We start from the raw sequence: 45,576 nt of genomic DNA, 5'->3' as shown, positions 1-45,576 counted from the left end.
TTCGAGAACCCCAACCCGTTCTCCAACCTGTTCGAGATCTTCCTGATCCTCGTCATCCCGTTCTCGCTGACCCGCACCTTCGGCAAGATGGTCGGCAGCGTGAAGCAGGGTTACGCGATCCTGGCGACGATGGCCACCATCTGGCTGACCTTCACCGCGCTGATGATGTGGACCGAGTTCGCCCACCACGGCCCGGCGTTCGACCTCGCGGGCGGCGCGATGGAGGGCAAGGAGACCCGGTACGGCATCGCCGCCTCCTCGATCTTCTCGGTGGCGACCACGCTCACCTCCACCGGTGCGGTCAACTCCTTCCACTCCTCCTTCACCGGCCTCGGCGGCGGCATCCAGCTGCTGGGCATGCAGCTCGGCGAGATCGCCCCCGGTGGAGTGGGCTCCGGCCTCTACGGCATGCTGGTCATGGCGATCATCGCGGTGTTCATCGCCGGTCTGATGGTCGGCCGCACCCCCGAGTACCTGGGCAAGAAGATCGGCACCCGCGAGATCAAGTTCGCGGCCTGCTACATCCTCATCACCCCGGCGCTGGTGCTCGGCTTCACGGCCGCGGCGATGGCGCTGGACACCCCGGCGAACTCGATGACCAACAGCGGGGCGCACGGCTTCTCCGAGATCCTCTACGCCTACACCTCGGGCGCCAACAACAACGGTTCCGCCTTCGGTGGCCTGAACGCCGACACGCAGTGGTTCAACTCGACCATCGGCATCGCGATGCTGCTGGGCCGCTTCCTGCCCATGGTGTTCGTCCTGGCGCTGGCCGGCTCGCTCGCCGAGCAGAAGCCCGTCCCCGAGACGGCGGGCACGCTGCGCACCGACAAGCCCCTCTACACCGGGCTCCTGGTCGGCACGATCATGATCATCACTGGTCTGACCTACTTCCCGGCTCTGGCGCTGGGTCCGCTCGCCGAAGGGCTGGCGTCATGACCATCGACGTAAAGAAGCAGGACGCCATGTCCACAGCCACCCCCACCCGTGCTCCCCACTCCGACGTTCCCACCGGCCACAAGCCGGAGCAGACGCGAGTCGGCGGCGGTCTGTTCGACCCGAAGCAGCTGGTCAAGTCCTTCCCGGACGCGATCCGCAAGCTCGACCCGCGCGTGATGATCAAGTCGCCGGTCATGTTCGTGGTGCTCATAGGCTCGGTCGTCACCACCGTGCTGGCGATCAAGGACCCGACGGACTGGTTCGGCTGGGCGATCACCGCCTGGCTGTGGCTGACCACGATCTTCGCCAACCTCGCGGAGGCCGTCGCCGAGGGCCGCGGCAAGGCGCAGGCGGACACCCTGCGCAAGGCCAAGACCGACACCGTTGCCCGCCGCCTGGTCGGCGGGGACGAGGAGCGGGTGCCGGGCACCGATCTGAAGATCGGCGACCTGGTGGTCTGCGAAGCCGGCGACATCATCCCCGGCGACGGTGACGTCGTCGAGGGCGTGGCCTCCGTCGACGAGTCGGCGATCACCGGCGAGTCCGCGCCGGTCATCCGCGAGTCGGGCGGCGACCGCTCGGCCGTGACCGGCGGCACCAAGGTCCTCTCCGACCGCATCGTCGTCAAGATCACCACCAAGCCCGGTGAGACCTTCATCGACCGGATGATCAACCTGGTCGAGGGCGCCTCCCGGCAGAAGACCCCGAACGAGATCGCCCTCAACATCCTGCTGGCGTCCCTCACGATCGTCTTCCTGCTGGCCGTCGTCACCCTCCAGCCCTTCGCGATCTACGCCGGCGCCGAGCAGTCGATGATCGTGCTGACCGCGCTGCTGGTCTGCCTGATCCCGACCACCATCGGTGCGCTGCTCTCCGCGATCGGCATCGCCGGCATGGACCGCCTGGTCCAGCGCAACGTCCTGGCCATGTCCGGCCGGGCCGTCGAGGCCGCCGGCGACGTCTCCACCCTGCTGCTCGACAAGACCGGCACCATCACCCTCGGCAACCGCCAGGCCGCCGAGTTCGTCCCGGTCAAGGGCACCACCGAGGCGGAGGTCGCGGACGCGGCCCAGCTGTCGTCCCTCGCGGACGAGACCCCCGAGGGCCGCTCCATCGTCGTCCTGGCGAAGGAGAAGTACGGGCTGCGGGAGCGCCACCAGGGCGAGCTCGGCCACGCCGAGTGGATCGCCTTCACCGCCCAGACCCGTATGTCGGGTGTGGACGTGGACGGCAAGAAGATCCGCAAGGGCGCGGCCGGTTCGGTCATCGCCTGGGTCACCGAGCAGGGCGGCCAGGTGTCCGAGGACGCCGACGTCCTGGCGAGCCGGATCTCCGAGGCCGGCGGCACGCCGCTGCTGGTCGCGGTGGAGGACGAGAGCGGTGCCCGGATCCTGGGTGTCATCCACCTCAAGGATGTCGTCAAGGAGGGCATGCGCGAGCGGTTCGACGAGCTGCGCCGCATGGGCATCAAGACGGTCATGATCACGGGTGACAACCCGCTGACCGCCCGGGCCATCGCCGAGGAGGCCGGAGTCGACGACTTCCTCGCCGAGGCCACGCCCGAGGACAAGATGGCGCTGATCAAGCGGGAGCAGGCGGGCGGCAAGCTGGTCGCGATGACCGGTGACGGCACCAACGACGCCCCGGCGCTCGCGCAGGCCGATGTGGGCGTTGCGATGAACACCGGTACCTCGGCCGCCAAGGAGGCCGGGAACATGGTGGACCTGGACTCCAACCCCACCAAGCTCATCGAGATCGTCGAGATCGGCAAGCAGCTCCTGATCACCCGCGGCGCCCTGACCACCTTCTCCATCGCCAACGACGTCGCGAAGTACTTCGCGATCATCCCGGCCATGTTCGCGGTGGTCTACCCGGGCCTGGACAAGCTCAACATCATGGGCCTGTCCTCGCCGAACTCGGCGATCCTCTCCGCGGTCATCTTCAACGCGCTGATCATCATCGCGCTCGTACCGCTCGCCCTGAAGGGCGTGCAGTACCGGCCGACCAGCGCGGACAAGATGCTCCGCCGCAACCTGGGCCTCTACGGTCTCGGCGGCCTGATCGCCCCGTTCATCGGCATCAAGCTCATCGACATGCTCATCTCCCTCATCCCCGGAATCGGCTGACCCCATGAACACCTCTGTAGGCAACACAGCACGGTTGATCGGGGCGGGCCTGCGGGCCCTGCTGGTCCTCACGGTCATCTGCGGGGTCATCTACCCCCTCGTCGTGACCGGGATCGCCCAGGCCCTGTTCAACGACAAGGCCAACGGCTCCGAGATCAAGGACAAGAGCGGGCAGGTCGTGGGCTCTTCCCTGATCGGCCAGACGTACAACCTGCCCAAGCAGAACCCCGACGACCCGGAGGAGGCGGCCAAGCCGGACCTGAAGTGGTTCCAGCCGCGTCCCTCCAACGGCCTGGGCTCCAACAGCGTCAACACCCAGTACTCGCTGATCCTCTCCGGCGCCACCAACCGGGCCGGTGACAACGAGGACCTCATCAAGTGGGTCACCGACGCCAAGGCCGCCGTCGTCGCGGACAACTCCACCGCCACCTACAAGGTCAAGCCGGAGGACGTGCCCGCCGACGCCGTCACCTCCTCCGGCTCCGGCCTCGACCCGCACATCTCGCCCGAGTACGCGGGGCTCCAGGTCAACCGGGTCGCCGAGCAGAACAAGCTCGACGTCAAGCAGGTCGAGAAGCTGGTCGCCGACCACACCACCGGCCGCACCCTCGGCTTCATGGGTGAGCCCCGCGTCAACGTCCTCGAGCTCAACGTCGCCCTGAAGGCGCTCGCGCGGTGACCAGGGTGCTGGTGGTCGACGACGAGCCGCAGCTGGTACGGGCTCTGGAGATCAACCTGAAGGCGCGCCACTACGAGGTGGATTCCGCGCCGGACGGCAGCAGAGCCCTTGCGGCCGCCGCCGCCCGCCGGCCGGACGTCGTCCTGCTCGACCTCGGCCTGCCCGACATGGACGGGATCGAGGTCATCCGGCGGCTGCGTGGCTGGTCGCGGGTGCCGATCCTGGTGGTATCGGCCCGGCACAGCAGCGACGAGAAGGTCGAGGCGCTCGACGCGGGCGCCGACGACTACATCACCAAGCCGTTCAGCATGGACGAACTCCTTGCCCGGCTGCGGGCCTCCTCCCGGCGGACCCTGGAGTCCAAGGAAGCGGTCAGTGAGGACGTCATCGTGGAAACCGATGAGTTCACCATCGACCTGCTCGCCAAGAAGGCCAAGCGGCAGGGCAAGGAGGTCCGGCTCACGCCGACCGAATGGCACCTGCTGGAGGTGCTGATCCGCAACCGCGGCCGGCTGGTCACCCAGCGCGGGCTGCTCCAGGAGGTGTGGGGCTCCAGCTACGGAACCCAGACCAACTACCTGCGGGTCTACATGGCCCAGCTGCGGCGCAAACTCGAAGCGGACCCCGCCCACCCCCGGTACCTGATCACCACCCCGGGCATGGGCTACCGGTTCGACGCATAGGAACGGCTTCATCGATGGGACGCGGAAAGCTCCGGATCTACCTCGGCGCGGCGCCCGGTGTGGGCAAGACGTACGCGATGCTCTCCGAGGCGCACCGCCGGGTGGAACGGGGCACCGACGTCGTCGTCGGCTTCGTCGAGCACCACAACCGTCCGCGCACCGTCGTGATGCTGCACGGCCTGGAACAGGTCCCGCGCCGCGATCTCGACTACCGCGGCACCGTGTTCGCCGAGATGGACGTGGACGCGGTGCTGCGGCGGCGGCCGGCCGTGGCCCTGGTGGACGAGCTGGCCCACACCAACATCCCCGGCTCCCGCAACGCCAAACGCTGGCAGGACGTCGAGGAACTCCTCGAAGCCGGCATCGATGTGGTCTCCACCGTCAACATCCAGCACCTGGAATCCCTCGGCGACGTGGTCGAGTCGATAACGGGAGTGCGCCAGCGCGAGACGGTGCCGGACGAGGTGGTCCGGCGGGCCGACCAGATCGAGCTGGTCGACATGTCCCCGCAGGCCCTGCGCCGCCGGATGGCGCACGGCAACATCTACAAACCCGACCGGGTCGACGCGGCCCTGTCCAACTACTTCCGCCCCGGCAACCTCACCGCCCTGCGCGAACTCGCCCTGCTGTGGACCGCCGACCGGGTCGACGAATACCTCCGCGAATACCGCGGCGAGCACGACATCCGCACCACCTGGCAGGCCCGTGAACGCATCGTCGTCGGCCTGACCGGCGGCCCCGAAGGCCGCACCCTCATCCGGCGCGCCGCCCGCCTCGCCGAGAAGGGCGCCGGCGGCGAACTCCTGGCCGTCTACATCTCCCGCAGCGACGGCCTCTCCTCCGCCTCCCCCAAGGAACTCGCCGTCCAGCGCACCCTGGTCGAAGACCTGGGCGGCAGCTTCCACCACGTCATCGGCGACGACGTCCCCAGCGCCCTGCTGGAGTTCGCCCGCGGGGCGAACGCCACCCAGATCGTGCTGGGTTCCAGCCGCCGCAAGAGCTGGCAGTACGTCCTCGGGCCCGGGGTCGGTGCCACCGTGGCCCGCGAGTCCGGGCCCGACATCGACGTCCACATCGTCACCCACGACGAGGCGGCCAAGGGCCGCGGCCTGCCGGTGGCCCGCGGCGCCCGCCTGGACCGCTCCCGGATCGTGGCCGGCTGGCTGGTCGGCGTCCTCGGACCCGCCCTCCTCACCCTCCTCCTCACCACCCTGGAGCCGGGACCGGGGCTCGCCAACGACGTCCTGCTCTTCCTCGGCCTCACCGTCGCCGCCGCCCTGCTCGGCGGACTGCGCCCGGCTCTCGCCTCCGCGGCCGTCGGCTCCCTGCTGCTGAACTACTACTTCACCCCGCCCCTCCACACCCTCACCATCTCCGACCCCGAGAACATCGTCGCCATCTCGGTGTTCTTCGCGGTGGCGGCGTCGGTGGCCTCCGTGGTGGACCTGGCCGCCCGCCGCACCCACCAGGCGGCCCGGCTGCGCGCCGAATCCGAGATCCTCACCCTGCTCGCCGGCAGCCTGCTGCGCGGCGAGACCACTCTCGACGCCCTGCTGGAACGCGTCCGCGAAACCTTCGCCATGGAATCCGTCGCCCTGCTCGAGCGCGGCAGCGAGGTCGAACCGTGGACCAGCTCCGGCAGCGTCGGCCCCACCCCGGCCGCACGCCCCGAGGACGCGGACGTGGACATGCCCATCGGCGACCATATGGCCCTGGCCCTGACCGGCCGCGTCCTGCCGGCCGAGGACCGCCGCGTACTCGGGGCCTTCGCCGCCCAGGCCATGGCGCTGCTCGACCGGCAGCGGCTGGTCGGCGAGGCCCAGGAGGCCCGCAGCCTGGCCGAGGGCAACAAGATCCGTACGGCCCTGCTGGCCGCGGTCAGCCACGACCTGCGCACCCCGCTGGCCGGCATCAAGGCCTCCGTCAGCTCGCTCCGCTCCGACGACGTCGAATGGTCCGAGGAGGACCGCGCCGAACTGCTGGCCGGCATCGAAGCGGGCGCGGACCGGCTGGGAAACCTGGTGGACAACCTGCTCGACATGTCCCGCCTCCAGACGGGCACCGTCACCCCGGTGCTGCGCGAGATCGACCTCGACGAGGTCGTCCCGATGGCCCTGGGCGGCGTACCGGAAGGCAGCGTGGACCTCGACATCCCCGAGGATCTGCCCATGGTCACGGTGGACCCCGGCCTGCTGGAGCGGACGGTGGCCAACATCGTGGAGAACGCGGTCAAGTACAGCCCGGACGACACCGCGGTCCTGGTCGCGGCCAGCGCCCTGCGGGACCGGGTCGAACTCCGCGTCGTCGATCGCGGGCCCGGGGTCCCGGACGAGGCGAAGGAACGCATCTTCGCGCCGTTCCAGCGCCACGGCGACGCCCCGCGAGGCGCCGGAGTCGGCCTCGGCCTGGCCGTGGCCCGCGGCTTCGCCGAAGCCATCGGAGCCACCCTCACCGCCGAAGACACCCCAGGCGGAGGCCTCACCATGGTCCTCGCCCTCACCCTCACCCCGCCGGGGAACCGCCCCCCGGAGACCGGCGACCTGCAGAGAGCCCGCCGCTGAGCGACCGCTGGATCCCCGTACTGCTGGCGGGGCTGGCTGCTGCTGCCTCTAGGTTGCCTGTGCAAGGCTGTGTGGCAGCCGCATCCTGGCGTTCTGGGGCGAGTCGTGAACTGACGAGTAACTAGTCGGACAGGCGTCCAAGCAGGGCGCCCTGGCCGGACTGGAGGATGTGCGCGGCCTCCAGCGGGATCCACGAGAGTTCACGAAGGAGCGGATCGTCGAGACTGCCTCGCGGTACGGCCTGGGCGCAGAGGCGGAGGTTCCCACGGCGAACCGGCGGAGTATCTCCGATGCCCTCGTCACCGGCCCTGGGGGCATACGGATCGGCTGGGAGATCCAGTACCACCACCTCAGCCCCAGCAGCGTGCACCGCCGCTCGGTCAACGCCGTGCAGCACGACATCACGCCCCTGTGGGTGGCCAAGGACCGCACAGCCTCCCTCATCGACCGCGCGCCCTGGGCTCGCGTGGACGACATGCCGTGGAAGAACATCGCCGGCGGCAAGGAGATGGTGATCCGCGGCGGGTACCGCTATCTGCAGGTGTGGAAGTGCGTGCCCAGTAGCAACCGGCACTGTCTGTTGTCCGACGGTGCGGGTCATTGTGGTGGTGTTCACTCCGACTGGTTCGTGCCTGCGCTGTGCGAGCCGGAGAAGAGGGCGGTCCACCTCGAAGACCTTGTGCTGGAGAGCGCCACGCGGGAGAGCGTGCCGGTCTACGTTCCCAACCGCGGCAGCGGCCGGGCTGGACGGCACATGTGGGTGCCGTCGGCTGACTGCGAGCGGTGGCGGGAGCTGATCGGTGAGGAGGAGCCGCTCCCTGATTTCCCCGTGCAGGAGGGCGACGACGAGATCACCTTCGCCGAGCAGGAGGTGGACCGGACCTGCCGGGCCGGCGAGGAGGGCTGGTTCGTCAGCGACGCCCGGCCCATCCGCGATCTCGGCCAGCCCACCGGCGGCTTCACCCTCGCCCGAATGCCGGCTCAGCGGTCCCGGAACCCGATGCTGATCACTGCCGTCGAGCGGGCCGCTGCCTCCGCCGCGCTGGGCTGCCCGCCGTGGGAGCTCGGGCCGTGCTCTGAGTGCGGCCAGCTGATGCGCAGGTACGGGCGGGACGCCGCCATGTTCTGTCGTGTGTGCCGCGCCGTTCTCAACGGCTGAGACCAGAACTGAGACCGCTCGCAAAACGGTCGGACTGGCGCAGTGTGTCTCCATACGCGGTCGGGGGTGGTGTCAGACGCTGTCACGGGTGGCGGGGCGCAGGCGAGCCGGCAGGGAACAGGCCACAGTCCCGCCGGGGAGGCGGTGGCGGTTCATGGCCACGACCCGATACACGAGGCGGGCAGTCCAGCTGATCGGGGGCAGTGTCATGGCCCGCCCTGTGAGTCGCCAGGACCGGCGCGGGCACTGTCTCAGCAGGTGAGCCACCGCATCCGCGCCGCCGTGCACGACCGCAGTGCGGGGCTCGATCCACAGGACCTCGCGGTCGGCTCGTTCGACGGTAACGCCCAGTGCGTCCACATCGGCGAACTGCCAGGGGGTGATGACGGCGTCGGTGTCCAGCAGGCGCACGGCGGTGTCGACGGCTTTGGCGCAGAAGCCGCAGTCGCCGTCGAAAAGCAGTATGGGACGTTCGGCCACTGGGATTCTCCCTTGCATCCTGAGCTGACGCCTCCTTCGGCGTGCGCACCATCGTGTGCCGTTCCTTGTCGGCATTGCTGCTGGCTTTATGTGAGTCCCATTTCGTCCGTCTGCCCGCGCCGTAGGAGTGCGGCCGCCCCGGCTTGCTCGCCGACGTGTGCCGGCTCGGCATCTTGTTCGGGTGTGGGGAGCGTGGGGGCTGCCGGTTTGGTGATGTGGAACTGGATGGTGGAGCCGAGCGGCAGGCACAGCAGGAGGATTCCTCCGGCCATGGCGAGGGCGAAGCTCCAAAGTCCCATCATCAGGGCGATGGAGAGGTGGAAGATGAGGCCGGCGCCCATGGCCCACCATCGCAGGCGCTGCGGCAGCAGCAGGGAGATGGCCAGGGAGCCCTCGATAGCGAGGGGCAGCCAGGTCATCAGCGCCACCCCGAGCGGGGTGCCAATGACAGGTGCGACAAGCGTGTCGAGCCATGGGGCGGGGCCGAAGTCGAGGTTGGTGCCCCAGTACCACATGGCGGTTCCGTCCTGCCATTCGCCATGGGGCAGCTTGGCGATGGCAGCCTGGAAGTAGACGACGATCATCTGGAGGCGCAGCATGACCAGTCCGCCGGTGCCGATGAGTGCGAGCAGTTGGGTGGCGCGCGTCTGCGGCGTCCGCGCTGGAGGTTGTGCCCAGTGCCAGCGCCGCCTGTCCCCGAGGGCTGGGAGGACGAACAGGACAGAGAGGATCAGGGCGATCTGGTCGCCGCCGTCGACGATCGCGATGCCAGAGAAGACGCTGTAGTTGATGTAGGCGTGAGGCAGTGCGGTGAGCTGGGGACGCCAGCCCGATGCGACGACCAAGAGGGCGATGACGCACCCCCATTTGATCCAGGTCAGGTGCGTGTAGTCGTCCGGAGAAAGGCAGAAGATGCTGGCTGCGGTGGTGGAGGTGCAGGCCGGGTAGTCACCGATGGTGGCCACGGGCCGGAACAGGGTTTCCGCACTCGATGCGGCCAGGGTTCCGGCCGTGCCCAGGGCAACGAGGGTGCGGGCGAAGCCGTAGACGTTGGTCCAGGGCAGCGGGATGCGTCGTTGGTTCACGGGCACGTCACATCCCAGACAGCGATGCGCTCGGGGGTGTGAGGCTCAGGGGAGAGGTGACGCCAGGCCCAGGGGACCGGCCGCATATCCGCCACGGCGGCGCGTCCGCACAGGGTTGGGTCCGGTGAGGGGTTGGTCGTCGTCGTTGCCTGGGCTGCTGCTCTCTTCAGGCAGTCCGTCACCGAACGCGCTTCCGCGCACGGGGTCCACGCGACGTTCTCCTGGTGGAGCAGCAGGGCTACCTCGATGCCCTGGGATCTGGAGGCGCGGTCGAGCCCGAAGGCGTTCGACGGCTTGGAGTGCGGGGTGAGCGCCGCGCTGTGCCACTGGCCGCCGGTCATGCGGTAGGGGGCGTACTGAGAGTCCTTTGCGGACTTGGTGAAGAAGGCCCAGCCCTGGGGAGCGATCACGGTCGCCACCTTCCGGGTCTTGCCCTGCCCGGGAAGGGAGATGGTGTTGTGCGGCAGGAAGCTTTGGGCCACGTAGAGGCAGATGACGACCCAGGCCGCGGTGGTCGCCGTGACCCAGGTGCGGGGCACGGTGACCGAATGGTCGGGAGAGTGGGAGTGCAGCTGAATTCTGTCGGTGAGACGCATGGGACGGATGTGCCCTTGACTGGTCGGCGAAGCCTGGTGGCCTGCGGGAGCGGAGGACGAGAGGCGGCGGGCCGGCCGCCAGGCGCCTTGGAGGCCGGCCCGCCGCTGTGCGCCGCGCTTAGGCCGCCAGGACCCGCGTCAGCCCGGCGATCTGCTCGTCCTTCGTCAGAGAACTCCCGCCGTTGGACGGCGAGGACCAGAAGTTGAGCGCGTTCACAATGTTGCCCGCCGCCTGGATGTTGACGGCGACGGAGACGTTGACCGCGCCGCCGAGGTTCACGGCGACCAGCACGTTGACGGCGAGCACCACGGTCGCGCACTGAGCGGTTCCGGTTCCGATGTCGCCGGCGTTGGCCGCCTTCGACGACGCCAGCGACTGCAGGATCTTGCCGGCCTCGGCGACCCCGCTTTCCACCTGTCGAGGGTCGCCGGAGCGGAGCTTCGCCGAGAAGGAGCCGAAGAACTGCGGCTGCTCCCTCTGTATCCGGTCCAGGACCCCGGACACGGCCTGCCGCTGCTCGGCGGTGCTGTTCTTCTCGCGGAGGGCCGCGACGTCCACGAACGCGCCGGAGTCGGCGAGTTCTGCCGCTACGGCCCCCTGGGCGAAGGCCAGGCCTTCGAAGAGAGCCCGACCGTCCTGGGCGGCCTCGGCCGTGGACGCGGCGGCTAAGGACGAACCGGCCTGGCTCGCTACGGGTGTGGCCACAGCCTGCTGGGCTACGACACCGCCGAGCCCGAGGACGGTGACGGCGGCGATGGCGACGCTTGTGCGCCTGTGCATGTACAGCTCCCTGCTTCTCGTGATGTTCCAGTGGTTACTCATCGCAACCGTGGATCATGGACGAGTGAACGCTACAAGCGTTCGATGGCAGGTCAACGTTCTTTATCGGGCGATGTCGGGAAATCAAGCCAAGTACTCACGGTTACGTGTAGCCGACAGCAGCCTGGGTATGGGGATCCCTGACCGATCGAATTGTTCTATCTCGATACAAACAAATCCAGTGACGTGATCCACAGAGAGGATCGATGTCGATGTCGACGCATCCCGCGCCGCCTGTCGGCCTCACGCGACGCGCGGCCTTAGTCGCCGCGCCCTTCGTAGTCGGGGCATTGGCCACCTCAATCGCGTTCTTGCTGCTCCGGGACTCGTTCCCCGACAAGATCGCCACTCACTTCACCCTCGACGGCGCCGCCGACGGTTACAGCTCACCCACCACAACACTTGGCCAATACATGCTGTTGTTCGTGATCGAAGCCGTCGGCACCATCGCCGCGGGCTTCTCCTCCAGGTCGGCCCTGACGACGGCCAGGTCGCTGGCCGTCTTCGCCTCCGGCCTGTCCGCCGCTACCGCCTACGGCCTGGTTGCCGCCATGCGGGCCGTCAGCGTTGCCGACGGACACAGCATCCAACTGCCCCTCTACCAACTGCCTGTAGCCATTGCAGTCGGTGCAGCAACGGGCGCTGTGGTCTGGCTTGTCTCCCGGCGGCGGGCATGAACCGCCCTTCCGCTTCGCACCCGGTAATGGTTTGGCATCGCTTCCTGGCCAGCGGCTGGATGCTCGCTACCGGCGCCGTCTCGGCTGTTGGCCTGACTGTCGTTGCGGTCGTCGACCGCCCCCACCGGGCCATCGCCCTGTGGCTCCTGGTCGTCTCCGCGGCTTTCCTGGCCACCGGAGCCATCCGCGTCACCGTCTCTGCCCGCGGCGTCACCGCCGGCTCCGCTGTGTTCCCCTTCCTGCGCCGGCGATTTCCCCTCGAACGCATCGAGAGCGCCTCCGCCCGCTGGACCCGGCCCACTGAGATCGGGGGATGGGGCTACCGCTGGAACCCGGGCCTCAGCTCCATATCGCTGCGCGAAGGTGACGCCCTATGGCTCACCCTGACAGGGGGCAACCAGTTCGTGATCACCATCGACGACGCCGGTACCGCCGCTGAACTTACCAACGATCTCCTGGCTCACGGACGCAAAGGTCCCTGACATGCTGGTCACCATCGACTCGTCCTCACCCCAGAGTCTCGCGGAGCAGGTCGCCGCCTCCGTACGCCGCAGCATGGCCGACGGAAAGCTCCGCAGGGGCGACCGCCTGCCCTCCGCCCGCGCCCTGGCCCGCACCCTGGACATCAACATGCATACCGTCCTGCGCGGCTACCAGATCCTCAGGGACGAGCGGCTCATCGAACTCCGCCCCGGACGCGGAGCGGTCGTCACCGCCGAAGCCGCCGGCCAGGCCCTGGTCATCGACGCATGCCGACACTTCATTTCCCTTGCTAGGGGAACAGGCATGACAGGGCCCGACATCCTCCAACTCATTGCCGAACAGCTCGATCCGACCACCTGAACAGAGGTGTTCCTGTCAGCAGCGAACAGGGCATCGGTCGGGTCTGTCGGCTGGACAGACCCGATCAGGGCTCGCCTTACGTGCCCTTCTCCCAGATTTCTCCCAAACGATCTCCGGAAACCACTCAGGGGCCTGATCCACTAAATGGATCAGGCCCCTGAACTGGTATTTCTCTGTCGGGGTGGCGGGATTTGAACCCACGACCTCTTCGTCCCGAACGAAGCGCGCTGCCAAGCTGCGCTACACCCCGATCGCCGCCTTGACAGGCTTGCTGTCCTGGCGACATCGATTACTCTAGCGGACCCTCGCCCGTAGACGAAATCCGGTTTACGGCGAGGCGGGGGCCGGGCGGCGGCGGCCTGCCCGGATCAGGGCGAGGCCCAGCGCACAGAAGGCTAGGCCGGCGGTGTCAGCGTGAGCAGGGTTGCCTCCGGTGGGCAGGCGAAGCGGACCGGGGTGAATCGGTTGGTGCCGCAGCCGGCCGAGACGTGGAGGAAGGACCGGTGGCCGTCGGTCTCGTGGGTGGAGAGGCCCTTCACCCGGTCCGTGTCCAGGTCGCAGTTGGTGACCAGGGCGCCGTAGAAGGGAATGCACAGCTGCCCGCCGTGCGTATGGCCCGCCAGGATCAGCGGGTAGCCGTCCGCCGTGAACGACTCGAGGCTCCGCAGGTATGGCGCGTGCACCACGGCCATGGAGAAGTCCGCGTCCGGCTCCGGTCCGCCCGCCACCTGCTCGTACCGGTCCCGCTTGATGTGCGGGTCGTCCAGTCCGGTGAAGGCCAGCTCCAGGTCCTGCAGTTTGAGCCGGGCCCGGGTGTTGGTGAGGTTCAGCCAGCCCGCCTCGTCGAAGGCGTCCCGCATCTCCTCCCACCGGTTGTGGACGGCACCGACCACCGGCTTGTTGCCGTTCAGGCCGTGCCGGCCCTGCACCTTCTCCAGCAGGTAGAGGGCGGGATTGCGCAGCCGCGGCCCGTAGTAGTCGTTCGAGCCGAAGACGTACACGCCGGGGAAGGACATCAGCGGACCGAGCGCATCGAGCACGTCGGGGATGGCCTCGGTGTCGGAGAGGTTGTCGCCGGTGTTGACCACGAAGTCCGGGCGGAGCCCGGCCAGGGACTGCAGCCAGGCGCGCTTCTTGTGCTGGCCGCGCACCATGTGGATGTCCGAGACCTGCAGGACCCGGAGTGGACGCATCCCGCGCGGCAGGACGGGCACGGTCACCCGGCGCAGCCGGAAGGATCTCGCCTCGAAGCCGGCGGCGTAAGCCACTCCGGCTGCCCCGACCGCCGCAATGCCGGCGGTGACCTTCAGGGGTACTCCGTAACGCGCGCGCATGGGGACATCGTCGCAGATGGCGGGGATGCGTAAAACGAGTGGGCGGCACCGGGGGGCCACCTGGCAGACTCGAACCATGACCACGCTCAAGGCCAAGTTGCAGGACGACCTCACCACCGCCATCAAGGCGCGCGACGAGCTGCGCTCGTCCACCCTCCGCCTCACCCTCTCCGCGATCACCAAGGAGGAGGTGGCCGGCACGACCGCCCGCGAGCTCTCCGATGAGGAGGTGCTCAAGGTGATCGCCAAGGAGGCGAAGAAGCGCCGCGAGGCCGCCGATGCCTTCGCCAAGGGTGGCCGTCCCGAGCAGGCGGAGCGGGAGATCGTCGAGGGCAAGGTCCTGGACGAGTACCTGCCGAAGCAGCTGACCGACGAGGAGCTGCGGGAGATCGTGGCCCAGGCCGTCGCGGAGGCCAAGGCGGCGGGGGCCGAGGGGCCGCGCGCCATGGGTGCCGTCATGAAGATCGTGGGCCCGAAGGTGGCCGGGCTGGCCGAGGGCGGGCGGGTCGCCGCCGTCGTCAAGCAGCTGCTCGCCTAGCTAAATGGGGAGGGCCCCGGCCTGAATGGCCGGGGCCCTCCCCTTTACCTGTCGGTCGAGCCTCAGCGAGGGCCGCCGGTGCCGTTGTTCGGGCCGCCGATGACGCCGGGGAGGCCGGGGAACGGATTGCCCGTATTGCCGCCCGCGCCATTGGCGCCGCCTGCGCCGCCCGCGCCACCCGCGCCGCCGCCCGGTCGGCCGCCGCCCGGACCGCCGGTTGCGCCGGCGGCCGTCCCGGCCGCCGCCCCGCCCGGTCGCCCGTCGCCGGGCTTGCCGTCACCCGGCCGGTTGGGCCGGTTGGGCTTGCCGCGACCGCCGGGGACCGGCACCGAGGCATCCGGCGGCATGGTCACCGTGACGAAGTTCTCCACCGGGCGGCCGGCCAGCGCGCCCGAGACCGCCTGCTTCCAGATCGGACCGGGCAGACCGCCGCCGAAGACCTTGTCGTAGTACTCGCCGCCGATGGTGATCCGCTCCATCGAGACCTGCTTGGAGCCGCCCGAGCCGACCCAGGTGGCACCCGCCAGGTTCGGCGTGTACCCGACGAACCAGGCGTTGTAGCGCTCGTCCGTGGTACCCGTCTTGCCCGCGCTCTGCCGGTCGGTCAGGCCCGACTGCCGGCCGGTGCCGGAGTCGACCACGCCGAGCAGCAGGGTGTTGATGGTGTCGGCGGTGCTCTCCTCCATCACCCGGTCGCACTTGGTCTTCGGGACCTGGAGCGCCTTGCCGTGCGAGTCGGTGATCGACTCGATGGCGACCGGCGTGCAGTAGGTGCCCCGGTTGGCGAAGGCGGCGTAGGCGTTGGCCATGGTCAGCGGGGACATGCCCTCGGTGCCCAGCGAGATCGCGGGGACCTGCTTGAGCTTGGTGCCGTCCGCCGGGATGACCTTGAGCTTGTTGGTCATCTCCGTCAGCGGGCACAGGCCCATCTCGCTGATCATCTCGACGAAGTACGTGTTGACCGACAGCGCCATGGCTTCCCTCATGGCGTACGGGCCGACCTCGGACTCGGTCTCGTTCTCCACCTTGTCCTTGGGCCTCCCGGTGTTCACCCACGGCCGGTCGCCGCAGGTCTGCACCGGGCTCGGGTACTCCATCTGGTACGGGGAGAGGTAGGTCTTCGACGGCTGGATGCCCCGCTCGATGGCGGCGGCGGCCACGAAGGGCTTGAAGGTCGAGCCCGTCGGGAAGCCGAAGTTCGACCCGCCCATCCGCTTGTCCACGGAGAAGTTGATCTGGGTCTCGTTCTTCCCGAAGCCGTACGGCTTGGACTGGCCCATGGCCATGACCCGGCCGGTGCCCGGCTGGACCAGCGTCACCGCCGTCGCGACCTTGTCGTCCTGATCCACGTGGTCCTTGATCGACTCGTTGACCGAGTCCTGGGACTGCGGGTCCAGGGTGGTACGGATGGTCAGGCCGCCCTGGTTCCAGACCTTGGCGCGGTCCTGCCGGCTCGCGCCGAACACCGGGTCGGACAGGAAGGTGTTGCGGACGTAGTCACAGAAGAAGCCGGCGCCCTTCACGGCGGTGATGCAGCCGTTGCGCGGCCTGGTTACCTTCAGCTGGACCGGCTTGGCCTTGGCGGCGTCCGCCTCCGCCTGCGAGATGTCCTTGACGTCGGCCATCCGCTGGAGGACCACGTTCCGGCGGTTCATCGCCTCCGTGGAGTCGTTCACCGGGTCGTACCGGCTGGGCGACTGCACGAGGCCGGCCAGCAGTGCCGACTGTTCCAGCGTCAGGTCCTTGGCGGGCTTGCTGAAGTAGCGCTGCGCCGCGGACTCGATGCCGTAGGCCTGCTGGCCGAAGTACGTGATGTTGAGGTAGTTCTCGAGGATCTTCTTCTTCCCGAGCTCCTCCTCGACCTGGATCGAGTACTTCAGCTCGCGGATCTTGCGGCCCAGGCTCTTCTGCTGGGCTTCCCGCACCTTGGTCGAGTCGTCGCCGGCCTCTTCGACGAACACGTTCTTCACGTACTGCTGGGTCAGCGTGGAGGCGCCCTGCGCGGCGCCGCCCTCCTGCGCGTTCCGGTTGACCGCGCGCAGGATGCCCTTGAGGTCCACCGCACCGTGCTCGTAGAAGCGCGAGTCCTCGATCGCGACGATCGCCTTCTGCATGTACGGAGAGATGGCGGTGAGCGGGACAACCTGCCGGTCGCGCGAGTACACGGTGGCGATCAGGCCACCCTCGGCGTCCAGGATCGTGGTGCGCTGACTCAGCGGCGGAGTCTTGAGATTGGCTGGGATCTCGTCGAATCCCTCGACGGTCCCCTTTGCGGCGAGGCCCAGGGCGCCCGCGCCCGGGATCGCGATGCCGGCGAGGACAAGTCCGGAGAGAACGGACACTCCGAGGAACTTGGCGGCCTGCTGACTCCCCGAGAGCCCTCCGCCCGAGCGCTTCTTTGCCATGGAGGCAGCCTACGTTCTCATTCGCCGGACACGCGCGAATGCCTTGGCCTAAGCTGCTCTCAACTGTCACAGCAGTGTGGTGCCACATCAACCCCTCGGCTTGATTTTCACCCTTCCCGAATGGGGTGGACTGATGTCCGAATCTCGCGCCTCCCTCTGTTGGCCCCCTGGCGATTGCACCCGAATTGCCGGAATGGTCGGGCATGTCGCGCGATCACTCCGTCGGGTGATCTGCCGCTTACCCATAGTCCGTTCGGACCATTCAAGATTGGGCCCGTCGGGGGTGTTGCACTGTGCTCGCCTTCCGTAACGTCCTCAACTGGCAGCGGTGAATATGCCGCTGCCGCCGTGGGGGAGCCTCGATTCGGGAGAGGACGGCGCCGGCATGGGCTGGGTTACCGACTGGAGTGCGCAGGCAGCCTGCCGCACTACCGATCCGGATGAACTGTTCGTTCAAGGAGCGGCACAGAACAGGGCCAAGGCGGTGTGCACCGGATGCCCGGTGCGGACCGAATGCCTGGCCGACGCGCTCGACAATCGCGTCGAGTTCGGCGTATGGGGCGGCATGACCGAGCGGGAACGGCGCGCATTGCTGCGCAGGCGTCCCACCGTCACCTCTTGGCGACGGCTGCTCGAAACCGCCCGTACGGAGTACGAGCGCAGCACCGGCATCCTGACCGTGGATGTCGATGCGGAGCTCGACGTTCCGTACGAGACCTATGCCGCGGCCGGGTAGCCGCGGGTAGTCACAGGAACAGGTACGCCTATCGACCCCCGGCCGGCCGCGACCCGGCGGCCGCGAGTCGTTCACCGATGGCCCGCAGCCCGGCGAGGTCGTGCACATCGCCGGGCAGGGCGGCCACTTCGGCCACCGCCACATCGGGGTGCAGCGAGGCGAAGCGGTCCCGCGTGCGCTGCTCGCGCGCGATCACCTGCATCCGTTCCGCGTGCAGGCGCAACAGCCCCGCGGTGATGTCGTCCACCGTGAGCTCGTCCGCGTCAGGGGGAGTGTCGGCGTCGGAGTCACGCAGTCCAGCTTTCCCGGACTCCTGATCGACAATGCCGCCTTCCTCAAGATTCTCCGCAGCCGTCAGCGCCCGCTCGGCGGAGAGCTGTTCGGCCCCGCTGCCGTGCACCCGGTTCAGCACCAGCCCGGCCAGCGGCATCCGCTCCTCGGCCAGCCGCTCGACGAAGTACGCCGCCTCGCGCAGGGCGTCCGGCTCGGGCGCCGCGACCACCAGGAAGGCCGTGCCGGGAGCCTGCAGCAGCCGGTACGTGGCATCGGCCCGGTTCCGGAAGCCGCCGAACATGGTGTCCATCGCGGCCACGAAGGTCTGTACGTCCTTCAGCAGCGAGGCGCCCATCAGCTTGCTGAGCGTGCCCGTCATCAGCGACAGGCCGGCCATGCCGAGGTTCAGGAACTTCATTCCGGCCCGGCCGCCCACCTTCGCCGGTGCCATCAGCACCCGGATGAACTTCCCGTCCAGGAAGGACCCCAGGCGTTTCGGGGCGTCCAGGAAGTCCAGCGCGGACCGGCTCGGCGGGGTGTCCACGACGATCAGGTCCCAGTCGTCCCGGGCGCGCAGCTGACCCAGCTTCTCCATCGCCATGTACTCCTGCGTGCCCGCGAAGCCGGCCGACAGGGACTGGTAGAAGGGGTTCTCCAGGATCGCCCGGGCCCGGTCGCCGTCCGCGTGCGCCTCGACGATCTCGTCGAAGGTCCGCTTCATGTCGAGCATCATGGCGTGCAGTTCCCCGCCGGAGCGATCACCGGAGCCGTCGCCATCGCCGCCGACGCCGTCGACCTTCCGCGGGGTGTTGTCCAGCTCATCGATCCCCATCGACTGGGCCAGCCGGCGCGCCGGGTCGATGGTCAGCACCACCACCCGCCGGCCCCGCTCGGCCGCCCGCACCCCCAGGGCCGCCGCCGTGGTCGTCTTGCCCACCCCGCCGGCCCCGCAGCACACCACGATCCGCGTCTTCGGATCGTCCAGCAGCGCGTCCACCGCAAGCACCGGCGGAGCGTCCATGCCCGCCCCCGCGACCTCGGTCGTCATTCTTCTCCCGCCTGCTTGCGCAGCTCAGTCGCCAGCTCGTAGAGCCCGGCCACGTCCATGCCCGTGCCGAGCAGCGGCAGTTCGTACGTCGGGACGTCGAGCCCGGCCAGGACCCGGCGCTGTTCGCGCTCCAGCCCCACCCGCTCGGCGTGCTCCGCGGCCTGTTCCAGCAGCGGTCCCACCAGCCGCTCGGCCGGCCCGCCGCGCCGGGCCCCGCCCAGCCCCGCCCGGGACAGCGCCGCGGCCACCTCGGCCCGGCGCTCACCGGACGCCGCCCGCAGGGCCTTCTCGTCCAGGTGGTGCGGTCGCACCATGTTGACGACCACCCGGCCCACCGGAAGCCCGGCTTCCCGGAGTTCCTCGATGCCGTCCGCCGTCTCCTGGACCGGCATCTCCTCCAGCAGCGTCACCAGGTGCACTGCCGTCTCGGGGGACTTGAGCACCCCCATCACCGCCTGCGCCTGGTTGTGGATCGGCCCGAACCGGGCCAGCCCCGCCACCTCGTCGTTGACGTTCAGGAACCGGGTGATCCGTCCGGTCGGCGGCGCGTCCATCACCACGTGGTCGTAGACGAACCGGCCCGCCTTGTCCTTCCGCCGGACTGCCTCACAGGCCTTGCCGGTCAGCAGCACGTCCCGCAGACCCGGCGCGATGGTGGTGGCGAAGTCGATCGCCCCCAGCTTCTTCAGGGCCCGCCCGGCCGACCCGAGTTTGTAGAACATCTGCAGGTAGTCCAGCAGCGCCCGCTCCGCGTCGATCGCCAGCGCATGGACCTCCCCGCCGCCCGGCACCACGGCGATCTTCCGCTCCTCGTACGGGAGCGCCTCCGTCCCGAAGAGCTGCGCGATGCCCTGCCTGCCCTCCACCTCCACCAGAAGTGTCCGCCTGCCCTCGCGCGCGAGGGCCAGCGCGAGTGCCGCGGCGACCGTGGTCTTCCCGGTTCCGCCCTTGCCGCTGACCACCTGGAGCCTGCTCACAACCGACGAGCCTAATTCCTCCGCCCCCGCTCCGGTCGGGCCGGGTGGTCCCGACCGGACATGTCGTACGCATCCGCCCGAGCCCCGGGCGCCGCACGGGGGCACCGGCCGCAGGCACTACGCTCGGCCCCATGACCAAGAAGTTCGAATACGCGACGGTCCCGCTGCTGGTCCACGCCACCAAGCAGATCCTGGACACCTGGGGCGAGGACGGCTGGGAGCTCGTCCAGGTCGTGCCCGGGCCGAACAACCCCGAGCAGCTCGTGGCCTACCTCAAGCGGGAGAAGGCATGAGTGCCGTAGAGGCGAAGCTCGCCGAGCTCGGTCTGACCCTGCCGGAGGTCGTGCCGCCGCTGGCCGCGTACCAGCCGGCCGTCCGCTCGGGCCAGTACGTCTACACCGCGGGCCAGCTCCCGATGGTGAAGGGCTCGCTGCCGATCACCGGCAAGGTCGGTGCGGAGGTCTCCGCGGAGCAGGCCAAGGAGCTGGCCGCGATCTGCGCGCTGAACGGGCTGGCCGCCGTCAAGTCCGTGGTCGGTGACCTCGACCGGATCGTGCGTGTGGTGAAGGTCGTCGGCTTCGTCGCCTCGGCCCCCGATTTCACCGGCCAGCCGGGTGTCCTGAACGGCGCCAGCGAGCTGCTCGGCGAGGTGCTCGGCGAGAAGGGCGTGCACGCCCGCAGCGCGGTCGGTGTCGCGGTCCTGCCGCTGGACGCGCCGGTCGAGGTCGAGTTCCAGATCGAGATCTCTTCCTGATCTCCTCCTGCATCTCTAACTGCATCTCTTCCTGACCCGCCGGAGTACGGCTCGGGGCCGGGCTCAGCCCGGCCCCCTCGAACATCGGGCCGGATGGTCGTAGCATCCGGCCATGTCGAAGCGCGAGCAGTCCCCAGCCGCCGCCCCCGCCGGAGGCCAGTGGTATCCGCCGGAGTGGCCCGACCGGATCCGGGCCCTGACCGAGGGGTCCCTCACCCCGGTCGCGCCCAAGCGGGCCGCCACCGTGATGCTGCTCCGGGACACTCCCGAGGGCCCCGCCGTCCACATGCTGCGGCGGCGTGCCTCGATGGCCTTCGCCGGAGGCGCGTACGCCTATCCCGGCGGCGGGGTCGACCCGCGCGACGAGGACCACCGGATCGGCTGGGCGGGCCCCTCCCGGCAGGAGTGGGCCGACCGGCTCGGCACCGACGCCGCCACCGCCCAGGCCATCGTCTGCGGGGCGGTCCGGGAGACCTTCGAGGAGGCCGGGGTGCTCCTCGCCGGCCCCGCCGACGGCACCCTGATCCCCGACTTGACCGGCGACGACTGGGAGGCCGACCGGCTGGCCCTGGTGGCCCGGGAGCTCTCCTTCGCCGAATTCCTCGACCGCCGCGGCCTCGTCCTCCGCTCCGACCTGCTCGGTGCCTGGGCCCGCTGGATCACCCCGGAATTCGAGGCCCGCCGGTACGACACCTGGTTCTTCGTGGCCGCCCTGCCCGAGGGCCAGCGCACCCGCAACGCCTCCACCGAAGCCGACCGGACCGTGTGGATCCGCCCCGCGGACGCGGCGGCCGGCTACGACAAGGGCGAGCTGCTGATGATGCCGCCCACCATCACCACCCTGCGCTCCCTGGAGCCGTACGGCACCGCCGCCGCGGCCGTTGCCGCAGCCGCCGCCCAGGACCTCACCCCGGTCCTGGCCCGGGCCGTCATGGAAGGCGGGGAGATCGTGCTCTCCTGGCCCGGCCACGACGAGTTCACCAAACGGGTACGCATCACCGGGGGCCCCGCATGACAAGTGCAGCCGCTCTGCCCGGACAGCCCCGCGGAATCGTCACCTCCGGCCCGGCCACCGCCCGCGCGGTCAATGTCCTGGCCCCCAACCCGTCCGCCATGACCCTGGACGGCACCAACACCTGGCTGGTCTCCGAGCCCGACTCCGAGCTCGCGGTGGTCATCGACCCCGGCCCGCTGGACGAGGGACACCTGCGCGAGGTCATCGCCACGGCCGAGAAGGCGGGCAAGCGGATCGCGCTGACCCTGCTCACCCACGGCCACCCCGACCACGCGGCGGGTGCCGGCCGGTTCGCCGAGCTCACCGGCACCAAGGTGCGCGCCCTGGACCCGGCCCTGCGCCTGGGGGACGAGGGCCTGGCCGCCGGCCAGGCCATCCGGGTCGGCGGCCTGGAGATGCGGGTGGTCCCCACCCCCGGCCACACCGCCGATTCGCTCTGCTTCCACATCCCCGCCGACCGCGCCGTGCTGACCGGGGACACCATCCTCGGCCGCGGCACCACGGTGGTCGCCCACCCCGACGGGCGGCTGGGCGACTACCTGGACTCGCTGCGCCGGCTGCGCTCCCTCACGGTCGACGACGGGGTGCACACGGTGCTGCCGGGGCACGGGCCGGTGCTGGACGACGCCCAGGGCGCCGTGGAGTTCTACCTCGCCCACCGGGCGCACCGGCTGGCCCAGGTGGAGACGGCGGTGGAGAACGGGTTCAGCACCCCGGCCGAGGTGGTCGCCCATGTTTATGCGGACGTGGACCGGTCGCTGTGGCCTGCCGCAGAATGGTCCGTACGTGCGCAGTTGGAGTATCTGCGCGATCACGGACTGATCCCCGGGGGCCCCGAATGACCACCACCTTCCTGCTGCTGGCACTGATCGCCACGGCGAGCTGGATCACCACCACCGTGAGCCGGCGGATCCAGCAGCTGGAGCGGAAGGCGGACCGGCTGGAGCGCCGGCTCGGCCTGGTGCTGGACCACTTCGGCATCGAGGAGCCGGAGCCGGCCGGGCTGGACGGGGTCCGGGAGCTGCTGGGCGCGGGCCGGACGATTGAGGCGATCAAGGAGTACCGGCGGATCACCGGTGCCGAGCTGTACGAGGCGAAGCAGGCGGTCGACGCACTGAGCGCGGCGGAACCCCGGGACACTCCCGGCTCGTTCTAGGCGGCTCGTTCTAGGAGGAGCCGGGGGCGCCGGGCGGGCGGGGGCTCTTGGTGCCGTGCCGGGTCGTGTACTCGTCCGCGAGCCAGGGCCCGAGGTCCTCGACGTAGCTGCGCAGGACGCCGGGATCCGTGCCGGGCGCCAGCGCCGCGGCAGCCGCGGCGCACATTTGTGCTGCCCGCTCCGGGTAGTACCGGCCGAACACCTCGGCGGATTCCCGCAGGTCACTGGTCCAGCCGCCCCAGCGGGGCATGACCAGGGTGAACCCGGTCCGCACCAGGCGCCGGGCGAACTGTCGGCTCAGCTTCCGGTACTCGGCGGGGGTGTGTGCCGCTGTGAGCCGGGCCCGCCACGCCGGCAGTACGGCGGCCAGGTCGCCGTTGGTCTCGCGGGCCAGCAGCCCGTCCGGGCGGTAGCGGGGCAGGTGCTCGGCCAGATCGGAGCCGAGCAGCGGGGTGCACAGGCAGGCCAGGAACCAGCCCAGGTCGTATCGTTCCTGCTCGCTCAGCAGGAGCTCCTTGGAGTACAGCAGGATGCCGGCGCCGTCGATCACGTCGAAGTCCTCGTCGAGCCCCCGGCCGAGCACCTCGGCGATGTCCCGGTCGTCCTGGGTGGGCTCGTGCTGGAGGGCGAGCAGCAGGTCGAGGTCGGATTCCCCGGGGCGGGCGGTCCCGCGCGGCACGGAGCCGTACAGGTAGGCGCTGTGCAGCCGCCGCCCGTACGCCTCGGCGGTGCGGGAGCGGGCCGCTGCCACGACGGCCCGGAACCCGGCGGGTACCCGGCCCAGGTCTCCCTCGCGTTCGATGTACCCCTGTCCGTCCAGCCCTCGATGCTCCATGCGGATCACTGTGCCCGGCGTTCTCGACGGTGCCGGGACCACCCCCGGCCGGGCGTGTCGTCCCGCGGGGGCGGGGGCGGGAACGCGCGGAGGGGCCCCGCCCGTCCGGGCAGGACCCCTCTCACAGCGCGATCGCTCAGCGCGAGCGCTTCGCCAGTCGCTCCACGTCCAGCAGGATCACGGCACGGGCCTCCAGGCGGAGCCAGCCGCGGCCTGCGAAGTCGGCCAGCGCCTTGTTCACCGTCTCGCGGGAGGCGCCGACGAGCTGCGCCAGCTCCTCCTGGGTCAGGTCGTGGACCACGTGGATGCCTTCCTCGGACTGCACGCCGAAGCGGCGCGACAGGTCCAGGAGGGCGCGGGCGACCCGGCCCGGCACATCGGAGAAGACCAGGTCGGACATCTGGTCGTTGGTCTTGCGCAGGCGCCGGGCGACGGCGCGCAGCAGGGCCGTGGCCACCTCGGGGCGGGCGTTCAGCCAGGGCTGGAGGTCGCCGTGGCCCAGGCCGAGCAGCTTGACCTCGGTCAGCGCGGTGGCCGTGGCCGTCCGCGGGCCCGGGTCGAACAGCGACAGCTCGCCGATCAGCTCGCCGGGGCCGAGCACCGCAAGCATGTTCTCGCGGCCGTCGGGGGAGGTGCGGTGGAGCTTCACCTTGCCCTCGGTGACCACGTACAGCCGGTCACCGGGGTCGCCCTCGTGGAACAGGGCGTCACCGCGTGCGAGGGTCACCTCGCCCATGGAGGCGCGGAGCTCCGCGGCCTGCTCGTCATCGAGCGCCGCGAAGAGCGGGGCGCGCCGCAGAACGTCGTCCACGAGTCTCTCTCCTATGTCGACCGGCTCAGGGGACCGTGCTCCCCATTTTGCCGGACGCTACAAACAGTGCGATCAATCACAAGGATGCCGGACGGACGGGTGTGCTGTGCGGTGTTACCGGAGGTCCGGGCGGGTGTCACTGCCGCGCCTTAGGCTGGCGGAGTGTCCAATAAGCCGGTGAGAGCACAGGCCAAGGGGTCCGCGGGAGTGACCGCCGCCCTGAATTCAGCTGTGGGCGAACAGGGGGTTGGCGCGGCTCCGGCCCGCCCCCCGGGCAAAGCTTCGGCCAAGAAAGCTGTGGGAAAGACCAAGCCGGAATCACATCTGGCGATGGTGCGCCGCGCCCGGCGGATCAACCGGGAGCTGGCCGAGGTCTATCCCTACGCCCACCCCGAACTCGATTTCCGGAATCCCTTCGAGCTGCTGGTCGCGACGGTCCTGTCGGCCCAGACCACCGACCTCCGGGTGAACCAGACCACCCCGGCGCTGTTCGCGGCGTACCCGACGCCCGAGGACATGGCCGCGGCCGTGCCGGAAGAACTGGAGGAGCTGATCCGCCCGACCGGGTTCTTCCGGATGAAGGCGAAAGCCCTGCAGGGCCTCTCCGTGGCCCTGCGGGACAACTACGGGGGCAATGTGCCCGGGCGGCTCCAGGACCTCGTCACGCTGCCGGGAGTGGGCCGCAAGACCGCCAATGTGGTCCTCGGCAATGCGTTCGGGGTCCCCGGGATCACCGTGGACACCCACTTCGGCCGGCTGGTGCGGCGGTGGAAGTGGACCGAGCAGGAGGACCCGGAGAAGGTCGAGGCGGAGATCTGCGCGATCTTTCCGAAGAGCGAGTGGACGATGCTGTCCCACCGGGTGGTCTTCCACGGCCGCCGGATCTGCCACTCCCGCAAGCCGGCCTGCGGGGCCTGCCCGATCGCCCCGCTCTGTCCGGCCTACGGGGAGGGCGAGACCGACCCGGAGAGGGCGCGGAAGCTGCTCAAGTACGAGATGGGCGGACAGCCGGGGCAGCGGCTCAGCCCGCCGCCGGACTACCCGGGCCTGCCGGCCCGTCCGCTGGGCGGCGGCACGGCGGACGGCACCTCCGGCTGACGGGGGTTCCGGGCAGGTCCCGGCAGGTCCCGGGCTGGTTCCGGGCTGGTTCCGGGCGCGAGGACAGCCCCGGCCCGTGGTGCGGGTGCGGGTACGAGCGGTACGTGAAGATCAGAACGGGGTGCCCATGACAGGGGCCGAGCAGAGCGGGCCCACGGCCGCCGCCGAAGCGGCCGGTGCGCCGCATCACCCGGCGTACGAGGCGACGTACCACCGCGGTCGGGCGGCAGGCGGCCCCGCCGCCGGACCGGGCACGGGCACGGGGGCGGGCGGCGGTCAGGGCGGGGACCACTGCATCCGGGTCAGCGCCCATGGCCTGCCCGACTGGCTGGAGCCGGTCGAGCGGGCCGCCCGGACCGTCGAGCCCCGCCAGCTCAGCCGGTTCCTGCCACCGTCCGACGGCCGAGGCCGCCAGTCCGCCGTCCTCATCCTCTTCGGCGAGGGGCCGGACGGGCGGCCCGAGCTGCTTCTGATGGAGCGGGCCGGCAGCCTGCGCTCGCACGCCGGGCAGCCGTCCTTCCCGGGCGGCGCCCTCGACCCCGAGGACGGCGACCCGCAGACCACCGGCCCGCTGCGGGCCGCCCTCCGCGAGGCCGAGGAGGAGACCGGACTCGACCCGGCCGGCGTCCAGCTCTTCGGGGTGCTGCCGAGCCTGTACATCCCGGTCAGCGAGTTCGTGGTGACCCCGGTGCTGGGCTGGTGGCACACCCCCAGCCCGGTCGGTGCCGTGGACCCGGCCGAAACCGCCCGGGTCTTCACGGTGCCCGTGGCGGATCTCACGGACCCGGAACACCGGGTCACGGTCGTCCATCCCAGCGGCCACCACGGCCCGGCCTTCACCGTGGCATCCGCCCTGGTCTGGGGTTTTACCGCCGGGGTCATCGACCGGCTGCTGCACTTCGCCGGATGGGAGCGGCCGTGGGACCGATCACGTGAGGTCCCGCTGGACTGGCGCGCATGAGACGGTGGCCCACGTGAACGTGCTGGACATCCTGTTGCTGGTCGCCGCCGTGTGGTTCGCGATCGTGGGCTACCGCCAGGGGTTCGTCGTCGGCATCCTGTCGGTGATCGGCTTCCTCGGCGGTGGTCTTGTCGCCGTGTCCCTGCTCCCGCTGGTCTGGGACGAGGTGACCGACAACGGCAGCCGGGTGACCACCCCGGTGGTCATCGCCGCCGTGGTGGTGATCATCGTCTGCGCATCGGTCGGGCAGGCCTGCACCACCCACCTCGGCAACCGGCTCCGACGCCACATCACCTGGTCGCCGGCGCGCGTGGTCGACGCCACCGGCGGCGCGCTGGTCAACGTGGTGGCGATGCTGCTGGTGGCCTGGCTGATCGGTTCCGCACTTGCCGGGACGTCACTTCCCACGCTGGGCAAGGAAGTCCGCAACTCCCAGGTGCTGCTCGGGGTGTCCCGGGTGCTCCCGGAGCAGGCCGACACCTGGTTCTCGAATTTCAGTTCCACCCTGGCCCGCAACGGCTTCCCCCAGGTGTTCAGCCCGTTCTCGAACGAGCCCATCACCGAGGTGCAGGCACCGGACCCGGCCCTGGCGAGCAGCCCGGTGGCCGCGCGCGCCAAGCAGTCCATCGTCAAGGTGGTCGGCACCGCCCCCAGTTGCAGCAAGGTCCTCGAAGGCACCGGGTTCGTGTTCGCCCCCGGCAAGGTGATGACCAACGCCCATGTCGTCGGCGGGGTCGGCGAGCCGACCGTGCAGGTCGGCGGCGAGGGCAAGCTGTACGACGGCAAGGTCGTGCTCTACGACTGGGAGCGCGACATCGCGGTCCTGGACGTGCCCAAGCTGAAGGCCCCGGCGTTGCAGTTCACCGAGCGGGACGCGGTCGGCGGCAGCGACGCCATCGTGGCCGGCTTCCCGGAGAACGGCGCGTACGACGTGCGTGCGGCCCGGGTGCGCGGCCGGATCAACGCCAACGGCCCGGACATCTACCACCGCGGCACCGTGCGCCGGGACGTCTACTCGCTCTACGCGACGGTCCGCCAGGGCAACTCCGGCGGCCCGCTGCTCACGCCCGAGGGTCAGGTGTACGGGGTGGTGTTCGCGAAGTCCCTGGACGACCCGAACACCGGCTACGTCCTGACGGTGGACGAGATCCGCGACGACATCCGGTACGGCGCGGTGGCGCAGCAGCGGGTCGACAGCCAGGGCTGCGCCCTGTGAGCTGCTGCGCCCGCTGAGCTGCCCTACGTCCGCTGGGCTGTCCTACGTTCGCTGATGGCGCAGGCGGGCCGAGACCCAGCGGGCTCTGCGGCGCAGGATGCGCGGGATCCCGAGGCGGGGGTCATGGCCTTCCCGGCCTGCCCTCTCGTGGCTGCCCGGCACTGCTGCCGAGCGGGTTTCGCGTGCGGAGTCACCGTAGTCGTGCGTCCAGCCCATACTCCGACGTCTGCCCGGGCCCCAAGGTCGGTAACCGCTTTCGGGGCGGCCAATTGGCCTATGCGCCGGGCATTTGAACGATCCTCATGCGAGCGTACGAACCGTCAGGGGCGGTCAGCGGTCGGGTTCCGGGTCCTTCAGCCAGTTGATGAGCTCCGAGGAGAACGCCACCGGGTCCTCCTCGTGAGGGAAATGTCCGAGTCCGTCGAACAGCCGCCAGCGGTACGGGGCTTCGACGTACTCCCCGGAACCGGCCGCGCTCCGGGTCCGCATCACCGGGTCCAGGGAGCCGTGCAGATGGAGTGTCGGCACCCGGACCGGGCGCTTCATCCGCCGGTTGAACTGGATGCCGTCCGGGCGGGCCAGTGACCGCACCATCCAGCGGTAGGGCTCGATCGAGCAGTGCGCGGTGGACGGGATGCAGATCGCCCGCCGGTAGACCTCCAGCGCCTCCTCCTCGGGGGGCCGCGGGCCGGACCAGTCCCGGATCAGCTCGCCGGCCAGCGCCCCGCCGTCGGCCTGCAGCCGGCGCTCCGGGATCCACGGCCGCTGGAAGCCCCAGACGTACGATCCGGCCCGGCTCTGGGCGAAGTCCGACAGCATGGCCGAACGCCAGCGGCGCGGGTGCGGCATGGAGGAGACCACCAGCCGGCGCACCAGCTTGGGCCGCATCACGGCCGCCGTCCAGGCGAGGTAACCGCCCAGGTCGTGGCCGACGAGTGCGGCGTCCGGCTCGCCGAGGGACCGTACGACGCCGGTGATGTCCAGGGCCAGGTTGGCCGGGTCGTAGCCGCGCGGGGTGCGGTCACTGCCGCCGACCCCGCGCAGGTCCATGGCCACCGCGCGGAAACCGGCATCGGCGAGCGCGGTCAGCTGGTGCCGCCAGGTCCACCAGAACTGGGGGAACCCGTGCAGCAGCAGGACCAGCGGTCCGTCACCGAGCTCGGCCACGTGGAACCGGGCGCCGTTCGCGGCGACGTCCCGGTGCGTCACCTCTCTGCCGCCGGGGATGCCGATCCGGACCGCCGAGGCGGCGGTGGGCGGGGTGGCGGGGTCCGGCGAGCTGGCTGTCATGACGTCGAGCGTGCCACACCCACAGCCTTGTCACTGACCGACCGCGGGTGCGGCTTGACCGTTGCGACCACGGCCGCGGTCTCCTTGACCGAGGCGATGGTCTTCTCCGGCGGCTTGACCTTCTTGAACTTGGCGACGGCCAGGAGCGCCGCCAGGGCCGCGATCACCAGGAACGCGACGCCCACGATGAGGAACGACCAGGCCAGGCCGAGCCCCAAGTTGTGGATGCCGTAAGCGGCGGCGAAGCTCAGCACGGGCACCGAGAAGAGCGCCAGCACGCCGGCGATGACGAACGCGGTGCTGCCGATGCCCACTCGCCGGACGTCTTGGCGGATCTCGGCCTTGGCGAGTGCGATCTCGTCGTGTACCAGGGCGGACATCTCGGCCGTGGCCGAGGCGACCAGCTGGCCGAGCGTGCGCTCGGCTCCCTGCGCCCCTTGGTCCACTGCGGTCATCGCTCTCTCCCTCTGTCGTCCATTCCTGCGCGTCAGTCAGATGATGCCGGACGGGAGGCCCCGGCGCCGGACCCGGCTGCCGCTTCGGCCCGGCGGCGGTGCTCGGCGGCCTTGTCCTCGTAGATCTTCGCCATCCGCAGGTGGTACGCGGGGTTGTCCTCCTCGTAGATGTCCGGGATGCCGTCGAGGTCCTCGTCGCGGTCCTCGTCGGCGGTCAGTGCCTTGTACGTGCGGTCGCGGAGCTTGAGCAGGACGCAGGCGAAGATCGCGGCGATCAGCGAGCCGATCAGGACGGCGGCCTTGATCTCGTCGGTGAGGATGGGGTCGCCGGCGAAGGCGAGCTCGCCGATCAGCAGCGAGACGGTGAACCCGATGCCGGCGAGGGAGGCCACGGCGAGGACGTCGGGCCAGGAGAGGTCCTCGTTGAGCTCGGCCTTGGTGAAGCGGGCGGCCAGCCAGGTGCCGCCGAAGATCCCTATGGTCTTGCCGACGACCAGGCCGAGGACCACGCCGAGGGTCTCGGGACGGGTGAAGACCTGGGCGATCGCTTCGTCGGAGAGCGAAACGCCGGCGGAGAACAGGGCGAACAGGGGCACGGCGAGACCGGCGGAGATGGGCCGGACCAGGTGTTCGATGTGCTCGCCGGGGGAGTACTCCTCGTTGTCCTTGCGGGTGCAGCGGAGCATCAGGCCCATGGCGACACCGGCGATGGTGGCGTGGACCCCGCTGTTGTACATCAGGCCCCAGATGACGAGGGCGAGCGGGACGTACACGTACCAGCCGCGGACGCCGCGGCGGAGCAGGAACCAGAACAGGGCGAGGCCGACGAGGGCGCCGCCGAGTGCCAGGAAGTCGATCTCGTTGGTGAAGAACACCGCGATGATCATGATGGCGAACAGGTCGTCGACCACGGCCAGGGTCAGCAGGAAGGCGCGTAGGGCGGAGGGCAGCGAGGTCCCGATGACGGCGAGCACGGCGAGTGCGAAGGCGATGTCGGTGGCGGTGGGCACGGCCCAGCCGCTCATGGACCCGTCGCCGAGCTGGTTGACCAGGACGTAGACCGCGGCCGGGGCGGCCATGCCGCAGATGGCGGCGATGACGGGGAGGGCCGCTGCCTTGGGGTCGCGCAGGTCGCCCGCGACCAGCTCGCGCTTGAGCTCGATGCCCGCGACGAAGAAGAAGATGGCGAGGAGACCGTCGGCGGCCCAGTGCTGGACGGACAGGTTCAGGCCGAGGGACTCCGGGCCTATGTGGAAATCACGGACCCTGAGGTAGCTGTCGGTGAGGCCGGGGGTGTTCGCCCAGATGAGGGCGGTGACGGCGGCCACGAGGAGCAGCACACCGCCGACGGTCTCGGCGCGCAGGGCGTCGGCCACGAACCGGCGCTCGGGCAGCGAGAGCCGCCCGAGCAGCTTGCGGCTCTGGTTGTCGGTGGGGCTGGGCGTGGCCACGGGGGACACCTCCGGTCGGTCGAAGGGCACGACAAACGATCTTGCCGACCAGGCTTCCCGGCACACCTGTAAAATATTTACGCCTTCAATACTTTACAGGGTGTAGCTCGGTGGTGCGGTGATCACACTTTATGCGTGAAAAGGGCATCCGGCGCGTTGCTCGCCGGATGCCCTTTTTGTGGGTGTTTCACGCGTTCCCGCGTCGGGTGGTGTCGGGTCAGTCCTCGCTGGAGGCGCTCGGCAGCTTCGTCTGGATCAGATCCATGACGGAGGAGTCGGTCAGCGTGGTGACATCGCCCAGCTCGCGGTTCTCGGCCACGTCGCGCAGCAGGCGGCGCATGATCTTGCCGGAGCGGGTCTTCGGCAGCTCGGCCACCGGCAGGATGCGCTTGGGCTTGGCGATCGGGCCGAGGGTGGCGCCCACGTGGTTGCGCAGGTCCGCGACCAGCGAGTCGTTCTCGTGGGCGCTGCCGCGCAGGATGACGAACGCGACGATGGCCTGGCCGGTGGTCTCGTCGGCCGCGCCGACCACGGCCGCCTCGGCGACCGAGGGGTGCGAGACCAGGGCGGATTCGACCTCGGTGGTCGAGATGTTGTGGCCGGACACCAGCATCACGTCGTCCACCCGGCCGAGCAGCCAGATGTCGCCGTCGTCGTCCTTCTTGGCGCCGTCGCCGGCGAAGTACATGCCGGCGAACCGCGACCAGTAGGTGTCGATGAACCGCTGGTCGTCGCCCCAGATGGTGCGCAGCATCGAGGGCCACGGCTCGGTGAGGACCAGGTAGCCGCCTCCGCCGTTGGGAACCTCGTTGGCCTCGTCGTCGACGACGGTGGCGGAGATGCCCGGCAGCGGGCGCTGCGCGGAGCCCGGCTTGGCCTCGGTGACCCCCGGCAGCGGGGAGATCATCATGGCGCCGGTCTCGGTCTGCCACCAGGTGTCCACGATCGGGCAGCGGTCGCCGCCGATGTGCTTGCGGTACCAGATCCAGGCCTCGGGGTTGATCGGCTCGCCGACCGAGCCCAGCACGCGCAGCGAGGACAGGTCGAACTTCGCGGGGATGTCGTCGCCCCACTTCATGAACGTCCGGATGGCCGTCGGTGCGGTGTAGAGGATGGTGACCCCGTACTTCTGCACGACCTCCCAGAACCGGCCCTGGTGCGGGGTGTCCGGGGTGCCCTCGTACATGACCTGGGTGGCGCCGTTGGCGAGCGGCCCGTAGACGATGTACGAGTGGCCGGTCACCCAGCCGATGTCGGCGGTGCACCAGTAGACGTCGGTCTCCGGCTTGAGGTCGAAGACGGCGTGGTGGGTGTACGCGGCCTGGGTGAGGTAGCCGCCGGAGGTGTGCAGGATGCCCTTCGGCTTACCCGTCGTACCGGACGTGTACAGGATGAAGAGCGGGTGCTCGGCGTCGAAGGCCTGCGGGGTGTGCTGGGTGGACTGGCGCCCGACGAGCTCGTGCCACCAGAGGTCGCGGCCCTCGGTGAAGGCGGTCTCCTGGCCGGTGCGCTGCACCACGAGCACGTTCTTGACCTGCGGGCACTTGGCCACGGCCTCGTCGATGGCCGGCTTGAGGGCGCTCGGCTTGCCGCGGCGGTAGCCGCCGTCGGCGGTGATCACCAGCTTGGCGTCGGCGTCCTGGATGCGGGAGGCCACGGCGTCGGCGGAGAACCCTCCGAAGACCACCGAGTGCGCGGCGCCGACCCGGGCGCACGCCAGCATCGCGACGACCGCCTCGGGGATCATCGGCAGGTAGACGGCGACCCGGTCGCCGGCCTGGACGCCCAGCTCGGTGAGGGCGTTCGCGGCCCGCGAGACCTCGTCCTTGAGCTGCGCGTAGGTGACCGAGCGGCTGTCGCCGGGCTCGCCCTCGAAGTGGATGGCGACCCGGTCGCCGTGGCCGGCCTCGACATGGCGGTCCACGCAGTTGTACGCGACGTTCAGCTTGCCGTCCGCGAACCACTTCGCGAAGGGCGGGTTGGTCCAGTCGAGCGTCTCGGTCGGCTCGGTGGCCCAGGTCAGCCGCCGGGCCTGCTCGGCCCAGAAGCCCAGCCTGTCGCTGTCCGCCTGCTCGTATGCCTGCGCCGTCACATTGGCGGCGGCGGCCAGCGCGGCGGGCGGCGCGAATCGCCGCTCCTCCTTGAGCAGGTTGGCCAGGCTCTCGTTGCTCACGACATCTCCCTTTCCCAGGGTGTCCGTTGTGTCCCCGGCATAGCTCATCAGGCGGATGCCCGGGTGACAAGGGCTAACCGGAAATTGGTTTAGACCTATTGATTGCGACGGTCCGCAATACACGGATGGCCCCTTCCCGCTGCAGGGCGCGGGAAGGGGCCATACGGTGGCACGGATACGCGAGCGTACCGGTTCAGGCGGGCGCTGGTGCGGGGGACTGGCTGCGATCGGCCGGAACCACGCTGTCGAAGACCCGGCAGTCGAAGAAGTCCCGGCCCTCCGAGAGCAGATAGGCCTGGGCCTCGCCCACGTGGAAGTACATCCCGTGCAGCTCCAGCGTGCCCTCGGCGAGCCTGCGCGCCACCGATTCGTGCGCCCGCAGGTGCTCCAACTGCTGCACCACATTGGTCAGGCACAGCTGCTCCACGGCGTCGGCGGGCAGCCGGCCGGAGATCCGCGCCCAGGCGTGGTGCCGGCTGGCCATCCGCTCCAGACTGGGCAGCCCGTGGCGCAGCCAGCGGCGCAGCGGGGTCGTCGGCATTCCGGGCGCGGCGTTGAGCAGCGCCTGCATCGCCCCGCAGCCGGAGTGCCCGCACACCGTGATGCTGTCCACCCTGAGCACGTCCACGGCGTACTCGATGGCCGCTGCGACGGAGTCGTCGCCGGACTCGGCGCCGGGCAGCGGCACCAGGTTCCCCACATTGCGCACGGTGAACAGGTCGCCGGGCCCGCTCGAGGTGATCATGCTGGTGACCAGCCGGGAGTCGGCACAGGTCAGGAACAGCTGTGAAGGCTGCTGCCCCTCGCGCGCCAGCCGGGCCAGCTCGTCCCGGACATGCGGGGCGGTGTCCCGCTGGAAGGCGCTGATCCCGCTGGCCAGCCGGCCGCCGCCGCGCAATGCCTCGGCCGGTTCGGCGGGCCGCTGGTCGCAGTGGTTCTGCCACGGGGTCCAGGGGCGGCAGCACTGGTGTGCCCCTCGCGCGCCGGAGCCCTGGTGGTCGCCGATCGCGGCACCGGCCCGGCCGGTGACCTCCAGCGAACCGCCGTGCGCCACATGGGAGTCCTGCCAGTCCTGCAGGGTCTCGTACGCGGCGTGGTCCATGAAGGAGCCGTCCAGCTCGATCACGGTGTGCCCGCGGTGCGGGATCTGGTTCAGCACCCGGCTCAGCCGGGGCACCGCGAGGAAGGTCAACTGCCCGCGGGCCTGCACCCGGTGGACGCCGTCCTGCTCCTCCAAGGTGATCCGGGTCCGGGCCAGCCGGTGCAGGGACACCGCCACCGCCACGGCGATACCGATCGCGACCCCTTCGAGCACTCCACCGAGGACCACCGCCACGATGGTGGTGAGGTAGACGACGATCTCCCGGTGCCGGGTGATGCTGCGCATATGCGTGATGTTGACCATCTGCACGCCGACGGCCATGACCAGCGCGGCCAGTGCCGCCAGCGGGATCAGGTCGAGGACCGGCACCAGGAACGCGGCGGCCAGCACGATCCACAGCCCGTGCAGCATCGACGACCGCCGGGTGGCCGCACCGGACTTGACGTTCGCCACGCTGCGCACCGCGACTCCGGTGATGGGCAGTCCGCCGAGGGCGCCGGAGACGATGTTCGCCGCGCCCTGGCCGCGCAGTTCGCGGTCGAGGTCGGCGCGCGGGGGACGGTTTTCCGTACCGCGCTCGGACGCGATCAGCTTGTCCGTGGCCACGGCGGACAGCAGCGATTCCACGCTGCCGACCAGGGTGATGGTCAGGACGGCCGCGATGAGCCCCAGGACCGGCCCCTCGGGCAGTCCGGGCAGGGCGTGGCTGCTCCAGGACGGCAGGTCCACCCGGGGCAGGGTCAGTCCGGCCAGCGCGGCGAGCGCGGTCGCGGAGGCCACGGCGGCGAGGGCCGGCGGGATTCTGCGCAGGAGTCTTCCGGCCCGCCCCGGCAGGCGTGGCCAGGAGAGCAGGACGAGCAGGGTGAGCAGGCTGACGCCGAGCGCCGCCGGATGCAGATCGGCCAACTGGCCTGGCAGGCCCAGGACATTGGCCACGGCGGAGCTCTGCGGGGTGCCGCCGAGCACGATGTGCAGCTGGGCCAGCGCGATGGTCACGCCGATGCCCGCGAGCATGCCGTGCACGATGGCCGGGCTGACCATCAGCGCGGACCGGGCGGTGCGCAACAGGGCGAGGCCGAGCTGGCAGACGCCGGCGAGCACGGTGATGGCGCAGGTGGTCCGCCAGCCGTACCGCTGGATCAACTCGGCGGTGACCACGGTGAGTCCGGCGGCGGGGCCGCTCACCTGGAGGGGTGCACCGCCCAGTCGCCCGGCGACGATTCCGCCGGCCGCCGCGGCCACCAGTCCCGCCTGCAGCGGGGCACCGGTGGCCAGGGCGATGCCGAGCGAGAGCGGCAGCGCGATCAGAAAAACGGCGATGGACGCGGACAGGTCCGCGGTGCGGGGGTTGGTCATAGGTCCCGTCTCCTCGTGGGCAGGGAGGGTGAAGCGGCGGGAGTCTCAACACTCGGTAAATGGATGGTAATGGAGAGTAAAGAGAGTTGCTTGGCAAAGGGGGCAAATGGCCCAAGAGTTCCCTCTGGGGAGTGAATAATCATTTTGTACGGCTTGTCACATCTTCCTCAGAGAAGCCCGCGTGGGACGTTGCGGCACGGAAGTCCCGCACGGGAACACGAGGGAGAGGTGGGCGGAAGATGGCCGTCACGAAGAGGGCCGCCGGCGGTCTGGCCGTGGCCGTGGTTGCGGCGCTGGGCCTCGCCGGCTGCAGCGCCTCGGACTCCGCCGGGCCGTCGGGCGGCGGGTCCGGCGCGAAGAAGGGCGCCGCCGCCCCGGAAGCCCCGGGCAGCGTGCTCCGGCTGATCGGCGACGGCTCCACCTCGTACACCGGACCACAGCCGAACGTACGGAAGCCGGAGAAGCTCAAGCCCGGTGAAACGCCGCCGCAGTTCGTGGTCTTTTCCTGGGACGGGGCGGGCGAGGACAGCCAGAAGCTGTTCTCGCACTTCCGCGAGGTCGGCAGGAAGCACAACGCCCGGATGACGTACTTCCTCAGCGGCGTGTACATGCTTCCGGAGGAGAAACGTTCCCTCTATACCGGTCCCCAGCATGCCCCCGGCCGCTCCGACATCGGCTTCGGCGACCTCCCGAGCATCAAGGAGACCGCCACCCAGATCCGCGGGGCCTGGCAGGAGGGCAACGAGATCGGCACCCACTTCAACGGGCACTTCTGCGGCCCCGAGGGGGGTGTCGGCACCTGGTCCGTGGAGGAGTGGAAGAGCGAGATCCAGCAGGCCAAGTCCTTCGTCAAGAACTGGAAGACCAACTCCGGCCTGAAGCAGGAGAAGGCGCTCCCCTTCGACTACGACAAGGAGCTGGTCGGAGCCCGCACCCCCTGTCTCGAAGGCCAGAAGAACTTCATGCTGGCGGCCCGGACCATGGGCTTCCGCTACGACTCGAGCGGCATCAGCAAGCAGAAGTGGCCGAAGAAGACCGACGGGCTGTGGGACATCCCGCTGCAGCTGGTGCCCATTCCGGGGCGGGCCTTCGAGACCCTGACCATGGACTACAACTTCATGGTCAACCAGTCGGGGACCACCTCACAGGGCGACCCCTTCCAGCACACCTACTGGGGCAACCAGCTGCGCGACGGCCTGCTGCAGGGCTTCGAACGCGCCTACCGGGGCAACCGAGCGCCGCTGATCATCGGCAACCACTTCGAGTCCTGGAACGGCGGCACCTACATGCGCGCCATCGAGGAGACCATCAAGACCGTCTGCACCCAGAAGGACGTGCGCTGCGTGCCCTTCCGCGAGCTCGTGGACTGGCTCGACGCCCAGGACCCCCGGCACGTCGAGTGGATGCGCACGCTCGACGTCGGACAGGCGCCGAAGGAGGGCTGGACCAAGTTCCTGGCCACCGGACCGGCGCCGTCACCGGCACCCGCCCCTCCGGCGGCGCCCGAGGAGGTCACGCCGGCTGAGGAGCAGGACGAGGAATAGCGGCGCCGCTCTGCTCACCCAGCACGAACCCGGGGTCGACCTGCTGCGCCAGGTCGGCCCCGGTCTTCGCGTTGCCCCAGCTCTCGGCGTTCCGCAGGTGGAAGTGGACCATCTGCTCGGTGTACCGGGCCCAGTCGCGCTGCGCGTAGGAGTCGTCGGCCGCGTCCTGCAGGGCCTGCAGCGCCATGCGGTTGTCCGCCTCCAGCAGCTCGAAGCGCGGCGGCCGGCCCTTCTCCATCGCCCGCACCCAGTCCGAGTGCCCGACGGTGACCAGCAGGTCCTCGCCGGCCTCCGCGCGCAGGAACTCGATGTCGTCCCGGCCCTGCACCTTGTTGCCGATCACCTTGAGGGCCACCCCGAAGTCCCGTGCGTACGCCTTGTACTGGCGGTAGACGGAAATGCCCTTGAGGGTGGGCTCGGCGACCAGGAAGGTCACGTCGAAGCGGGTGAACATCCCGGAGGCGAAGGAGTCCGAGCCGGCCGTCATGTCGACGACCACGTACTCATCCGGTCCGTCGACCAGGTGGTTCAGGCAGAGCTCGACCGCCCCGACCTTGGAGTGGTAGCAGGCCACGCCCAGATCGGACTCGGTGAACGGCCCGGTGGCCATCAACCGCACCTCTTCCCCGTCGAGCCGGACGGGGCGGGCGCAGGCCTGGTAGACCGGGTTGTCCTCGCGTACCCGCAGCAGGCGCGAACCGGCGCCGGGCGGGGTGGTCTTGATCATCGTGTCAGCGGAGGCGATACGCGGGTTGGAGCCCCGCAGGTACTCCTTGATGAGCGGCAGTTGGGCGCCCATCGCCGGCAGTCCGGCGGCCTCCTCCTCGGTCAGTCCGAGGGCGGCCCCGAGGTGCTGGTTGATGTCGGCGTCCACCGCGACGACGGGGGCCTCGTTGGCGGCAAGGTGGCGGATGAAGAGCGAGGACAGCGTGGTTTTGCCGCTGCCGCCCTTCCCCACGAAAGCGATCTTCATGTTCACCTAGCGTAGTGCCGGGGTGGCGCACCGTGGCGGAGGTGAGTGAAGAAGACCACTCTAAGGTGGGGTCGGTGCTATGGCCGCGCAGTGCGTAGGCTCCCTGCTTATGAGTACGTCAGCCGATCCGCTCGCCGCCCTCGCGGGCCTTCCGGGCGTGGCCGAGTCCGTGGAGTCCATGCGCAAGGCCGTGGACCGGGTCTACGGGCACCGCGTGATGCGCCGTCGCAGCACGGAGGTCTCCGCCGAGGCGACGCTCCGCGGGGCGCGTGGGAGCGCGGCCCTGTCGGGCGCGGACTGGGCGTTGGAGGAGGTCCGGCGGCGGACCGACTTCGGGGCGGAGGCCGAGGCCCGGGTGGTGGGCGCGACGCTGCGACTGACCGCCGAGGCCGGGCAGTTGCTGAGCATCTGGCGGCAGTCGCCGCTGCGGGTGCTGGCGCGGCTGCACCTGGTTGCGGCGGGTACCGCCGTCGCCGGTGAGGTGGTGGGGCGGCCGAGGCTGGCCGGCGAGCCGGTGGACGAGCCGCTGGTGGAGCTGCCGCTGCCGGACGCCGACGAGGTTGCGGGGCGGCTGGACGGCCTGTCCCGGCTGATCATCGCGGGGGGCTCGGCCCCGGCGCTGGTGACCGCCGCAGTGGTGCACGGTGAGCTGCTCGCGCTGCGGCCGTTCGGCTCGTACAACGGGGTGGTGGCGCGGACCGCCGAGCGGATCGTTCTGATCAACAGCGGTCTGGACCCCAAGGCGGTCTGTCCGGCGGAGGTCGGGCACGCGGAGCTGGGCCGGGCGGCCTATCTCGCGGCGCTGGACGGGTACGTCTCCGGGACCCCGGAGGGGATGGCGGCCTGGATCGCGCACTGCGGGCGGGCGGTCGAGCTCGGGGCGCGGGAGTCCATGGCGGTCTGCGAGGCGCTGCAGCGCGGCGCGGCCTGACGAATCTGATCTGGCCCGATCTGAACTGGCCTGGTCTGGCCTGAGCTGGTCTGGCCGGCATGGTCCGGACACGGGTTGCGGCGACACCGTACTGCTCATGGTGTCGCCGCTGGCATGCGCGCCCAGTTACCAAGCGTCCTCGATAGTTGCCCATCAGGTCGGGAACTTTGCCCGTTCCCTGGTGCGGCTGGCCCGTAATCGACGGGTCGACGTCGCGTGGGTGCTCGGCGTTCATGCTTCGGTCCGTGGGGCCTTGCTGCGTTCTAAAGATGATCCTCTCGGATGTCCTTTGGTCTCGCGGGCCGTGAATCCTTTGTACCTCCATCCCGGAGGAAGCGGAACCCCTTGCTGCACTTCTTTACTTTCACGGACAGTTCGGTATGAACCGGACGGTCGGTGTCGGTGCAGGTCAGGCGGCTCCCGGTCGGGTTCTCGGCGGTTCGCAGCAGTTCTCAGCGCTTCTCGGCGGTACGGCGTCGGGCTGTCAGGCGATGGCGTTTGCGCGGCGGCGGCTCGCGTACCAGACCAGACCGGCCGTGGCCGCTGCCGCACCGACGGCGGCAGCCGCGACCAGTGCGGGGCGGGCCGCCAGGGACAGCCCGGGCAGCCGCTGCTTCAGTCGGACCGGCCGGTTGAAGACGAGCACCGGCCAGTTCCGGGCCAGCGCCTCCCGGCGCAGCGCCCGGTCCGGATTGACCGCGTGCGGATGGCCGACCGCCTCCAGCATCGGGACGTCGGTGATCGAGTCGCTGTACGCGTAGCAGCGCGCCAGGTCGTAGCCCTCGGACTCGGCCAGCTCGCGCACGGCCTCCGCCTTGGTCGGACCGTAGGCGTAGTACTCGATCTCCCCCGTGAAGCAGCCGTCCTCGCCCACCACCATGCGGGTGGCGACGACCCGGTCGGCTCCGAGCATCTCGCCGATCGGCTCGACCACCTCGGCCCCGGAGGTCGAAACGATCACCACGTCGCGGCCCGCTGTGTGATGGGCCTCGATGAGGGACGCCGCCTCGTCGTAGATGATCGGGTCGATCAGGTCGTGCAGGGCTTCGGCGACGATCTCCTTCACCTGCCGGACGTTCCAACCCTTGCAGAGGGCGGAGAGGTACTCCCTCATCCGCTCCATCTGGTCGTGGTCGGCGCCGCCGGCCAGGAAGATGAACTGGGTGTACGCGGTGCGCAGTACCGCCCGCCGGTTGATCAGCCCGCCTTGGTAGAAGGACTTGCTGAACGTCAGAGTGCTCGACTTCGCAATGACCGTCTTGTCCAGGTCGAAGAAGGCTGCAGTGCGAGGCAAGGAGTGCGACAAGGACTGGATTTCCACGAGCCGAGCATATGCGCCCACCATTCGGCGTAAGGTGTGGCGCGTGGGTTTGCCTGAGAAGCCTCTCGGGTACACCATGGAAGTCACGGATCGTTCGCGACCGTGCTAACCCGGTCCGACTCCTCCCCCCCCGAGTCGGCCGTGGGGACGACCCCCGCTCTCCCCCCCGGCGGGGGTCGTCGCATGTCCGGACGCGGTTTGCGTCCCGGCCGCCGGCCCCAAGTGATCATTTCTCTGGCCCTCCCTGTGTCGTGGGCCCGCGCCGCGCCGGCCCTCACTCCCTCGAACTCGTCACGGTGTGTAGTTGTTCCGGAGCGCTGTGGAACTCACCTCCAGGGGTGATCGAGTTATTCACAACGCCCTCTCTATCCACAGTTCTCGAGCAAGATCCACTTGATTTTGCGGATGGCGGCACGGTGATTCCGACCGCGAAGTCCGCGGTCAACGGATTTGCAGTGAGAAGGGGGCGGAGATCGTGGCTGGAACCATGTCCCGCGAAGTGCCGGAGTGGCCGGTTCCCGGTGCCGGGCGGCCGTTGATCATCACAGAGGACCCGGTGCTCCTCGACGATCTGCTGCGGTTGTGCGCTGCCGCAGGCGCCGAGCCCCACGTGCAACCTGCGGTGCCGGAGCAAAGCGGGACGGCCGGGGGCGGTGGGGCTGGTGGGGCCGGTGGGATCGCTGCGCCGGCCGGGGCCGGCCCGCCGGGTGCCGCCGGGTGGGCCGACGCGCCGCTCGTGCTGGTCGGCGAAGACGTGGGCGGCCGGGTGCGCGGAGCACCGCGCCGCGGCGGAGTCTTCCTCGTCGGGCGGAGCGAAGGCCGGAATCCCGACGACCCCGTGGTGTGGCAGCGCGCGGTGGAGATCGGGGCCGAGCAGGTGCTCTGGCTCCCCGACTCCGAGAGCTGGCTGGTCGACCGGATCGCCGATGTGGCCGAAGGGGCCGGCCGGCCCGCGCTCGCCGTGGGCGTCATCGGGGGCAGTGGCGGCGCCGGAGCTTCCACCCTGGCCTGCTCCCTGGCCATCTCCGCGGCCCGGTCCGGCGAGCGGACCATGCTGATCGACGGAGATCCCTTCGGGGGCGGGCTGGACGTGCTGCTCGGCGGCGAAGGGGCCGAGGGCCTGCGCTGGCCGGACTTCGCCGCCTCACGCGGCCGGGTCGGTGCCGGAGCCCTGGAGGAGTCCCTGCCGCAGTTGCACGGGCTGCGCCTGCTCAGCTGGGACCGGGGCAAACGGGTGCTGGTGCCGCCCGCGGCGATGTGCTCGGTGCTTGCTGCCGCCCGGCGGCGGGGCGGGGTGGTGGTGGTCGACCTGCCCCGGCGTGTGGACGAGGTCGCGGTCGAGGCGCTGGCCCAGCTGGACCTGGTGCTGATGGTGGTTCCGGTCGAGCTGCGGTCGGTGGCCGCGGCGAGCAGGGTCGGCGACGCCCTGCACGGGATGGCCAGGGACGTCCGGGTGGTGGTGCGGGCGCGCCTGGCCGGCGAGCTCGACCCGGACGAGGTGGCCGGGCTGCTCCGGCTGCCGCTCGCCGGTGAGATGCCGGTAGAGCTCGGGGTCTCCGAATGGCTGTCCAGGGGCGAGCCGCCGGGCACGTTCGTCTGGGGGCCGCTGGCCCGGTTCTGCGACGGGTTCTGGCGGCGGGCGCTCGGCGCCGGCCAGGGGGTGACCGCATGACCGCCGGGCTGCTGGACGCGGTGCGGGCCCGGCTCGCCGAGAGCGGGGCCGATCCGACACCGGCCCGGGTCGCGGCGGCACTGCGGGCCCAGGGGCGGCTGCTGGGGGATGCGGAGGTGCTCGGCGTGGCCGCCGAGTTGCGGTCGGAGCTCGTGGGAGCCGGCCCGCTGGAACCGTTGCTCGCCGACCCGGCCGTCACGGACGTGCTGGTGGCGGCGCCGGACCGGGTGTGGGTGGACCGGGGCGGCGGGCTGGAGCTGACCGGGGTGACCTTCGGCGACGCGGAGGCGGTGCGCAGGCTGGCGCAGCGGCTGGCGGCGGTGGCCGGGCGCCGGCTGGACGATGCCCGGCCGTGGGTGGATGCCCGGATGCCCGACGGCACCCGGCTCCATGCGGTGCTGCCGCCGGTGGCCGTCGGATCGGCCTGCCTGTCGCTGCGGGTGGTGCGGCCACGGGCGTTCACCCTGGAGGAGCTGACGGCCGCGGGCACCCTGCCGCCGGGCGGGCGGCGGCTGCTCGGGGCGATGGTCGAGGCCAGACTGTCGTTCCTGGTCTCCGGAGGGACCGGCACGGGGAAGACCACGCTGCTCAGTTCCCTGCTGGGACTGGTCGGGCCGGGGGAGCGCATCGTGCTCGCCGAGGACTCGGCCGAACTGCGCCCCGATCATCCGCATGTGGTGCGGCTGGAGAGCCGGCCCGCCAATCAGGAGGGCGCCGGGCTGGTCACGTTGGCAGACCTGGTCCGGCAGGCCCTGCGGATGCGGCCCGACCGGCTGGTGGTGGGGGAGGTGCGCGGGGCGGAGGTCGCCGACCTGCTGGCCGCGCTCAACACCGGGCACGAAGGCGGGTGCGGGACGGTACATGCCAATGCTGCGGCGCATGTCCCGGCACGGCTGGAGGCGCTCGGTACTGCTGCCGGGCTCGACCGGGCTGCGCTGCACAGCCAGTTGGCCGCCGCTCTGGACCTGGTGATCCACCTGGTCCGGGACCGGGGCGGGCAGCGGCGGGTCGCCGAGGTGCATGTCCTGGAGCGGGATGCGGCCGGGCTGGTGGTCACGGTGCCCGCGCTTCGGTGGGCCGCGCGGGGATTCGCGCGGGAGCGGGGCTGGGAGCGGCTGAGCCTGCTGCTGGGGGGAGTGCGGTGACCGGGGCGGGCATGGCGGTCCCGGTGCCGGTGGTCGCGGCGGTGCTGTGTGCCGGGGCTGCGGTCTGGCTGCTGGCCGGGGACGGCCGGCCGGCGGGGCGGGCCCGGCTGTTGCTGGCCGGGCCGGGGCCGGCGCTGCCCGCGCGGGGGTCTCCCTGGGAGCGGCTGGTGGTTCCGGTGCGGGTGCGTGCGGGCCGGTGGCCGGAGGGGGCGTGCGTGGCGGCGGGGCTGGTGGTGGCGCTGCTCGGCCGATCGCTGATTCCGCTGGTGCTGGGGGTGTTGGCGGTGCCCGTGGTGCGACGGTGGCTGAGGGTCCGGGAGCGGGCCCGGGCCCGGGAGGCGCGGGCGGCGGCGGTGATCGCCCTGTGTGGGGCGGCCGTGGGGGAGTTGCGGGCCGGGGCGCAGCCGGGGCAGGCGTTGAGCGCCGCGATGCGCCGGACCGCCATACCGGGCGCCGAGGAGGCGGCGGTGCTGGCCGCTGCCGCCTTCGGCGGGGATGTGGCCGGGGCGCTGCGGGAGGCGGCCCGGGAGCCGGGTGCGGAGGGGCTGGCCGGGATGGCCGCGTGCTGGCGGGTCTCGGTGGACGGGGGTGCGGGGCTGGCGGCCGGGCTGGACCGGCTGGAAGGGGCGTTGCGGGCGGAGCGGGACCGGCAGGACTCCTTGCGAGCTCAGCTGGCGGGGGCGCGGTCCACTGCGGTGGTGCTGGCGCTGCTCCCGCTGGTGGGCCTCCTGATCGGGACGGGACTGGGGGCGGATCCCCTGCGGGTGCTGCTGCACACCTCGCTGGGGATGGGCTGCCTGCTGGTCGGCGGAGTGCTGGAGGTGCTGGGGCTGCTGTGGTGCCGGCGGATCGTGCGGAAGGGGGAGGGGTGATGGACGGTTCGCTGGTCCACAGGCTGGGGATGGCGCTTTCCCTGCCGGTGGCCGCGCTGTGGCTGGTGTCCGTGTGTGCGGGGCGGGTCCGGGAGCGGGCGGTGCTCCGTCGGGCGGGGCTGCTGCTCCCGGTGGAGCCCGGCCCGGGCGGTACCCGGCCACCGGTCCGGCGGGGCCGGCGGGGCCGGTGGGGTCGGTGGGCCCGGCTCCGGCGCCGTTGGGGCCGGGCCGGGCGGGCGGATCCGGGGGAGGCGGAGCGTCAGCTGCCGTTCGCCGCCGATCTGTTGGCCGCCTGTCTGGCGGCGGGTGCCGGGCCGGTGGAGGCGGCCGAGGTGGTGGGGGAGTCGCTGGGCGGCCCGGTGGGCGAGCGGCTGGCGCTGGCGGGTGCCGAGTTGCGGCTGGGCGCCGAACCGGATGCCTCGTGGGGGAGGTTGGCGGAGATACCCGGCGCCGGGGCGCTGGCGGACTGCCTGGACCGGGCGGCCCGCACCGGGGCGCCGGCCGCGGAGCCGGTGGCCCGGCTGGCGGCGGCCCTGCGGGCGGAGCGGGCCCGGCGGGCGACTGCGGGGGCCCAGCGAGCAGCGGTTTTGGTGACCGCGCCGGTGGGGCTGTGTTTCCTCCCCGCTTTTCTTGCGGTCGGAGTTGCGCCGGTGGTGATCGGAATGGCTTCCGGTCTTCTCTCGGGCACCTGAAAACACATCAAGAACAGAAATCATCAGGAGGTTGTCATGAGGAGCATCTGGTTTCGACTGCGGGGCGCACTGGCCGGCCGCGGCGGGGACGCCGGGATGTCGACTTCGGAATACGCCATGGGCACGATCGCTGCCTGTGCATTCGCGGCCGTTCTGTACAAGGTCGTGACGAGCGACGTGGTCTCGACGGCCCTTCAGTCGACCATCGGGAAGGCGCTCGATGTGCCGTTCTGAGCAAAAGGCCGACGGCGACGGCGGTTATGTGACGGCCGAGGCGGCCCTGGTGATTCCGGCGCTGGTGCTTTTCGCGGCACTGCTGGTGTGGGCGCTGATGGCGGCGGCCGGACAGATCCGGTGCGTGGACGCGGCCAGGGCCGGTGCGCGGGCCGCGGCCCGGTCCGAACCGGTGGCGGCAGCGGTGGCGGCGGCCAGGGCAGCGGCACCGGACGGGGCGGAGGTGACGGTGGAGCGTTCGGGTGATCTGTGGCGGGTGCGGGTGGCGGCACCCGCCCCGGGCCCGGCCGGGCTGCCGGTCCGGTTGGGCGCCGGGGCCGTGGCGCTGGCCGAGGACAGCGTGGGGCCGCCGCCATGACCCGGGACCGGGGTTCGGCGACCGTGTGGGCGGCCCTGGTCACGACGGTGCTGGGGGCGGTGTTCGGGGGCGTGCTGCTGCTCGGCCAGGCCGTGCTGGCCCGGCACCGCGCGGCAGCTGCGGCGGACCTCGCGGCGCTGGCGGCGGCGTCGAGCTGGGCGCACGGCCCCGAGGCCGCGTGCGCTGCGGCGGTCCGGGTGAT

The 45,576-nt window shown here is 70.7% G+C and carries 45 protein-coding genes and 1 tRNA gene (1 of these 46 only partly in view); 28 read left to right on the top strand and 18 right to left on the bottom strand.

Translation table 11 applies throughout. The annotated features are described in order from the left end of the window. From kdpA to ABT123_RS21470, 6 genes are all read left to right on the top strand, one after another. The coding region (gene kdpA, locus ABT123_RS21495) for a potassium-transporting ATPase subunit KdpA (protein ID WP_351316930.1) at nt 1-939 on the top strand (939 nt) is incomplete at its 5' end. Next, nucleotides 936-3,065: a potassium-transporting ATPase subunit KdpB gene (gene kdpB / locus ABT123_RS21490; RefSeq protein ID WP_351316927.1), complete on the top strand. Its 2,130-nt coding sequence runs from the start codon at nt 936-938 to the stop codon at nt 3,063-3,065. The genes kdpA and kdpB, both read left to right, overlap by 4 nt. A gap of 4 nt (nt 3,066-3,069) precedes the next feature. Beyond that, complete coding sequence (locus tag ABT123_RS21485; protein WP_351316924.1) at nt 3,070-3,744, top strand: potassium-transporting ATPase subunit C; 675 nt, start codon at nt 3,070-3,072, stop codon at nt 3,742-3,744. After that, complete coding sequence (locus tag ABT123_RS21480; RefSeq protein ID WP_351316921.1) at nt 3,741-4,427, top strand: response regulator; 687 nt, start codon at nt 3,741-3,743, stop codon at nt 4,425-4,427. Before ABT123_RS21485 ends, ABT123_RS21480 begins: the two co-directional genes overlap by 4 nt. 14 nt (nt 4,428-4,441) lie before the next feature. Continuing rightward, the gene (locus ABT123_RS21475; RefSeq protein ID WP_351316918.1) at nt 4,442-6,988 is read left to right on the top strand and encodes a DUF4118 domain-containing protein; all 2,547 of its coding nucleotides are present in this window, start codon (nt 4,442-4,444) and stop codon (nt 6,986-6,988) included. A 169-nt stretch (nt 6,989-7,157) separates the two neighbouring features. After that, nucleotides 7,158-8,147, top strand: coding sequence for a competence protein CoiA family protein (locus ABT123_RS21470; protein ID WP_351316915.1), 990 nt, complete (start codon nt 7,158-7,160; stop codon nt 8,145-8,147). 72 nt (nt 8,148-8,219) lie between these two features. Here ABT123_RS21470 and ABT123_RS21465 read toward each other — a convergent pair whose 3' ends face one another. From ABT123_RS21465 to ABT123_RS21450, 4 genes are all read right to left on the bottom strand, one after another. Next, nucleotides 8,220-8,627, bottom strand: coding sequence for a thiol-disulfide oxidoreductase DCC family protein (locus ABT123_RS21465; protein WP_351316912.1), 408 nt, complete (start codon nt 8,625-8,627; stop codon nt 8,220-8,222). 86 nt (nt 8,628-8,713) lie between these two features. Further along, nucleotides 8,714-9,712, bottom strand: a complete 999-nt coding sequence (locus tag ABT123_RS21460) for a sporulation-delaying protein SdpB family protein (RefSeq protein ID WP_351316909.1) — start codon at nt 9,710-9,712, stop codon at nt 8,714-8,716. Beyond that, complete coding sequence (locus ABT123_RS21455; protein WP_351316906.1) at nt 9,709-10,308, bottom strand: SdpA family antimicrobial peptide system protein; 600 nt, start codon at nt 10,306-10,308, stop codon at nt 9,709-9,711. The genes ABT123_RS21460 and ABT123_RS21455 overlap by 4 nt, the downstream gene beginning before the upstream one ends. 118 nt (nt 10,309-10,426) lie before the next feature. Then, the gene (locus ABT123_RS21450) at nt 10,427-11,089 is read right to left on the bottom strand and encodes a sporulation delaying protein family toxin (RefSeq protein ID WP_351316903.1); all 663 of its coding nucleotides are present in this window, start codon (nt 11,087-11,089) and stop codon (nt 10,427-10,429) included. Nucleotides 11,090-11,340: 251 nt separating this feature from the next. On the opposite strand from ABT123_RS21450, the gene ABT123_RS21445 reads away from it, so the two are divergent. From ABT123_RS21445 to ABT123_RS21435, 3 genes are read left to right on the top strand one after another with little or no spacing between them, the layout of a single operon-like run. After that, the gene (locus ABT123_RS21445) at nt 11,341-11,805 is read left to right on the top strand and encodes a DUF1648 domain-containing protein (protein ID WP_351316900.1); all 465 of its coding nucleotides are present in this window, start codon (nt 11,341-11,343) and stop codon (nt 11,803-11,805) included. Beyond that, nucleotides 11,802-12,287 carry a hypothetical protein gene (locus tag ABT123_RS21440; RefSeq protein WP_351316897.1) on the top strand — a complete coding sequence of 162 codons (486 nt, stop codon included), beginning with the start codon at nt 11,802-11,804 and terminating at the stop codon, nt 12,285-12,287. The genes ABT123_RS21445 and ABT123_RS21440 overlap by 4 nt, the downstream gene beginning before the upstream one ends. Nucleotide 12,288: 1 nt before the next feature. After that, nucleotides 12,289-12,648: a GntR family transcriptional regulator gene (locus tag ABT123_RS21435; protein ID WP_351316895.1), complete on the top strand. Its 360-nt coding sequence runs from the start codon at nt 12,289-12,291 to the stop codon at nt 12,646-12,648. 176 nt (nt 12,649-12,824) lie between these two features. Here ABT123_RS21435 and ABT123_RS21430 read toward each other — a convergent pair. Beyond that, nucleotides 12,825-12,898 (bottom strand) — tRNA-Pro (locus tag ABT123_RS21430). A 145-nt stretch (nt 12,899-13,043) separates the two neighbouring features. Further along, nucleotides 13,044-13,982: a metallophosphoesterase gene (locus tag ABT123_RS21425; RefSeq protein ID WP_351316892.1), complete on the bottom strand. Its 939-nt coding sequence runs from the start codon at nt 13,980-13,982 to the stop codon at nt 13,044-13,046. 76 nt (nt 13,983-14,058) lie between these two features. Between ABT123_RS21425 and ABT123_RS21420 the strand changes: the two genes are divergently transcribed. Beyond that, nucleotides 14,059-14,520: a GatB/YqeY domain-containing protein gene (locus ABT123_RS21420; protein ID WP_351316889.1), complete on the top strand. Its 462-nt coding sequence runs from the start codon at nt 14,059-14,061 to the stop codon at nt 14,518-14,520. 62 nt (nt 14,521-14,582) lie between these two features. On the opposite strand, the gene ABT123_RS21415 is transcribed toward ABT123_RS21420, so the two are convergent. Beyond that, entirely contained in the window at nt 14,583-16,925 is a 2,343-nt protein-coding gene (locus ABT123_RS21415) for a transglycosylase domain-containing protein (protein WP_351316886.1), read from the bottom strand. Between the two features lie 385 nt (nt 16,926-17,310). Between ABT123_RS21415 and ABT123_RS21410 the strand changes: the two genes are divergently transcribed. Next, a complete protein-coding gene (locus ABT123_RS21410; RefSeq protein WP_351316957.1) occupies nt 17,311-17,661 on the top strand; it encodes a WhiB family transcriptional regulator in 351 nt (116 codons plus the stop codon). Between the two features lie 28 nt (nt 17,662-17,689). Here the strand turns inward: ABT123_RS21410 and bagB are convergent, their stop codons facing one another. Beyond that, nucleotides 17,690-18,982 (bottom strand): ATPase BagB, encoded by a 1,293-nt coding sequence (gene bagB, locus ABT123_RS21405; protein ID WP_351316884.1) that lies wholly within the window; start codon nt 18,980-18,982, stop codon nt 17,690-17,692. Then, nucleotides 18,979-19,959 (bottom strand): ATPase BagA, encoded by a 981-nt coding sequence (bagA, locus tag ABT123_RS21400; protein ID WP_351316881.1) that lies wholly within the window; start codon nt 19,957-19,959, stop codon nt 18,979-18,981. Before bagA ends, bagB begins: the two co-directional genes overlap by 4 nt. 131 nt (nt 19,960-20,090) lie before the next feature. Here bagA and sp36 point away from each other — a divergent pair, with 131 nt between their 5' ends. The 5 genes from sp36 (at nt 20,091) to ABT123_RS21375 (ending at nt 22,884) form a co-directional block, all read left to right on the top strand. Next, entirely contained in the window at nt 20,091-20,252 is a 162-nt protein-coding gene (gene sp36, locus ABT123_RS21395) for a Sp36 family protein (RefSeq protein ID WP_007264966.1), read from the top strand. Beyond that, nucleotides 20,249-20,713: a RidA family protein gene (locus ABT123_RS21390; protein WP_351316878.1), complete on the top strand. Its 465-nt coding sequence runs from the start codon at nt 20,249-20,251 to the stop codon at nt 20,711-20,713. Before sp36 ends, ABT123_RS21390 begins: the two co-directional genes overlap by 4 nt. Before the next feature lie 112 nt (nt 20,714-20,825). After that, nucleotides 20,826-21,728 carry an NUDIX hydrolase gene (locus ABT123_RS21385; protein ID WP_351316875.1) on the top strand — a complete coding sequence of 301 codons (903 nt, stop codon included), beginning with the start codon at nt 20,826-20,828 and terminating at the stop codon, nt 21,726-21,728. Further along, nucleotides 21,725-22,570: an MBL fold metallo-hydrolase gene (locus ABT123_RS21380; protein WP_351316874.1), complete on the top strand. Its 846-nt coding sequence runs from the start codon at nt 21,725-21,727 to the stop codon at nt 22,568-22,570. The genes ABT123_RS21385 and ABT123_RS21380 overlap by 4 nt, the downstream gene beginning before the upstream one ends. Next, the gene (locus ABT123_RS21375) at nt 22,567-22,884 is read left to right on the top strand and encodes a hypothetical protein (RefSeq protein WP_351316872.1); all 318 of its coding nucleotides are present in this window, start codon (nt 22,567-22,569) and stop codon (nt 22,882-22,884) included. The genes ABT123_RS21380 and ABT123_RS21375 overlap by 4 nt, the downstream gene beginning before the upstream one ends. 10 nt (nt 22,885-22,894) lie before the next feature. On the opposite strand, the gene ABT123_RS21370 is transcribed toward ABT123_RS21375, so the two are convergent. Beyond that, complete coding sequence (locus tag ABT123_RS21370; protein WP_351316869.1) at nt 22,895-23,719, bottom strand: nucleotidyltransferase domain-containing protein; 825 nt, start codon at nt 23,717-23,719, stop codon at nt 22,895-22,897. A gap of 136 nt (nt 23,720-23,855) precedes the next feature. Then, nucleotides 23,856-24,530, bottom strand: coding sequence for a Crp/Fnr family transcriptional regulator (locus ABT123_RS21365; protein ID WP_003981529.1), 675 nt, complete (start codon nt 24,528-24,530; stop codon nt 23,856-23,858). Nucleotides 24,531-24,737: 207 nt separating this feature from the next. On the opposite strand from ABT123_RS21365, the gene nth reads away from it, so the two are divergent. The 3 genes from nth (at nt 24,738) to ABT123_RS21350 (ending at nt 27,805) form a co-directional block, all read left to right on the top strand. Then, nucleotides 24,738-25,628: an endonuclease III gene (gene nth / locus ABT123_RS21360; protein ID WP_502971007.1), complete on the top strand. Its 891-nt coding sequence runs from the start codon at nt 24,738-24,740 to the stop codon at nt 25,626-25,628. Between the two features lie 127 nt (nt 25,629-25,755). Beyond that, on the top strand, nt 25,756-26,589 hold the full coding sequence (locus ABT123_RS21355) for an NUDIX hydrolase (protein ID WP_351316864.1): 834 nt from the start codon (nt 25,756-25,758) through the stop codon (nt 26,587-26,589). A gap of 13 nt (nt 26,590-26,602) precedes the next feature. After that, nucleotides 26,603-27,805: a MarP family serine protease gene (locus tag ABT123_RS21350; RefSeq protein ID WP_351316861.1), complete on the top strand. Its 1,203-nt coding sequence runs from the start codon at nt 26,603-26,605 to the stop codon at nt 27,803-27,805. A gap of 330 nt (nt 27,806-28,135) precedes the next feature. Here ABT123_RS21350 and ABT123_RS21345 read toward each other — a convergent pair whose 3' ends face one another. The 5 genes from ABT123_RS21345 to ABT123_RS21325 all read right to left on the bottom strand — a co-directional run bounded on the left by ABT123_RS21345 (nt 28,136) and on the right by ABT123_RS21325 (nt 35,632). Beyond that, the gene (locus ABT123_RS21345; protein WP_351316858.1) at nt 28,136-29,095 is read right to left on the bottom strand and encodes an alpha/beta fold hydrolase; all 960 of its coding nucleotides are present in this window, start codon (nt 29,093-29,095) and stop codon (nt 28,136-28,138) included. After that, entirely contained in the window at nt 29,092-29,550 is a 459-nt protein-coding gene (locus ABT123_RS21340; protein WP_351316855.1) for a phage holin family protein, read from the bottom strand. Before ABT123_RS21340 ends, ABT123_RS21345 begins: the two co-directional genes overlap by 4 nt. 32 nt (nt 29,551-29,582) lie before the next feature. Next, complete coding sequence (nhaA, locus tag ABT123_RS21335) at nt 29,583-31,001, bottom strand: Na+/H+ antiporter NhaA (protein ID WP_351316852.1); 1,419 nt, start codon at nt 30,999-31,001, stop codon at nt 29,583-29,585. A 217-nt stretch (nt 31,002-31,218) separates the two neighbouring features. Continuing rightward, entirely contained in the window at nt 31,219-33,174 is a 1,956-nt protein-coding gene (gene acs / locus ABT123_RS21330; RefSeq protein ID WP_351316849.1) for an acetate--CoA ligase, read from the bottom strand. A 193-nt stretch (nt 33,175-33,367) separates the two neighbouring features. Continuing rightward, on the bottom strand, nt 33,368-35,632 hold the full coding sequence (locus tag ABT123_RS21325; protein ID WP_351316846.1) for a SulP family inorganic anion transporter: 2,265 nt from the start codon (nt 35,630-35,632) through the stop codon (nt 33,368-33,370). A 239-nt stretch (nt 35,633-35,871) separates the two neighbouring features. Here ABT123_RS21325 and ABT123_RS21320 point away from each other — a divergent pair, with 239 nt between their 5' ends. Further along, nucleotides 35,872-37,176 carry a polysaccharide deacetylase family protein gene (locus ABT123_RS21320; RefSeq protein WP_351316843.1) on the top strand — a complete coding sequence of 435 codons (1,305 nt, stop codon included), beginning with the start codon at nt 35,872-35,874 and terminating at the stop codon, nt 37,174-37,176. Here the strand turns inward: ABT123_RS21320 and ABT123_RS21315 are convergent. Beyond that, on the bottom strand, nt 37,145-38,149 hold the full coding sequence (locus ABT123_RS21315) for an ATP-binding protein (protein ID WP_351316840.1): 1,005 nt from the start codon (nt 38,147-38,149) through the stop codon (nt 37,145-37,147). The two genes, ABT123_RS21320 and ABT123_RS21315, sit on opposite strands and share 32 nt — an antisense overlap. Before the next feature lie 109 nt (nt 38,150-38,258). Between ABT123_RS21315 and ABT123_RS21310 the strand changes: the two genes are divergently transcribed. Next, nucleotides 38,259-39,080: a Fic family protein gene (locus ABT123_RS21310; protein ID WP_351316837.1), complete on the top strand. Its 822-nt coding sequence runs from the start codon at nt 38,259-38,261 to the stop codon at nt 39,078-39,080. 484 nt (nt 39,081-39,564) lie between these two features. On the opposite strand, the gene ABT123_RS21305 is transcribed toward ABT123_RS21310, so the two are convergent. Beyond that, the gene (locus ABT123_RS21305) at nt 39,565-40,425 is read right to left on the bottom strand and encodes an HAD family hydrolase (protein WP_351316834.1); all 861 of its coding nucleotides are present in this window, start codon (nt 40,423-40,425) and stop codon (nt 39,565-39,567) included. Between the two features lie 451 nt (nt 40,426-40,876). Between ABT123_RS21305 and ssd the strand changes: the two genes are divergently transcribed. The 7 genes in view from ssd to ABT123_RS21270 are tightly spaced (at most 36 nt apart) and all read left to right on the top strand, a layout consistent with a single transcriptional unit that may run on beyond the window. Beyond that, nucleotides 40,877-42,073, top strand: a complete 1,197-nt coding sequence (ssd, locus tag ABT123_RS21300) for a septum site-determining protein Ssd (RefSeq protein WP_502971006.1) — start codon at nt 40,877-40,879, stop codon at nt 42,071-42,073. Further along, entirely contained in the window at nt 42,070-43,218 is a 1,149-nt protein-coding gene (locus ABT123_RS21295; RefSeq protein ID WP_351316831.1) for a TadA family conjugal transfer-associated ATPase, read from the top strand. Before ssd ends, ABT123_RS21295 begins: the two co-directional genes overlap by 4 nt. Nucleotides 43,219-43,229: 11 nt before the next feature. Next, nucleotides 43,230-44,090: a type II secretion system F family protein gene (locus tag ABT123_RS21290; protein ID WP_351316951.1), complete on the top strand. Its 861-nt coding sequence runs from the start codon at nt 43,230-43,232 to the stop codon at nt 44,088-44,090. Beyond that, a complete protein-coding gene (locus tag ABT123_RS21285) occupies nt 44,090-44,782 on the top strand; it encodes a type II secretion system F family protein (protein ID WP_351316828.1) in 693 nt (230 codons plus the stop codon). The genes ABT123_RS21290 and ABT123_RS21285 overlap by 1 nt, the downstream gene beginning before the upstream one ends. Nucleotides 44,783-44,818: 36 nt before the next feature. Next, nucleotides 44,819-45,016, top strand: coding sequence for a DUF4244 domain-containing protein (locus tag ABT123_RS21280; protein ID WP_351316825.1), 198 nt, complete (start codon nt 44,819-44,821; stop codon nt 45,014-45,016). After that, complete coding sequence (locus ABT123_RS21275; RefSeq protein WP_351316822.1) at nt 45,003-45,374, top strand: TadE family type IV pilus minor pilin; 372 nt, start codon at nt 45,003-45,005, stop codon at nt 45,372-45,374. Before ABT123_RS21280 ends, ABT123_RS21275 begins: the two co-directional genes overlap by 14 nt. Continuing rightward, nucleotides 45,371-45,576, top strand: the 5' portion of a protein-coding gene (locus ABT123_RS21270) for an Rv3654c family TadE-like protein (RefSeq protein WP_351316819.1). It continues 187 nt past the right edge of the window; 206 of the gene's 393 nt are visible here — the first part of the coding sequence; it begins with the start codon at nt 45,371-45,373; the stop codon falls past the right edge of the window. The genes ABT123_RS21275 and ABT123_RS21270 overlap by 4 nt, the downstream gene beginning before the upstream one ends.

The sequence above is a fragment of the Streptomyces sp. NPDC002054 genome (genome assembly GCF_040296685.1).
GTDB lineage: Bacteria > Actinomycetota > Actinomycetes > Streptomycetales > Streptomycetaceae > Streptomyces.
Note: the sequence above shows the minus strand (reverse complement) of the source record. Positions and strands in the feature narration are given on the sequence as shown.

Coding starts and splice junctions, on each gene's coding strand:
- kdpB (WP_351316927.1), top strand. CDS start 936: ATGACCATCGACGTAAAGAAGCAGGACGCCATGTCCACAGCCACCCCC.
- ABT123_RS21485 (WP_351316924.1), top strand. CDS start 3,070: ATGAACACCTCTGTAGGCAACACAGCACGGTTGATCGGGGCGGGCCTG.
- ABT123_RS21475 (WP_351316918.1), top strand. CDS start 4,442: ATGGGACGCGGAAAGCTCCGGATCTACCTCGGCGCGGCGCCCGGTGTG.
- ABT123_RS21455 (WP_351316906.1), bottom strand. CDS start 10,308: ATGCGTCTCACCGACAGAATTCAGCTGCACTCCCACTCTCCCGACCAT.
- ABT123_RS21450 (WP_351316903.1), bottom strand. CDS start 11,089: ATGCACAGGCGCACAAGCGTCGCCATCGCCGCCGTCACCGTCCTCGGG.
- ABT123_RS21445 (WP_351316900.1), top strand. CDS start 11,341: ATGTCGACGCATCCCGCGCCGCCTGTCGGCCTCACGCGACGCGCGGCC.
- ABT123_RS21440 (WP_351316897.1), top strand. CDS start 11,802: ATGAACCGCCCTTCCGCTTCGCACCCGGTAATGGTTTGGCATCGCTTC.
- ABT123_RS21435 (WP_351316895.1), top strand. CDS start 12,289: ATGCTGGTCACCATCGACTCGTCCTCACCCCAGAGTCTCGCGGAGCAG.
- ABT123_RS21425 (WP_351316892.1), bottom strand. CDS start 13,982: ATGCGCGCGCGTTACGGAGTACCCCTGAAGGTCACCGCCGGCATTGCG.
- ABT123_RS21420 (WP_351316889.1), top strand. CDS start 14,059: ATGACCACGCTCAAGGCCAAGTTGCAGGACGACCTCACCACCGCCATC.
- ABT123_RS21415 (WP_351316886.1), bottom strand. CDS start 16,925: ATGGCAAAGAAGCGCTCGGGCGGAGGGCTCTCGGGGAGTCAGCAGGCC.
- ABT123_RS21410 (WP_351316957.1), top strand. CDS start 17,311: ATGGGCTGGGTTACCGACTGGAGTGCGCAGGCAGCCTGCCGCACTACC.
- bagB (WP_351316884.1), bottom strand. CDS start 18,982: ATGACGACCGAGGTCGCGGGGGCGGGCATGGACGCTCCGCCGGTGCTT.
- sp36 (WP_007264966.1), top strand. CDS start 20,091: ATGACCAAGAAGTTCGAATACGCGACGGTCCCGCTGCTGGTCCACGCC.
- ABT123_RS21390 (WP_351316878.1), top strand. CDS start 20,249: ATGAGTGCCGTAGAGGCGAAGCTCGCCGAGCTCGGTCTGACCCTGCCG.
- ABT123_RS21385 (WP_351316875.1), top strand. CDS start 20,826: ATGTCGAAGCGCGAGCAGTCCCCAGCCGCCGCCCCCGCCGGAGGCCAG.
- ABT123_RS21380 (WP_351316874.1), top strand. CDS start 21,725: ATGACAAGTGCAGCCGCTCTGCCCGGACAGCCCCGCGGAATCGTCACC.
- ABT123_RS21375 (WP_351316872.1), top strand. CDS start 22,567: ATGACCACCACCTTCCTGCTGCTGGCACTGATCGCCACGGCGAGCTGG.
- ABT123_RS21370 (WP_351316869.1), bottom strand. CDS start 23,719: ATGGAGCATCGAGGGCTGGACGGACAGGGGTACATCGAACGCGAGGGA.
- ABT123_RS21355 (WP_351316864.1), top strand. CDS start 25,756: ATGACAGGGGCCGAGCAGAGCGGGCCCACGGCCGCCGCCGAAGCGGCC.
- ABT123_RS21345 (WP_351316858.1), bottom strand. CDS start 29,095: ATGACAGCCAGCTCGCCGGACCCCGCCACCCCGCCCACCGCCGCCTCG.
- ABT123_RS21340 (WP_351316855.1), bottom strand. CDS start 29,550: ATGACCGCAGTGGACCAAGGGGCGCAGGGAGCCGAGCGCACGCTCGGC.
- ABT123_RS21325 (WP_351316846.1), bottom strand. CDS start 35,632: ATGACCAACCCCCGCACCGCGGACCTGTCCGCGTCCATCGCCGTTTTT.
- ABT123_RS21320 (WP_351316843.1), top strand. CDS start 35,872: ATGGCCGTCACGAAGAGGGCCGCCGGCGGTCTGGCCGTGGCCGTGGTT.
- ABT123_RS21315 (WP_351316840.1), bottom strand. CDS start 38,149: ATGAAGATCGCTTTCGTGGGGAAGGGCGGCAGCGGCAAAACCACGCTG.
- ABT123_RS21310 (WP_351316837.1), top strand. CDS start 38,259: ATGAGTACGTCAGCCGATCCGCTCGCCGCCCTCGCGGGCCTTCCGGGC.
- ABT123_RS21305 (WP_351316834.1), bottom strand. CDS start 40,425: ATGGTGGGCGCATATGCTCGGCTCGTGGAAATCCAGTCCTTGTCGCAC.
- ABT123_RS21295 (WP_351316831.1), top strand. CDS start 42,070: ATGACCGCCGGGCTGCTGGACGCGGTGCGGGCCCGGCTCGCCGAGAGC.
- ABT123_RS21290 (WP_351316951.1), top strand. CDS start 43,230: ATGGCGGTCCCGGTGCCGGTGGTCGCGGCGGTGCTGTGTGCCGGGGCT.
- ABT123_RS21285 (WP_351316828.1), top strand. CDS start 44,090: ATGGACGGTTCGCTGGTCCACAGGCTGGGGATGGCGCTTTCCCTGCCG.
- ABT123_RS21280 (WP_351316825.1), top strand. CDS start 44,819: ATGAGGAGCATCTGGTTTCGACTGCGGGGCGCACTGGCCGGCCGCGGC.
- ABT123_RS21275 (WP_351316822.1), top strand. CDS start 45,003: ATGTGCCGTTCTGAGCAAAAGGCCGACGGCGACGGCGGTTATGTGACG.